Annotated in this window: 38 protein-coding genes and 1 pseudogene; 25 read left to right on the top strand and 14 right to left on the bottom strand. The window is 64.0% G+C overall.

Annotated features, from left to right (window positions below):
* The 4 genes from CWO89_RS08970 to CWO89_RS08960 form a co-directional block, all read left to right on the top strand.
* The coding region (locus CWO89_RS08970) for a hypothetical protein (protein ID WP_245475846.1) at positions 1 to 394 on the top strand (394 nt) is incomplete at its 5' end.
* A gap of 202 nt (positions 395 to 596) precedes the next feature.
* On the top strand, positions 597 to 1,289 hold the full coding sequence (locus tag CWO89_RS08965) for a response regulator transcription factor (RefSeq protein WP_130578264.1): 693 nt from the start codon (positions 597 to 599) through the stop codon (positions 1,287 to 1,289).
* Positions 1,276 to 1,764 carry a hypothetical protein gene (locus CWO89_RS47710; RefSeq protein WP_245475844.1) on the top strand — a complete coding sequence of 163 codons (489 nt, stop codon included), beginning with the start codon at positions 1,276 to 1,278 and terminating at the stop codon, positions 1,762 to 1,764. The genes CWO89_RS08965 and CWO89_RS47710 overlap by 14 nt, the downstream gene beginning before the upstream one ends.
* On the top strand, positions 1,707 to 2,651 hold the full coding sequence (locus CWO89_RS08960; protein ID WP_245475840.1) for a sensor histidine kinase: 945 nt from the start codon (positions 1,707 to 1,709) through the stop codon (positions 2,649 to 2,651). The genes CWO89_RS47710 and CWO89_RS08960 overlap by 58 nt, the downstream gene beginning before the upstream one ends.
* 424 nt (positions 2,652 to 3,075) lie before the next feature.
* Here the strand turns inward: CWO89_RS08960 and CWO89_RS49440 are convergent.
* From CWO89_RS49440 to CWO89_RS08895, 13 genes and pseudogenes are all read right to left on the bottom strand, one after another.
* Positions 3,076 to 3,906, bottom strand: a pseudogene (locus tag CWO89_RS49440) (TetR/AcrR family transcriptional regulator); the annotation flags it as partial.
* A complete protein-coding gene (locus CWO89_RS08950; RefSeq protein WP_130578261.1) occupies positions 3,906 to 4,904 on the bottom strand; it encodes an ABC transporter ATP-binding protein in 999 nt (332 codons plus the stop codon). The pseudogene CWO89_RS49440 and the gene CWO89_RS08950, both read right to left, overlap by 1 nt.
* The gene (locus CWO89_RS08945; RefSeq protein ID WP_130578260.1) at positions 4,897 to 5,889 is read right to left on the bottom strand and encodes an ABC transporter ATP-binding protein; all 993 of its coding nucleotides are present in this window, start codon (positions 5,887 to 5,889) and stop codon (positions 4,897 to 4,899) included. Before CWO89_RS08945 ends, CWO89_RS08950 begins: the two co-directional genes overlap by 8 nt.
* A gap of 158 nt (positions 5,890 to 6,047) precedes the next feature.
* Entirely contained in the window at positions 6,048 to 7,754 is a 1,707-nt protein-coding gene (locus tag CWO89_RS08940) for an ABC transporter substrate-binding protein (protein WP_130578259.1), read from the bottom strand.
* 41 nt (positions 7,755 to 7,795) lie between these two features.
* On the bottom strand, positions 7,796 to 8,695 hold the full coding sequence (locus CWO89_RS08935) for an ABC transporter permease (RefSeq protein WP_130578258.1): 900 nt from the start codon (positions 8,693 to 8,695) through the stop codon (positions 7,796 to 7,798).
* Positions 8,692 to 9,645, bottom strand: a complete 954-nt coding sequence (locus CWO89_RS08930) for an ABC transporter permease (protein WP_130578257.1) — start codon at positions 9,643 to 9,645, stop codon at positions 8,692 to 8,694. The genes CWO89_RS08935 and CWO89_RS08930 overlap by 4 nt, the downstream gene beginning before the upstream one ends.
* A gap of 570 nt (positions 9,646 to 10,215) precedes the next feature.
* A complete protein-coding gene (locus tag CWO89_RS08925; protein WP_245475837.1) occupies positions 10,216 to 12,465 on the bottom strand; it encodes a mechanosensitive ion channel domain-containing protein in 2,250 nt (749 codons plus the stop codon).
* Between the two features lie 311 nt (positions 12,466 to 12,776).
* Entirely contained in the window at positions 12,777 to 13,646 is an 870-nt protein-coding gene (locus CWO89_RS08920) for an aromatic ring-hydroxylating oxygenase subunit alpha (RefSeq protein ID WP_130578255.1), read from the bottom strand.
* Positions 13,647 to 13,675: 29 nt separating this feature from the next.
* Complete coding sequence (locus tag CWO89_RS08915; RefSeq protein ID WP_130578254.1) at positions 13,676 to 15,076, bottom strand: 8-oxoguanine deaminase; 1,401 nt, start codon at positions 15,074 to 15,076, stop codon at positions 13,676 to 13,678.
* A gap of 4 nt (positions 15,077 to 15,080) precedes the next feature.
* On the bottom strand, positions 15,081 to 16,016 hold the full coding sequence (locus tag CWO89_RS08910) for an ABC transporter permease (protein WP_130578253.1): 936 nt from the start codon (positions 16,014 to 16,016) through the stop codon (positions 15,081 to 15,083).
* A 2-nt stretch (positions 16,017 to 16,018) separates the two neighbouring features.
* Positions 16,019 to 17,071: an ABC transporter permease gene (locus CWO89_RS08905; protein WP_130578252.1), complete on the bottom strand. Its 1,053-nt coding sequence runs from the start codon at positions 17,069 to 17,071 to the stop codon at positions 16,019 to 16,021.
* Positions 17,072 to 17,073: 2 nt separating this feature from the next.
* Complete coding sequence (locus CWO89_RS08900; protein WP_207234435.1) at positions 17,074 to 18,663, bottom strand: ABC transporter ATP-binding protein; 1,590 nt, start codon at positions 18,661 to 18,663, stop codon at positions 17,074 to 17,076.
* A 12-nt stretch (positions 18,664 to 18,675) separates the two neighbouring features.
* Positions 18,676 to 19,788: a BMP family ABC transporter substrate-binding protein gene (locus CWO89_RS08895; RefSeq protein WP_130578251.1), complete on the bottom strand. Its 1,113-nt coding sequence runs from the start codon at positions 19,786 to 19,788 to the stop codon at positions 18,676 to 18,678.
* A gap of 402 nt (positions 19,789 to 20,190) precedes the next feature.
* Here CWO89_RS08895 and CWO89_RS08890 point away from each other — a divergent pair, with 402 nt between their 5' ends.
* The 17 genes from CWO89_RS08890 (at position 20,191) to CWO89_RS08815 (ending at position 35,154) form a co-directional block, all read left to right on the top strand.
* Positions 20,191 to 20,433, top strand: coding sequence for a hypothetical protein (locus CWO89_RS08890; protein WP_130578250.1), 243 nt, complete (start codon positions 20,191 to 20,193; stop codon positions 20,431 to 20,433).
* A 34-nt stretch (positions 20,434 to 20,467) separates the two neighbouring features.
* On the top strand, positions 20,468 to 21,193 hold the full coding sequence (locus CWO89_RS08885; RefSeq protein WP_130578249.1) for a Rieske 2Fe-2S domain-containing protein: 726 nt from the start codon (positions 20,468 to 20,470) through the stop codon (positions 21,191 to 21,193).
* Positions 21,190 to 21,822 (top strand): glutathione S-transferase family protein, encoded by a 633-nt coding sequence (locus CWO89_RS08880; RefSeq protein ID WP_130578248.1) that lies wholly within the window; start codon positions 21,190 to 21,192, stop codon positions 21,820 to 21,822. Before CWO89_RS08885 ends, CWO89_RS08880 begins: the two co-directional genes overlap by 4 nt.
* Positions 21,823 to 21,856: 34 nt before the next feature.
* Positions 21,857 to 23,659 carry an adenine deaminase gene (locus tag CWO89_RS08875; RefSeq protein ID WP_130578247.1) on the top strand — a complete coding sequence of 601 codons (1,803 nt, stop codon included), beginning with the start codon at positions 21,857 to 21,859 and terminating at the stop codon, positions 23,657 to 23,659.
* Between the two features lie 4 nt (positions 23,660 to 23,663).
* On the top strand, positions 23,664 to 24,587 hold the full coding sequence (locus CWO89_RS08870) for a LysR family transcriptional regulator (protein ID WP_130578246.1): 924 nt from the start codon (positions 23,664 to 23,666) through the stop codon (positions 24,585 to 24,587).
* Between the two features lie 91 nt (positions 24,588 to 24,678).
* Positions 24,679 to 25,179, top strand: coding sequence for a thiamine pyrophosphate-binding protein (locus CWO89_RS08865; RefSeq protein ID WP_028162666.1), 501 nt, complete (start codon positions 24,679 to 24,681; stop codon positions 25,177 to 25,179).
* Entirely contained in the window at positions 25,176 to 25,784 is a 609-nt protein-coding gene (locus CWO89_RS08860) for a thiamine pyrophosphate-dependent enzyme (protein ID WP_130578245.1), read from the top strand. Before CWO89_RS08865 ends, CWO89_RS08860 begins: the two co-directional genes overlap by 4 nt.
* 194 nt (positions 25,785 to 25,978) lie before the next feature.
* Entirely contained in the window at positions 25,979 to 27,538 is a 1,560-nt protein-coding gene (locus CWO89_RS08855; RefSeq protein ID WP_130578244.1) for a GMC family oxidoreductase, read from the top strand.
* On the top strand, positions 27,535 to 28,920 hold the full coding sequence (locus CWO89_RS08850; RefSeq protein ID WP_130578243.1) for an amidohydrolase family protein: 1,386 nt from the start codon (positions 27,535 to 27,537) through the stop codon (positions 28,918 to 28,920). Before CWO89_RS08855 ends, CWO89_RS08850 begins: the two co-directional genes overlap by 4 nt.
* 138 nt (positions 28,921 to 29,058) lie before the next feature.
* On the top strand, positions 29,059 to 29,799 hold the full coding sequence (locus tag CWO89_RS08845) for an aromatic ring-hydroxylating dioxygenase subunit alpha (RefSeq protein WP_463698710.1): 741 nt from the start codon (positions 29,059 to 29,061) through the stop codon (positions 29,797 to 29,799).
* Between the two features lie 265 nt (positions 29,800 to 30,064).
* Positions 30,065 to 30,766, top strand: coding sequence for a septum site-determining protein MinC (gene minC / locus CWO89_RS08840; RefSeq protein WP_130578242.1), 702 nt, complete (start codon positions 30,065 to 30,067; stop codon positions 30,764 to 30,766).
* 21 nt (positions 30,767 to 30,787) lie between these two features.
* Positions 30,788 to 31,603, top strand: coding sequence for a septum site-determining protein MinD (gene minD, locus CWO89_RS08835; protein ID WP_130578241.1), 816 nt, complete (start codon positions 30,788 to 30,790; stop codon positions 31,601 to 31,603).
* Complete coding sequence (gene minE / locus CWO89_RS08830; RefSeq protein WP_130578266.1) at positions 31,603 to 31,887, top strand: cell division topological specificity factor MinE; 285 nt, start codon at positions 31,603 to 31,605, stop codon at positions 31,885 to 31,887. The genes minD and minE overlap by 1 nt, the downstream gene beginning before the upstream one ends.
* Complete coding sequence (locus CWO89_RS08825; protein ID WP_130578240.1) at positions 31,884 to 32,186, top strand: hypothetical protein; 303 nt, start codon at positions 31,884 to 31,886, stop codon at positions 32,184 to 32,186. The genes minE and CWO89_RS08825 overlap by 4 nt, the downstream gene beginning before the upstream one ends.
* Before the next feature lie 267 nt (positions 32,187 to 32,453).
* The gene (locus CWO89_RS08820; RefSeq protein WP_130578239.1) at positions 32,454 to 32,918 is read left to right on the top strand and encodes a (2Fe-2S)-binding protein; all 465 of its coding nucleotides are present in this window, start codon (positions 32,454 to 32,456) and stop codon (positions 32,916 to 32,918) included.
* The gene (locus tag CWO89_RS47705; protein WP_245475836.1) at positions 32,915 to 33,505 is read left to right on the top strand and encodes a hypothetical protein; all 591 of its coding nucleotides are present in this window, start codon (positions 32,915 to 32,917) and stop codon (positions 33,503 to 33,505) included. The genes CWO89_RS08820 and CWO89_RS47705 overlap by 4 nt, the downstream gene beginning before the upstream one ends.
* Positions 33,499 to 35,154: a xanthine dehydrogenase family protein molybdopterin-binding subunit gene (locus CWO89_RS08815; RefSeq protein WP_245475835.1), complete on the top strand. Its 1,656-nt coding sequence runs from the start codon at positions 33,499 to 33,501 to the stop codon at positions 35,152 to 35,154. The genes CWO89_RS47705 and CWO89_RS08815 overlap by 7 nt, the downstream gene beginning before the upstream one ends.
* 254 nt (positions 35,155 to 35,408) lie before the next feature.
* Here CWO89_RS08815 and CWO89_RS08810 read toward each other — a convergent pair whose 3' ends face one another.
* The gene (locus CWO89_RS08810; RefSeq protein WP_463698752.1) at positions 35,409 to 37,913 is read right to left on the bottom strand and encodes an arylsulfatase; all 2,505 of its coding nucleotides are present in this window, start codon (positions 37,911 to 37,913) and stop codon (positions 35,409 to 35,411) included.
* 353 nt (positions 37,914 to 38,266) lie between these two features.
* Between CWO89_RS08810 and CWO89_RS08805 the strand changes: the two genes are divergently transcribed.
* Genes CWO89_RS08805 through CWO89_RS08790 form a run of 4 tightly spaced genes read left to right on the top strand, consistent with a single transcriptional unit; the run spans position 38,267 to position 41,547 of the window.
* Positions 38,267 to 38,749: a DUF305 domain-containing protein gene (locus CWO89_RS08805; protein ID WP_130578265.1), complete on the top strand. Its 483-nt coding sequence runs from the start codon at positions 38,267 to 38,269 to the stop codon at positions 38,747 to 38,749.
* A 9-nt stretch (positions 38,750 to 38,758) separates the two neighbouring features.
* Positions 38,759 to 40,213 carry a YncE family protein gene (locus CWO89_RS08800; protein WP_130578237.1) on the top strand — a complete coding sequence of 485 codons (1,455 nt, stop codon included), beginning with the start codon at positions 38,759 to 38,761 and terminating at the stop codon, positions 40,211 to 40,213.
* A 34-nt stretch (positions 40,214 to 40,247) separates the two neighbouring features.
* Entirely contained in the window at positions 40,248 to 40,802 is a 555-nt protein-coding gene (locus tag CWO89_RS08795) for an RNA polymerase sigma factor (RefSeq protein ID WP_130578236.1), read from the top strand.
* Positions 40,774 to 41,547, top strand: a complete 774-nt coding sequence (locus CWO89_RS08790; protein WP_130578235.1) for an anti-sigma factor family protein — start codon at positions 40,774 to 40,776, stop codon at positions 41,545 to 41,547. The genes CWO89_RS08795 and CWO89_RS08790 overlap by 29 nt, the downstream gene beginning before the upstream one ends.
* Positions 41,548 to 41,681 lie beyond the last annotated feature (134 nt).

The raw sequence follows: 41,681 nt of genomic DNA, 5'->3' as shown, positions 1-41,681 counted from the left end.
CGGAGGCTTCCGCGGCGGTGGCTTCGGAGGCGGGATGCATGCCATAGGCGGAGGTCCGCGTTTCGGCGGCATGGGCGGAGGACCGCGTTTTGCCGCCATAGGCGGAGGACCGCGTTTTGTGGGTGGGCGGTTTGCCAGTGCGCGGTTCGCGAATGCTGCATTCGCGCCTCGCTTCGCGAGCCCTGCCTTTCGAGGCGCAGCCTTTCGAAGCGCAGCCTTCCGGCATGGCTTCCATAACCGCTTCTTCCGCAACCGCTTCAATCGCTTTGCGTTCATCGGCGTGCCCTTCGGCTACGCCGCCTACGCCGGCTACTACGACGACTGCTGGACCAGAGTGTGGACGGGATATGGACTGCAGTGGGTCAACGTCTGCGGGTACGACGGTTACTACTGACTGCCGAACGACGGTGTGATGATCGTGCCAGGGTACCTTCCGGCGAAGCCTCGCCGGGTGGGCCTTGGGTAATCGTCACATTCATGTGAGCCGTCCCGCGCAACCATCGGAGTACGATGAGCGTCTCCGACAAAGCCAGTTGCGCGACGTCCTGGTCTGCAGGAACGCCGCGCCTTCGTGGCCAGTCATTCGGAAGAAGACCATGACGGCAGGTCATCGCCGCATTCTGGTCGTCGAGGACGACCCGGAAACCGCCGGCCAACTCGCCGAGCAACTCACGAGCAGCGGCTACGAGGTGGATCTGGCCGCGAGTGGCAACGAAGCCCTGCGCCGCGGCACGTCTCGCGACCATGCCCTGATCACGATCGACCGCATGCTTCCCGACATCGATGGCCTCGCGGTCATGCGTCAATTGCGCGACGGTGGCGTCGCCGCTCCCTTCCTGATCATCAGCGCGCTCGGCGAGGTCGATGATCGGGTCCGTGGCCTGCGCGCCGGCGGCGATGATTATCTGGTCAAACCTTTCTCCTTTGTCGAATTGCTGGCGCGGCTGGAAGCGCTTGGCCGGCGCAGCGAAACCATCGCCAAGGACACCATCCTGCGGGTCGGCGATCTCGCCATCGACCTGATCTCGCGCACCGCCAACCGCCGCGGCAAGGACATTCCGCTGCTCCCGCGGGAATTTCAGCTTCTGGAGTATCTGGTCCGCAACGAAGGCCGCGTCGTCTCCCGCGCGATGCTGCTGCAGCACGTGTGGGATCTCCACTTCGATCCCTCGACCAATATCATCGACGTCTATGTCGGACGCGTGCGTCGCAAGGTCGACGACCAGCAGGCCTATCCGTTGATCCATACCGTCCGCGGCATGGGGTACTGTCTCCGTGCTCCTGGCTGATACACTGAGGTCAACGACCTTCAAGCTGGCGCTGGCCGCGATCGTGACCTTTGGCGTAATCGCCTCCGCCATCTTCATCTGTGTCTATCTGTCCACTGCCTCTTTCGTGCGCAGCCGATCAGATCAGGCCATCATGGCCGAATATTCCAGTTTGCTCGGCGCCTACGAGCGATCAGGACGCAGGGAACTGATCGAGCTGATCCGAAATCGGATAGCTGGCAGCAGTCCTGCAGAACACGTGTATCTCCTGGTCGATCATGCATCGGCTGTTCTCGCCGGCAATCTCGACAAATGGCCTTCGGCGGCCACGGCAGCGCAGGGATGGACGGAGTTTCATGCCCCTCGTGCGTCGGATGCGGCAAGTCAATCGCGGTTTCGCGCCATGTCTGCAACGCTGCCGGGCGCGATCGCCTACTGGTGGGAACTGATATCAGCGACCTCGACAGCTTTGCCGCCAAGATCTGGGCGGCGGTAATTGCGATCATTTTCTTGATGTTTGTGATTGCGGTGGTGGCGAGCATCCTGGTCACGCAGCGAACGGTGGGACGAATAGAAGAGATCAACGCGACCAGCCGGGCCATCATGCAAAGCGGCCTCGACAAGCGAATTCCGCTGCGCGGCAGTCATGACGAATGGGATCGCGTGGCGGAGAACCTGAACCTGATGCTCGATCGCATCGAGGCCTTGATGGGCGACGTCAAGCAGGTGAGCGACAATGTCGCGCATGATCTGCGGACGCCGCTCACCCGGATGCGCGGACGGCTGGAGAAGGCCTTTCACGGCGGGCGTATCGGCGAGAACGATCAAGCGCTGATCGGCGACACGATCGCGGACCTCGATGCCGTCTTGGGGATGTTTTCGTCGATCACGCGGATCGCGCATATCGAGACCCAGGTGCGCAAGGGCGCGTTTCGCAACGTGAACCTGGTCGAGATCGCAAGCGAGGTCGTCGAGCTCTATGATGCCGCGGCGGAGCGCGATGGCACCGATCTTTCCATAACTGGCGACCGCGAGGTGCGGGTCACCGGCGACCGCGATCTCCTGTTCGATGCCATCGCCAACCTCGTGGACAATGCCATCAAGCACGGCCGCGCCGGTGGCAAGATCGTGGTTGCCTGCGAAAATGTCGATGACGGGGCCGTCATTGCGATCACAGATGACGGGCCCGGAATTCCCCAGTGCGAACGCGACCATGTCTTCAAGCGATTTTACCGGCTCGAGCAGAGCCGCTACACGCCTGGAAACGGCCTTGGACTGAGCCTAGTCGCCGCGGTGGCCAACCTTCATGGCGCCCGGATCGAGATGCTCGATCATTCACCGGGTCTTCAGTTCAAGCTCTGGTTCTCGGCGCCGGCGAGTTAGCGGAATTATCTGTCGACAACAGGCCAGTGAAGAGCGGACGGGCGTAGAGCCGAACCGCGGTCTCCGGGGTGATACCAGGCGCCCATCGCTGCAACTCGGACGCTGCATTGACCATCGTCGACACGAGCTGCGCGGCAATGGAGGCGTCGAGCGTGCGCACCTGGCCCTGTTCCATTCCTTCCACGATAAACCTGCCGAAACGCTCGGTGAGGCGGTTGAGCCCGGCCTGGGCATCCTTTCGCCGGCCGAGCGGGAGCGCACCCCAGGCAGTGATCCGCAGCAGGGGTCCCTGATCGGACAGTTGAAAGCGGACAAGCTCCCGCGCGCTCGTGCAGAGGCGAGCCCAACCGGATGGGCTGCGCTCGATGGCGAGCGACTGCATTCTCCGGACCACGTCAAAGGTTCGTTCGAAGCAGGCGAGGATCAATTCGTCCTTGCTCGTGTAGTGATGATAGAACGATCCCTTGGTCAGGTTGAGGCTGCTCGCGATCCTTTCCAGCGATGCGCCGCGATAGCCCTGTTCATTCACCATCATGGTGGCCGCGCGCAGAAAGGCCTCTGGAACGACGTCCCGTGCGGTCGCAGCTCGCGGCCAACCGAGCTCGGGCGCTCCGCCTTCCCGCCAGGATTTGGGGGACCGGGCAAGGCCATCGATCAGGATCGCAGACATCCTTTCAGCCGCCGGCCGATAGTCGGACGGCTCATAGCGTGATATCCACGCCCGCATCATGTTGACGAGCGACAGCAGGAGGTGGGCTCTCGCATTTCGCGACAGGCGATCTTCCGCCGACTCGCTGCGGGGAAGCAGCGAGCGCACGCTGCGGAACAGATCGTTGTAGGCGTCGAACACGCGACGTGCATGGGATCCGGTCAGTGCGCGGATATCGTTGAAGAACACCAGCTCGTCTCGCGTGCCGGTGGCGATCTCCGCCAAGAGATTGGCGTAGCCGCATACGTAGCTGCGGATTCTGTCTTCCGGCCGGCTCTCCCGTGCCGCGTCGAGGACCACGGTTTTGGTTGTCTCTATCGCCGCGAGCAGACATGCCGCCGCGAGGTCTTCCTTGCGGCGATAGTAGTAGGTGATGCTGTGGGTCAGGAGGCCGACATCCGCTGCGATCTCGGCAAGGGTCGCGCCCTTCAGGCCATCGCGGTTGAACAGGCGCGCCGATGTTCCGATGATCGCCTCGCGCCGCTTCAGGTATTTTTGCGTGTACCGAGCCGGATCACTGCGCCGCGTCGACCTCTCGGACGGCATTATTGTGCGGCCATGTCGTGGAGGTGGCAGGCGACGGCCCGACCGGCACCGAGGTCGCGCAGCGCAGGATCCTCGTGTCGACAGCGATCCATCGCAAGCGGACAGCGCGTGTGAAAGCGACAGCCGGACGGCGGATTCATGGCGCTCGGCACCTCGCCCGAGACCGGAACGCGTTTGCGGGTGGCCTCGACGACGGGATCTGCGACCGGCACGGCCGCCAGCAGTGCCTGGGTATAAGGATGGAGCGGCTTACGATAAATCTCGTCCCGCGCCGCGATTTCGACGATCCGCCCAAGGTACATCACGGCGATGCGGTCGCTGACGTGGCGGACCACGGCAAGGTCATGGGCGATGAAGAGATAGGCCATGCCGAGCCGTTGCTGCAGCTCGACGAAGACGTTCACGACCTGCGCCTGGATCGACACGTCAAGCGCAGAGACCGGCTCATCGCAGATGATGAGTGCGGGCTCGAGCGCCAGCGCGCGCGCAATGCCGATCCGCTGTCGTTGGCCGCCGGAGAATTCGTGCGGGAAGCGGTCGGCCATGTCGGGCAACAGCCCGACAGTCCGCATCAACTGGGCGATCCGTTGATCAAAGGCCTTCCTGTCGTTCGCGAGGCCATGAACCTCGAGCGGTTCGCCGATGATATCGCGGACCTTCATGCGCGGATTGAGCGATCCGAACGGATCCTGATAGACCATCTGCATGCGCCGGCGCAGCGGACGCAGGCTGGACTTGTCGAAATGGGTAATGTCCTGGCCTTCGAACTCGATACGCCCGCCGGACGGCTCCAACATCCGCAGGATTGCAAGGCCCGTCGTCGATTTTCCGCAACCGCTCTCGCCGACAAGGCCAAGCGTCTCGCCGCGTTTCAACTGGAAGGAGACGCCGTCGACGGCCTTTACCGTCGCCACCTGCTTGCGGAACACCGCGCCCTTGTGCACGGGGAAGTGCACCTGCAGATCGTCGACGCGGAGGAGGACATCGGCCTCAGACATGTGCAGGTGTCTCCAGCCAGCAGGCGGTTTGGTGTTGCGGGCCTATCTCGGCCAGCGCCGGCCGCTCGCGCTGGCAAAGCTCGGTGGCCTGCCTGCAGCGCGGCGCAAACGCGCATCCCGTCGGTAGCCTGGCGAGGTTGGGCGGCTGTCCCTCGATCGGCACCAGCCGCTTGCTGGTGTCGCCGTCGAGCCGCGGCACCGATGCCATCAAGCCGCGTGTGTAGGGGTGGCGGGGATTGGCGTAAAGCTCACGCGCAGGCGCCTGTTCCACCACGCGCCCCGCATACATCACGACAACCCTGTCGGCATAGCGCGCAACGACTCCGAGGTCGTGCGTGATCAGGATCAGCGAGCAGCGAGAACCTTGCGCGAGGTCCTTCAGCAGATCGAGGATCTGCGCCTGAACGGTCACGTCCAGCGCCGTGGTCGGCTCGTCCGCGATGATCAGCCGTGGCTCGCAGGCCAGCGCCATCGCGATCATGGCACGCTGGCGCATGCCGCCCGAGAACTGATGCGGATAGGCGCGGAGCCGCGATTCCGCATCCGACATCCGCACCCGTCCGAGCAGTTGCTTGGCCGTGCCGAGCGCCGCATCCCAGGGCTTGCGCCGATGGACATTGATCGGTTCGGCAACCTGCAATCCCACCGTGAGCACCGGATTGAGCGAGCTCATCGGCTCCTGGAAGATCATGGCGATGCGGTTGCCGCGTATCTCCATGATCTCGCGCTCGGAGAGCTTGGTGAGGTCAGTGCCTTCGAACAGGATCTCGCCGCTTTCGATCCGGCCGGGCGGCGAGGGGATCAGGCGCAGGATCGACAGCGCGGTCACGCTCTTGCCTGAGCCCGACTCGCCAACGATCGCCACCGTCTCGCCCACGCCGACATCGAAGGAGACATCATCGACGGCAGTCACCGCCCCCCGCCCGCGACCGAACCGGGTCACGAGGTTGCGTACGCTGAGGAGAGGTTTGGCTGCCGCCGTCATTGCGAGGCTCATTTCCCTAGAGCATATTCGGTTCTGATTGCATCAGAACCGAAGCTCTAGATTCTTTGTTTTGACGCGTTTTCTGCGCAGATAAGTCTACGCAATCTGCGTAAACTTGATTGCTATGCGAACCGGTGTCCACTTCGCTCGAAAACGCTCTAATAGCCAAGCTTCTTCTTCAAATCTTGATCGATCCAGAGTCGAGCATGGATAGGACCGGGTCGCTCGGAGCCGACACGCAGTTCGCCGCCATAGTTCTTCACCCACGGCCACCATGCCGTATAGAAGTAGTCGACGGGCAGCCAGATATAGGGGACCTTGTCCACGATCTCGCGCGTCAACGCCTTGATCATTTCCTGGCGCTTTGACTCGTCCCGCTCCAGGTAGACGTCGTTCATCTTTTTATCGAACTCTGGATCGGAGTATTGCGACGGATTCCAGGTCTGCTTGGTGACGAAGCTCTTGCGGATCGACGTCGTGGGATTGGTGTGGCCGTTGCGCATGAAATAGCCCGCGGCGTTGGTCTTCGTCGTCATGGCGGAGAGGAAGGCGCCATATTCCATCGGCTGGATCTCCAGCTTGACGCCCACTTTCTCTAGATAAGCCGCAACCAGCGGCAGCAGATCCATGTGATCCGGCGAGCAGGAGCAGACCTGGACCTTGAAGGAGAAGCCGTTTGGGTATCCGGCCTCCTTCAGCAAGGCCTTCGCCTTGTCAGGATTGTAGGTGAAGAGCTCCTTCACGCTGTCGGGCATGCTCTCCAGCGGCTCGTAATAGCCGATGTAGTCCGGATGCATGGGATAGGCGAACAGTTCGGCATTGCCATTATAGTAGGAGGCCACGATCTCCTTCTTGTTGACCGCCATGTTCAGGGCGCGTCGCACACGAATGTCGTCGAACGGCTTGGTGTCGACGCGCATGGCGAGGAAGGTGCCGCCGGTCCCGAGCGAACGCGACCACTGCAATTGGGGCGCACTCTTCTTCAATTCGTCCACGGCGGTCCATCTGATCGATTCGAGAAGGTCGAGCTTGGCAGTGCGGAGCGCGGTGAGGTATGTGGCCTCGTCCTTTATGGTGCGATAGACGATCTTGTCGACGAACGGCAGCTTGTACTCCTGGCCGCCGATCTTTTCCTTGTCCCAGTAGACCGGGTTCTTCGAGAATGTGACCGCGTTGCCCTGGACATAGTCGGTCAGCATGAATGGGCCGGTGCCGTTGGCGTTCTTCCAGTTGCCGGCGCCGGCGTCGACCACTTCCTGCGGCACGATGCCGGAATAGTAGCCCCAGCCGAAACGGTAATCCCACTCGGCGTGATAGTTGTTGAAGGTAAAGACGACCGTATGCGGGTCGGTCGCCTCGACTTTCTGCACATGATCGAAATAGGTCGGGACCTTCTTCGGGCTCTTGTCGAGGCGGTAGTAGCTTTGCACGACGTCGTCGGCGACGAGTTCGCGTGAGGCCATAACGCCCGGCTTTTCGGGAAACATGACGCCCTTGCGGAGCTTGACCTCGACTCGGAGTGGATTTTCCTTCCATTCCCAGCTTTCCGCGAGTTCACCCTTGATGGCGTCGCTCGGCAGCCAGGCGTCGGGCACGAAGCTGTATTTGCCGCCGTTGCGCTTGGCCTTGGAAAGATCGCCGACAAAGAGCTGTTCGTACATCAGCCCGGTGTCCTGCTGGAATTTCCAGGTCCAGTCGGCGGGATCCCACGACAGGGGCGACAGGGTCACATAGACCATGCCGATGTTGAGCGTGCCGCCCGCTTGCGGCTTTTCGTCCGCCAGGGCTGGCGACTGCGCCAGGCCAAGCATGGCCGCGATGGCCAAACCTCGCGCGAAACCGCCGAACGTCGTCTTCCGATCCATGTTCCTCTCCCTCCTCTTTGTTTGTTTTGTATGGCCGCCGGCTATCGCGATCCGCGCATGCGCGGGTCGAGCAGGTCGCGCAGGGCATCGCCAAAGACGTTGGTGGCATAGACGACGATGGTCAGGCAGAGCCCCGGCGCCAGCGCCAGCCATGGACCCTGGAACATGTAGGTTCGCCCGCTGCCCGACAGCAGTCCGCCCCAGGTCGGCGCCGGCGGGGGAACGCCAAGACCGAGAAACGACAGTCCGGATTCGACGAGGATCACGGCGCCGACGCGGGTCGTGAACAGCACGATGATCGGCGGCATGATGTTGGGCAGGATATGCCGCCAAAGGATGCGGCTGGTGGAGGCACCGATCGACTGGCTGGCGTGCACATACATGTGCTCGCGCACGGAGACGACGGCGCCGCGTATGATGCGGGAGCCGGCGATGCCGAAGGCAAGGCTCAACACGCCGATGATCTGCGGCATGCCCGGACCGACGACGGAGACGACGGCGATCAGGATCACGAGTTCGGGAAAGGACATGTAGGCATCGACGAACCGCTGCGTGATCATATCGAAGCGGCCGCCGAGATAGCCTGTCAGCGCGCCGATCAGCACCGAGATCACGGTTGCGAGAAACGCGGCCGAGAAACCGATGATCACCGAAAGGCGGGCGCCATACAGGCAGCGCGAGAACAGGTCCCGGCCGAGATTGTCGGTGCCGAAGAGATGCGCCCACGACGGCGGCTTCAGCCGCTGTATGGGATTGATCTCGTTGAAGCCATAGGGCGCCAGCACATCCGCGAACAGGCCGGCAAAGACGAACAGCAGAAAGATGATCCCGGCCGCGGCACCAAACGGCTTCTCGCGGAACAGGCGGCCCAGAAACTGCAGTGCCGGGTTGCGTCTCGTCTCCTGGCCGACGGAGGGATTGGCCTGTTCGATCGCCGTCATCTGGTCCTCACCCGGGGATCGAGCAGCCCGTAGCTGAGATCGACCATGAGGTTGATGAGCATCACTGCGAGTCCCACCGTCAGGAACACGCCGGTGATGATCGGGTAGTCTCGCTGATTCACCGCCTCGAGCAGGAGAAGCCCCATGCCGGGGATGACGAAGATCTGCTCGATGATGATGGCGCCGCCGATCAGCAAGGGGGCCTGGAGGCCCACGAGCGTAATCACCGGGATGAGCGCGTTGCGCAAGGCGTGGCGCATGATGACGAGGCGTTGATTGAGACCCTTGGCACGGGCGGTACGGATATAGTCCTGGCGCAGCACCTCGAGCATCATGGTGCGCGTCATGCGCATCGTGACAGCCGATAGGCTCGCGCCGAGAACCATGGCCGGCACGATGATCTGCTTGAGGTTCTGGATCGGGTCGTCGGCGAACTTCACGTAGTTCACTTCGGGCGACCAGCCCCACCAGATCGATGGGAACACCATCACCATGGTGCCCATCCAGAAGCTCGGCACGGCCAGCAGGAGGATCGAAAACGAGCGCGCGACGAAATCTCCCACCGTGTCCTGCCGAACGGCGGAGTAGACGCCAATCGGGAGCGCGATCACGAGACCCACCGCGAGCGCGATGACGCCGAGCTCAAAGGTGACAGGCAGGCGCTGCAGGACGAGCTCGAGGACGGGAGTCGACTGCCAGAGCGACCGGCCGAAATCGCCTTTCAAGATGCCGGCGATCCAGATCAGGTATTGTTCGGCCATAGGCTTGTCGAGGCCGAGCGCATGAACGAGCTGTTCGCGGCTCAGCTTGTCAGCCGCCAGATCGTTCTGGCTCAGCATCATGTCGATCACGTCGCCCGGAATCATCCGTACCGTGGCGAACACGATCAGACTGGCAAACAGCAGCGTGGGGATCAGCGCCAGCAGCCGGCGCACAATGTATCCGTACAAGGGCCTACCCGCTGATGGTAGCAGCCATCGAGCATTCCGGAAGTTCGAAAAAAGCGTTCGCTGGCTTCACCTTGCAGTCCTCCCTCTTGCAATCGGTCTGTTGCCGATTTTTCGTGAGGAGAAATTCGCCGCTCAACTTGCGTTGCAACGCTGCAATTTCTGGCGTTTCCTCACTGTTGTTAGGATCGTATCACCGCTTAGCGCGCTTGCAACAGCTTCGTGGATGAGACGACTGCCTCCGAGCGCGCTGGCAGCTACCATACTCGGTTTTTGAAAATGCAGGTGCGGCTCGTGGCCGCAGTGGGGTCACGATCAGGGCGCCGGAAGAAAGTTCCTGGAGCATGATGAGATGAGATCGAATCGTATCCGCGATGAACGCTGCGCTCCCTCTCCCGCAAGCGGGAGAGGGCTGGGGTGAGGGTTTCTCCGCATTGGGATTCCCCGAATGGAGAGAGCCCTCACCCGGCGCTACGCGCCGACCTCTCCCGCAAGCGGGAGAGGTGGGAGGCTTGCGATGTCCAACCGATCCGATCAGTTCGGATCATGCTGCTGCGCGGAATATCGCCGCGGTTATTCCGCGGCTTCCGCGCCGCGTGGCTCGTCTTTCCGCTCGAGCGGCGACTGCAGCACGAGCATCGTCTGCGGTGGCCGGGCGATCTGGATGTTGAGTTCGTGGAAGCGCTTCTTCATCCGCCGGTAGAACTCGCGCTGCACCGGCCAGCGTCCGGAGTCGGTGCATTGGATCTGCCCGACGACGGTCGTCATGGTGGCATCGACCTTGTCGACGCCCCAGAGATCGAGATCACCGCGGATCATGTGCTGGAATGCGGGATCCTTGCGCAGCTCGGCGCCGATCTCCTTCAGCACGGCGCCGACGCGATCGGGATCTTCGTTGTAGTCCACGTTGACGCTGACCGCGGCATTGCCGATGCCGCGGTTGGTATTGGTGACTGATGTCACCGAGCTGAACGGGATGATGTGCACGGAACCATCGCCGGCGCGCAGCCGGATGGTGCGGATCGAGAGGTTCTCGACGACACCAGACAGGCCCGACACGGTAACGAAGTCGCCGACCTGCATCGCGTTCTCGAGCAGGAGGAACAGCCCGGTGATGACGTCCTGCACCAGTTTCTGCGAGCCGAAGCCGATGGCGATGCCGACGATGCCGGCGCCGGCCAGCAGTGGCGCGATGTTGACGCCGAGCTGGCTCAGCGCCGTCAGCGCGACGACGGTGAGAATGACCGACAGCAGGGTCGTGCGCAGCATCGGCAGGAAGGTGCGCATCCGCGCGGCGCGGGCGTAGCGTCCTTCGCGCGCGAGCTGCAGCAGATGCTGCTCGACGGCGGCATTGACCGCTTCCCAGATCGCAAGCGCGACCACGCCGGCGATGGCGACCGTGATCAGTGCCGACAGCAGGCGTCCGCCGATATGATCGCTGGTGAACCATGCCGCCGCATCCAGGCCCCAGACCTCGAGCAGCGCGATCACGGTGATGACAGCGATCACGCCCGAGACGATGCTCCGCAACGCAGGGAAATACCGGTTGGCGCGTGCTTCGAGGCCCGGAAACTGGCGCGTGAATTCCGGGCTGATGCGGAACACGCGGTCCAGCGCCGCCATCATCGCGATCTGCGCCAGCCGCGCGATCAGGAGCACGGCGACGCTGGCGACGAAATAGCGGAACAGCAGCGCATAGCCGTTCTGCACCCGCAGCGCCCAGACGGTCCATAGCGCGAGGTCAAGGACGATCGCGAGAATGTGCCAGACGTCGGCGAATCGGTTGCGCATCACCACGAGCGGGCCGCGCGCGCCCTCCGGCGCCCGGATCCAGTCGGCGACGCCGCGGCGGCATTGCAGGATGATGATGACCACGAACAGGTGCACCACCAGCATCAACAGCCGGATCAGGGCGTGATAGGCCGGCCGATACAGGCCGAGCAGCAGCGCGATGTTGGCGAGGGCGACTCCGAACACGGTGACGGCCACGATGCGCCGCCACCAGATGTCGAGATAGGCGGCGGCCTCGTCGCGGATGATGAACAGGCTGGGCTGGCTGGAAGCCGGGGAGATCACCGACGCGGTGACAGCGAGGATGCTGCCGTAGATCACGTAAGCATTGACCATTGCCAAGATGACGACGCGGGGCGTCGGTGCGCGGCCGATGTCGGTCGCGAGCAGGAGATTGCCGATCGCCGCGAAGCAGATCACAGGCAGCAGGTCCAGGAACAGCCGTGCCAATGCAAAGGGAAGCCGGATGGCGAGCTGCCAGGCATAGGTGAGCGTTGCATGCCAGCGCCGGACCGGCTGCGTTTCGGTGGCCGCACCCGCATCCCGCACGGTATCCGCATGCCGCGCGCGCAATGGAATATAGCGGTCGATGGCGGCGAGCGGACGCCGGATCGCGCGGCGGATGATCCATTCCGCCATGAAAGCGCAGGCGATGACGAGCACGAGCCGCCACGCCGTGTCGAGCAGCATCTGCTGCATGTACGGATTGGTGGTGAGATTGACCAGCCAGCCCCAGATCATCGGAAAGTCGGACACGGTGCGGGCCGCGGTGGCGAGCTGGTCCGAGACGTCACCGAACCAGTCCGAGACTTCGGCAAGAAGCTGGACGCCAAGATTATCGGTGAAGGCCGGCGGCGACGCCGAACCTTGCGGCTGCGCGGGCGCGCCGGAGGAGGACGCTTTCGCGATGGTCTGCAGCGTCTGGATGAGCTGCGCCCGCTTGTGGTCGTCCTGCAGGATATCCAGGGTCGCTTGCGCCTGCGCCGCTGCTGTCGGTGGCGGAGGAGGCGGCGACGTGTTCGGAAGAAGCATTTGCGATCGCGCCGGCGCAATCAGCAGCAGCAGACAGGTGAGCGCAATCGTGATGAGTCGGAGACTGTTGCTCGGCATAAAAATGCAGCGATCATGAGGGGTGACGGGAATCGCGTGTATTTAACGCCGGTACGGCCATAGTTTGGCATGCCTGTGACAGGCATCACCCTGCCTGCCAACGCATTAGAGCGTTTTCGAGCGAAGTGGACACCGGTTCGCGTGAAGAAAACGCGTCAAAACAAGAATCTAGAGCTTCGGTTCTGATTCAATCAGAACCGAAAATGCTCTAGTCACAAGATGTTCCAATACCCCTACGAAAATGCCGCCGTTGCGCCGAGCGTGGTTCCGTAAACCACCCCTTTTTCCTTCAGCCAGCGCCGGTATACCACGGAGGAGGCGTCCGCCCGGGTCGGGATTTCCGCCCGCGGTTCCAGCGGCAGCAGCCGCGGGCGCTGGTTTTCCAGGATGATGCGGTCCTGCAGGAAGATCATTTGCTGGAACTGGACGAGATCGGCGAGTTCGGAGGTGTCGTCGATCAGGAAACTCACCGGATGGGCGCGGCAATGGTCGGGGTCGAGCGGCTGCACGAACAGGCAGATCACATCCCAGCGATCGGCGACATTCAGGCAGGTCTTGTAGAGCAGCGTCGCGAAGGGGGCGGCGACCCGGTAGATATATTGTGTGACGCTGCCGTCCTGGGCCGACAGCGCCGCCTGCGGCTGGAAGAATTCGCAGTCGGTGGCCCAGACTTCGTCGACGTCGCGGCGGATCTCCGTCGTGTAGTGGCGCACCTCCGTATGCGGCTCGGCGCCGAGGATATCGGTGTGGACGAACGGGAAATGCGCCATATCCAAAAAATTCTCGACGATGCGCAAGCCCGACGAGCGCACCGAGACCGCGCCGCAGATCACATGCCGCCGGTCCTTCTCCTCGGCTTCGGGAAGCGGCAACACGTCGCGATCAGGTTTTCCCAGCGTGGTCCAGAGGTAGCCGTAACGCTCCCGCACCGGCAGCGGATCGTCGCGGTCTTCCGCCGAGACGATGATCGCGCCATCCGCGTCGCGGAACGTGGTCAGCTCAACGCCGAGCAGGCGATTGCGCCGGGGCGATGCCGGGATGTCGGTGAGCGCATCCAGCACATACCACTGGTTCAGCGTGCCGGGGTCGATGTAGCCATTCATGGTGCAAGCTCCGCTTCGTTGCGGTCGGCCTATTGCCGGTAGATTCGTTGCATGATCTTCGCGTGGTCCGCAAGCGACGCCTCGACGTCGTGATGCACAAATTCTCCGCGGCGGATGATGTTGCGCCCGTTGATGAAGGAATAGTCCACCTTGAACGGACCGCACATGATCATCGCCGCCAGCGGATCGCGCTGGGTGCCGGAGAGTCCGAGCTGGTTCAATTTGATCGCGATGAAATCGGCGCTCATGCCGGGCGCGAGATAGCCGATATCGTCGCGGCCGAGCAGCTTGGCGCCCCCGCGCGTCGCCATGTCCAGCGCCTCGCGCGCCGACAGCGCCTTCGGGCTGCCGCCGAATCCGCCGCGGCCGCCGGGCGCCTCCGAGAGATAGCGGTGCGGCGCGACCCGCTGCAGCATCTGCGCCAGCCGCGCCTCGAGGAACAGGTTGGAAGTGTCGTTGGAAGCGGAGCCGTCGACACCGAGCCCGCAGGTGACGCCGGCGTCACGCATCTCGCGGATTTTTGCAATGCCCTGACCGCACCGCATGTTGGCGGAGGGGCAGTGCACCATGCCGGTGCCGGTCTCGGCGAAGGTCTTGATCTCGCCGCTGTCGAGGAAGATGGCATGGGCGAACCACACGTCGGGCCCGAGCCAGTCGACCGAGCCGGCGAATTCCACCGGCCGCATGCCGTAGATATCGCGGCAATAGACCTCTTCGTCGAGATCTTCCGCGAGATGCGCATGCAGGTGTACAGCCTTGTGGCTGCGCGCAAGCTGGGCGGCTTCCTTCATCAGGCCTAGTGTTACCGAGAAGGGCGAGCAGGGCGCGAGCACGATCCGGCTCATCGCGTGCCGGCTCGGGTCATGATAGGTCTGGATCAGCCGTTCGGCATCTTTCAGGATGTCCGCTTCCTTCTCGACGCAATTGTCCGGCGGCAGTCCGCCCTGGCTCTTGCCGCGGGACATCGCGCCGCGCGCGGCGTGGAAGCGCAGGCCCAGCTCCTGTGCCGCCTGGATCGTGCTGTCGAGCCGGACATTATTGGGCTGGATATAGAGATGATCGGAGCTCGTGGTGCAGCCCGAGGCGATCAATTCCGCCATCGCGACGCGGGCCGAGACATAGATCGCCTCGTCATCGAGCTCCGCCCAGATCGGATAGAGCGTGGTCAGCCAGACGAACAATTCATCGTCCTGCACCATCACCCGTGTCAGGTTCTGGTACATGTGATGATGGGTGTTGACCATGCCCGGCATCACCAGGTGGCCGGAAAGATCGACCACCTCGTCGGCGGCGAGGTGCGCAAGCTCCGCATTGCTGCCGACCGCCTCAATGACATTGTCGCGGACGAACAGCGCGCCGCCTTTGATCTCGCGATTGGCATCGTCGAAGGTCGCGAGATGATCGATGTTCTTCACAAGCAGCGTGGACATAAGGTCACCGCAGGTCACGATAATAGGGAACGCCGAGCGCGGCAGGCGCGGCCATCACCTGGCGCATGCGGTGCCATGCGACGACGGGAACGACGATGAAGGCGATGGTGCCGAGATAGGGCAGCATCGAGAGCACCGGCGCGGCGATCGGCCAGTTGCGCGCCTGCCCGACGAAGCCGAGCGACGTGATGACGCCGAATAGCAGTGCCGCCAGCACCGCATTCAGCGGGCGGTAGCCGGCGAAGATCACCAGCGCCACCGCGATCCAGCCGCGGCCGGCGACGACGCCTTCCGACCAGGAGGGAACGAAAGCGAGCGTGAGATAGGCACCGGCGCCGGCGGCGAGCGCGGCGCCCGCGGTCACATACCAGAAGCGGATCCGCTGCACGGCGATCCCTGCGGCATCGGCCGCTGCCGGGTTCTCGCCGACCGCGCGCAGGTTGAGGCCATGCCGGGTGCGGAACATCAGGACATGCAGCATCACCGGCAGGATGATGTAGATCAGGTAGACCAGCACATTCTGCGTGAACAGCACCTGGCCGATCAGCGGGATCGAGCTGAGATAGGGGATCTCGACGCCGGTAAACGTCGCCGGTGCCGGGATTCCGGAATAGGCCTTGCCGACGGTCGCGGCAAAGCCGGTGCCCATCAAGGTCAATGCGAGGCCGCACAGCACCTGGTTGGCGCGCAGATAGACCGTGATCGCGGCAAACACCATGCCGACCAGCAAACCTACAGCGAGCGCCAGTGCGAAACCGGCGGTCGGGCTCTTGGTCGTCACGACCGCGGCAATGCCGGTGATCGCGCCGAGCGCCATCAATCCTTCGACGCCGAGATTGACCACGCCGACGCGCTCGGCCAGCACCTCGCCAAGCGCGGCCAGCGCCAGCACGCCGCCGGCAAGCAGCGAAGTGTGCAGGATGCCTACGATCAGGTCCATCTTCAGGCCTCGGCCGGTTTGCTGCTGACGATGCGGAAATGCGCGAGCTCGTCGCCGACGGCGGTGAAGAACAGGATCAGCCCGGTGATGGCGAGCACGGTGGACGTATTGACGCCCTGCGTCTGCAGGATGATGCCGGAGTTGAGGATCACGGCCATCAGCGCCGCACCGGCAATCACGCCGATGCAGGAGCCGCGCGCCAGCACCGCGACCATGATGCCGAGATAGCCGAAATTGTTGGAGATGCCGCCCTGCAGCCGATGCACTGTGCCGGCCACCTCGGGCATGCCGGCGATGCCAGCGATCGCGCCCGACAGCAGCATCACCACGATCAAATGGCGGCGGAACGGCATGCCGGCATATTTGGCGGCCTGCGGGTTGGAGCCCGCGATCCGCACCTCATAGCCCCAGCGCGTGAAGCTGAAGGCGGCGGCCGTGATCACGGCCACCAGGATCGCGATCGGAAAGCCCCAATGCACCATGCCGATGAATTCGGGCACGTCGTGCTTCAGCCGCGCGGTGGTCCCCAGCGCATGCCCGCCGGGATCGAGCCAAGGGCCGGTCGCGACATAGTAGACCAGCAGCGTGGCGACGAAGTTGAGCAGCAGCGTCGTGATGAGCTCGCTGACATCGGCATAGGCCCGCGCCAGCGTCGGCACCAGGATCCAGATCAGACCGCCAATTGCGCCGGCGAGGAACATCAGCGGCAGCATCACAATGGTCGGGCCGGGGACGAACAGCGCTACGCCGGTCGCGGCAAAGGCGCCGGCATAGAATTGTCCTTCCGCGCCGATATTCCAGGCGCCGATCCTGAGCGCGACGGCGACCGAAAGCCCGGTGAGGATCAGCGGTGTGACCAGCAGGCCGACGTCCTCGAGCCCGAAACCGGAGCCGAACGTCGACCTCAGAACCTGCAGCGCCAGCTTGAGCGGCTGCGCGCCGCTGGCCGCGAGCAGGAGACCGGCGGTGATGAGCGCGAACAGGATCGCGATCGCGCGCGCCGCAAGCGCGATGCCAGGCGAGGCCGATGGCAGGCGTTGCAGGCGGATCGCCATCGTCAATGCACCATCGCGGCCGCGCGCACTGGTGTGGCCGCGCGCTGACCGCCCATCATCAGGCCGATCTGTTCGATATCGGCGCCCGCGCTGTCGACGATGCCCATGATCTCGCCGTGGAACATCACCGCGATGCGGTCGGAGAGGTTGAGCAGTTCCTCGAGCTCTTCCGAGATCACGACGATGCCGACGCCGGCGTCGCGCAGCTCGACGAAATAGCGCATCATGGTGTTGATGGCGCCGACGTCGAGGCCGCGGCTCGGATAGGCGGCGACGAGCAGTTTCGTGGCGATCCGCATCTCGCGCCGCGCCACGAAGCGCTGCTGGTTGCCGCCGGAGAGGTTGCGGATCGGCATCGAATAGTTCGGCACCATCACGGCGGCAGCTTCCGCGATTTTGCGCGCCAGCGCCGCTGCCGCGCGCGGCCGGTACCACGGTCCGAGCGAGACCGGCGCGCGGTCATATTCGCGGATCACCGCGTTGTCGGTGACGCTGAGCGCGGGCGCAAGTCCACTGCGCAGCCGGTCCTCAGGGATATGGCCGACGCCGAAATCCGCGAAATCACCGGCGCCTGCGGTCGAGACATCGCGCCCGCCGAGCATGATCTGTCCGGAGCTGGCCGCGCGCATTCCGGTCAGAAGTTCGCTCAGCTCTTTCTGCCCATTGCCGGCCACCCCTGCGATGCCGAGAATCTCTCCGCCTGCGATATCGAGCGAAACCTTGTTCAGGACGATATGGCCGGTGCTGTCCCGCGCCGTCACCTCGCGCAGGCGGACGACGGGCTCGTTGGATTTGGCGACCGCGTTCGGTCCGCGTGCGCGCAAATCGTCGAGCACGATCTCGTGGCCGACCATCAGTTTCGCCAGCATCGTCTCGCTGCAGGCGCTGGTCGGCTCGGTCGCCACCTTGCGGCCGCCGCGCAGCACGGTGATGCGGTCGGAAATCTCAAGCACCTCGTCGAGCTTGTGGCTGATGAAGATCACGGCGTTGCCGCGCGCGACGAACTCCTTCAGCGCCTTGAACAATTCGCGCGCTTCCGAGGGCGTCAGCACCGCGGTCGGCTCGTCCAGGATCAATACGCGCGCTTTTCGCGCGAGCACGCGCAAGATCTCGACCCGCTGCTGCTCGCCGGTCGAGAGTTCGTCGATCCGCACGTCTGGACGGACTGCGAGATTGAGCGAGGCCGAAAGCTGCGCGGTGCGCGCTTCCAGTTCCTGCGCGCTGATCGCGCGCGGCGTTTCCGACCAGCCGAGATGGATGTTCTCGGCGACGGTGAACGCGCGCACCAATTTGAAATGCTGGTGCACCATGCCGATGCCGGCCGCGATCGCCTCCACCGGCGAGGCGAAGCTTTTCAGGTAGCCGTCGATGATGATCTCCCCGGCATCCGGCTGATAGATGCCGGTGAGGATGTTCATCAACGTGGATTTCCCGGCGCCGTTCTCGCCCAGGAGTGCGTGGATCTCGCCGGGCCATACTTCGAGGTCCACGTCCTGATTGGCAACGACGCCGGGAAAATACTTGGCGATGCCCCGGAGCTGCACGAGTGGCGGCGTGCCGGGAGGACGCTCGGTGACATCGGGCATCGCCATCACGATTGCGCGTCAGAGCCCGGAGATGCCGGCGATCGGCCAATCCCAGTTGTAGAGTTCGCTCTCGCTCATGCGTTTACCACTGGCGACCTTCACATTGCCCTTGGCGTCCTTGATCTCGCCGACGAAAGGCGACCATCCGCCGAGGATCTTTTCGCGCACCGCGTCGGCCTGCTTGCGGACATCCTCCGGCACGCTCTCGCCCCAGGCGTCGCGGTCGACGCCGGTGCCCATCGGCAGGATGGTGCTGGAGGGCGTCCAGGTGCCTTCGAGCCGCTTCTTCACCTCACCGACATAGTATTGCTTGAAGTCGATGACGATCGAGCTGATGTAGGCCTTCGGCCCATAGCGGCGGATATCGGTGTTCCACATCACCGCCTTGGCGCCGCGCTTCTCGGCGACCTGCAGATATCCCGCCTCGTCCATGATGCCGAACAGGAGGTCGCAGCCATTGTCGAGCAGCGCGGTGCCGGCTTGGGTGGCTGCCTGCGGATCGAACCAGGAATTGATGGTGATGACCTGCATGGTTGCGTTCGGATTGACCGAGCGTGCGCCCATCAGGAACGCGTTGGTGCCGGAGAAAACTGACGGGACCGGGAAGGATGCGACATAGCCGAGCTTGCCGCTCTTGCTCATCAGGCCGGCGGCGACGCCCGTGACATAGGTCGGGTACCAGTGCGCGACATAATAGGTGCTGAGATTGTCGAGCGGGTTGCGGCCGTCGCATTCGTAGAACGCGACCTTCGGCGAGCGCTTCGCCACGTCGTAGAGAAAGTCGCCGAAGTTCGAGGTCGCGAACACCATGCAGGCATTCTCGGAAACGAACTGGCGGTAAGTGCGCGTCGCATCGGCGGAGTAGGGGATGCTCTCCACGAACACGGTCTTCACCTGCGGGAACGCCGCTTTCACCGCCTTCATCCCCTGGTCGTGACTCCACGTCCAGCCTTCGTCGGTGACGGGACCGGTGTGGCCGAAGGCGATCACGGCATCTTTCTCGGCGACCGCCGGCAGCGGCGCCGCGGCGCGCGCGGAGCGGATCAGGCCTGGCGGCAGCAGGAGCGAGGAACCGGCGGCGGCACCGAGGTTCAGGAAGCGCCGGCGGGACAGATGGCGGAGGTCTGACATGATTGAGCTAAGCCTCGTGTTGGAGCCTGTGTTCTCTTGCGGATGGTTGCCGTGACCAAGACCTGCCGGAAACTCCGGGCAAAGCCGATCGCCGACACAACGTGTCGGCGCTCGGTTACCGAAGGATTTCAGTAGCAAGGTCCATGCCGCAGCCCGCGCATCGGCGGCATCACCGGCCCATCCCGCACGCTTGCGCACATTCAGCCTGTCTGTCGTTCCCTGTTTCGCATAGGCGCTTTTTTTCGATTGCGGTGATCGATCCAGCGCAACATCGTTCGGCAACGATGCCTTAAAAAACAAGCAGATCGCTGCTTCTCTGCTCAAAGGATATGCATGGGCAATCTTTCCGCTTGCCCTGATCGCGGCACGCTCGAATAAATCGAACCACAGGGATGTGAGCGCATGCAGGGAGCAACCGTCATCGTCTTCAGCGGACAGTTTCGCGTCGAGAGTTTTGTCGAGTTCGTCAACCACCGCGCGCGGCGTTTGCAGCTCGATGCAGTGGTGGAGACGGCGACGCCTGATTGCATCGAGGTAGCAGTTTCAGGACAGCCGGCGCTGGTCGACGCGTTCGAGATGGCGTGCAGCCTCGGGCCGATCGACTGCCTGGTGCGGGATGTCTGGCGGAAAAATGCCTCGGTGTAAGTCGTGCTTTGGGCTTGGTGATGGAGATGGGCTGATGGAAACAGGTTGGTATCCGGTCGCGCTGGCGGAGGGGCTGGAGCGCGGCATGTCCACTGGCACGCGGTTGTTCGGCCGCGAGCTTGTGGTCTGGCGCGACAGCGCTGATACCTCGCATGTCTGGGAAGACCGCTGCCCGCATCGCGGCATGCGCTTGAGTTTCGGCTTCGTGCGCGACAATCATATCGCCTGCCTCTATCACGGCTGGCAGTACGATACGTCGGCGCAATGCCGCTATATTCCGGCGCATCCCGAACTTGCCGTGCCCGCCACGATCCGGGTTGCGACCTATCCTTCGATCGAGCGGCTCGGCATCGTCTGGGGCTATAACGAGCTCGACGGCGACGCGCCGCCGGACATCGGGTTTGCCGAGCGCGCGCCGATGACACCGGTGCGCAGCCTCTATGTCGATGCTTCGGCAGCCAAGGTGTTCGACGCGCTCGTCCTCGCCGAATGCCCGCCGCTCAAGAATGTCGGCGGCGCGACGCAGCGGTCGCGAACCGATGCGCTGGTCTCGCTCAAGAGCGGTGGCGACGAAATTCTGGTCGCGGTGCAGCCGCTATCCGACGTGGAATCCGCGCTGCATATCGTCATCGCGGGACCGCCGGACGTCTATTCCGGCGATAGCCAGAAACGTGTCTCCGCCTGGGGTGAGGCTTTGCGGCGTGAGGTCGAAGGGGCGGCGAGGCACGTTGGCGAACTGCGCCACGAGGTGGCGCCGTGAGCGAGATTACTCTCTACGACTTCGAGCTCGACGAAAACTGTTACAAGGTGCGGCTGCTCCTGTCCGTGCTCGGATTGTCCTACCGCAAAGTCGCGGTCAACGTGGTGCCGGGCCGTGAACATCTCGCACCCGCGCTGATGGCGCTCAATCCGCGCGGCAGCCTGCCGATCCTCACGAACAGCGAATTCGTGCTGAGCGAAGCGGAAGCGATCATGATCTATCTCGCCCGCGCCTATGACAACGGTAACGCCTGGTTGCCCACTGACCCGAAAGCGCACGGCTTGGTCGCAATGTGGCTGCAATTTGCCGGCCGCGATCTCCATGCCGCCTTTCTCGCGCGGCGGCTGGCGATGTTCGACGCGTCAGGCGATGAAGTGGCCTTGGGGTTTGCTGCGCGAAGCGCCTTCCGTCTGATGGAGGATCACATGACGGCACGCGAATTTGATCGTGCCGCCTGGTTCGTTGGCGATAATCCGTCGCTCGCCGATCTCGCGCTGTTCCCGGCAATCGCGCTGAGCCGCGATTTCGGCATCGAACATGAGGCCTATCCGGCACTGCGGCGCTGGATGCGCCGCGTGCGGGCGATCCCAGGTTTCGTGACCATGCCGGGCATTCCCGACTATTATTGAGGCCGATCACGCACGCGCAACGTAAGAGGCCGCCATGACCAAGCTCACCCGCTTTTCCATCCAGCCGCTCCACACCATGACCCGCCGTCTCGCCGACGTCGCATCGGGGCGGGCGGCGCCTGATCTGGTCATTACGGGCGCGCGCGTGCTCTCGACCTATTCGGAGCGGATCATCGACAACAGGGAGATCTGGATCGCGGGCGGGCGGATCGCCGCGGTGAAGCCGGCCGGCACGCACAAGGCTGCCGGCGGCGACGCTGCGATCAAGGACGTCGCCGGCGGCATCATCGCGCCGGGGCTGGTCGATCCGCACATCCATATCGAATCCTCGATGGTGACGGCCTGCGCCTACGCGGAAGCGGCCCTGCTTAACGGCACCACGACGATCTTCTGCGACAGCCACGAGATCGGCAATGTGATGGATGTCGCCGGCGTCGAGGCGATGCTGGAGGACGCGCGCGAGGCGCCGCTCTCGATCTTCCTGACCGTGCCGAGCACGGTGCCCGCCACCTCGCCGGAACTCGAGACCGCCGGCGGCGATCTCACGGCGGAGAAGATCGCGAGCCTGTTCGACCGCTGGCCGGAGGCGGTGGCGCTCGGCGAGAAGATGGATTTCGTTCCCGTGACGCTCGGCGACGAGCGCAGCCACGCGATCCTTGCCGCGGCGCTGAAGCGCGGCCGGCCGGTGTCGGGCCATGTCTATGGCCGCGAATTCGTTGCGGCCTACGCGGCAAGCGGTGTCACCGATACCCATGAGGCGATCGACCGCGATATCGCCGACGATCTGCTGGAGGCAGGCGTGTGGATCTTCCTGCGTGGCGGTCCGCCGACCACGTCGTGGCATTCGCTGCCGCAGGCGATCCGCACCATCACCGAGCTCGGCGCGTCGCATAAGCGCGTCGCCGTCTGCACCGACGATCGCGACGCCGATGATCTCCTGCAATTCGGTCTCGACTGGGTCGTGCGCGAGGCAGTGAAGGCCGGCATGTCGCCGGAACAGGCATGGTCGATGGGTTCGCTGCACGGCGCCACGCGCTTCGGCACCGAGGGCGAGATCGGCGGCCTCGGCGGCGGCCGCCGCGCCGATCTGGTGCTGCTCGACGACTCGCTGAAGCCGCACGCCACCTGGTATGGCGGCGAATGCGTGGTCGAGAACGGCAAGATCACCGCGTCGCTGGATGCCGCGCTGTCGAAGCGCTATCGCTATCCGCAAGCCGCATATTCGACCGTGAAACTGCCTGATAAGGTGAAGCTGACGCCGGCGCTGCCGACCGAGGCTTGCACCGTCAACGCCATCCGGACCGCGCTGCCCGGCATTACCCTGATCCACGACCGCGTCGCGATCGAGCCGGCCAACGACTGGCAGCCGCTGTTCGAGCGCTATGGCCTCTGCTTCGTCACTGTGGTGGAGCGCCACGGCAAGTCGGCCGGCAATGTCGCCCATGGTCTGCTCAAGGATTTCGGCCTCAAACGTGGAGCGGTGGCATCGAGCGTGGGGCATGATAGCCACAACATCATCATTGCCGGCACCAACGAGGATGACATGCAGGTCGCGCTCGCCGCGATCAAGGACCATCAGGGCGGCGTCTGCGTCGTTGCCGACGGCAAGGTGAAGGCGATGGTGCCGCTGCCGATCGCGGGCCTGCTCTCCGACAAGCGGGTGACCGAGGTCGCCGAAGAGGTACAGAAACTCAAGGTGGCATGGCAGGAGGCCGGTTGCACCATTCCCTATATGGGCTTCAACCTGATCCCGCTGTCGGTGATCCCCGAAATCCGCCTCACCGACAAGGGATTGGTGCTGGTGCCGGAAATGCGGCTCGCGCCGCTGTTCGAATAGCACGATGGACCCACACCGGCTCGGCCTGATCTCGACGCGCCTGCATTATTTCCAGCTCGTCGCCCAGCTCGGCTCGATCCGGCAGGCCGCGCGCGTGCTCAACGTCGCGCCGTCCTCGATCAGCCGCGTGATCGGCCAGCTCGAGGACGAGCTGCAGACGCCGTTGTTCGAGCGCATCCGTCAGCGGCTGAAGCTCACCAGCGCCGGCGAAATTCTGCTGTATCGCACGCGAGCCAGCCAGGGCGAGATGACGCGCGCCTACACCGAGATCAACGATCTCCAGGGCCTTCGTCGCGGCACTGTCACGGTGGCGGTGGTGGAGAGCATCGCGCGCGGGCTTCTGCTCGACGTGATGTCGACGTTCTGGGAGAGCTATCCGGCGATCACAGTCGATATCAAGGTGATGGGATCGGAACACGCGTTCGATGCGGTGGCCGATGGCGAATGCGATATCGGCATCGCCTTCGACATCAAGACGCCGCGCAACGCGCAGCGGCTCGCCGGCACCGTGCTCAATCTTGGCGCGCTGATGCATCCCGGGCATCGGCTCGCCGGCCGCAGTGAACTCAAGCTGTTCGATCTCGCCGGCGAGCGCGTGGTGCTGTCGGATGCCAGCCTCTCGCTCGGCGCCTCGATCGAGGAGGCGCTGAACGGTTCATCGATCGATTTCGGGCGGCGCGCGCTGACCAACTCGATCACTGTCATGGCCGATCTTGCGATGCGCGGTAACAGCGTCGCGCTGCAGACCCGGATCGGCGTCCAGCGCGAGATCAGGAGCGGAGCCTTGGTGTTCGTGCCGCTGCGCGATCCCAAATTGCGGCCGCGCAAGCTGGTGCTGCTGTCGCGCGCCAAGTCCGGCATGTCGGAAGCGGCTTCGAGCCTCGCCACCATGCTGACGCGGGCGATCGAGGGCCTGTCCGGCGGCTGAGAGATGTTGCGCAGGGCGCATCAGGCTGGTGAGAAATCAGGGCCTATTCAGAACATCTCGCACCTGAGAATTTGCCCGAAAAGGAATCTGCATGAAGCCATCCGCCGTCGACGCCGTGATCCGCGGCCTGAAGAAAGCAGGTGTCAGCATCGTCTGCTATCTGCCGGACTCTTTGTTCAAGGAGCTCTATCCGGCGCTCGATGCCGACCCTGACATCCGCACCATTCGCGTCACCAATGAAGGCGAGGGGGCGGCGATCTGCGGTGGCGTGTTCCTGTCCGGCAAGCGCGCGGCGCTGGTGATGGAGAATTCCGGCTTGCGCGCCTCGGTCGAGCCGTTGGCGCGGATGGGGCTCGGCGCCGGCATCCCCGTGGTGATGCTGATGAGCTATCGCGGCGAGCTCGGCGAGAACAATTGGTGGGCGATCCCGCACGGCATCACCATGGAGCCGGTGCTGAATGCGCTGCGGATTCCCTATCGCATCGTGACGGAAGAGGAGCGGATCGAGCGCGCCATCACCGATGCGTTCAGTTGGTCCTACTCAGCCTATTATCACTCGGCGGTCGCGCTGGGCGGGAGTGTGGTGCGATGAAGCGGTTCGACTGCATGAAGGCGCTGGCGCGCAGGCTCTCCGATGAGCTCGTGATCCTCTCGCTCGGCGCCAGCGTCGACGAATGGTACAACGCCGCCCCGCATATGCGCGAGGCCAGCCTGTTCCAGCAGCAGCTCGGCTGCGTCAGCGCACAGGCCCTTGGGCTCGCCGCCGGCCTGCCGCACCGGCGCATCGTCTCGCTCGATACCGACGGCGGCATGATGTTCAACCTCGGCATCCTCGCCACCATCGCCAACGAGCAGCCGAACAACCTCTTCATCGTGGTCTGGGACAATGAATGCTACCAGTCGATCGGCGGCCCGCCGACGCACACCGCGAGCGGCCGCGTCGACATCGCCGCGATCGCGCGTGGCGCAGGCGTGACGCGCGCCCACACCGCGCACACGGTGGAGGAATTCGATAAGCATTGCGCGGAAGGACTGGCGGCGCGGGAGCCGTATCTGGTCGTGGCAAAAGTATCCGGCACCGTGCAGCCCGACATCAAGCGCAAGCACAGCGACGGGCGCGAGGACAAATACATCTTCGTCCGCCACGTCGAGCGCACCGAGAACATCGTCATCATGGGCCCGAGCGAGCACAATTAGCGCATGGTGAGATTGGATCGAATGGTGCCAACACGAAGCTGCGCCCCCTCTCCCGCTTGCGGGGGAGGGCCGGGGTGGGGGTCTCTCCACGATTCGCGCTGTCGCGAGCGGAGAGAGCCCTCACCCGCTGCGCTTCGCGCAGCGACCTCTCCCGCAAGCGGGAGAGGTGAAACAACGCGCGTCGCTCCGTCGCCATGACCGCGCTCCTCCCCGCCTATGATTACATCGTGGTCGGCGGCGGATCCGGCGGCGCGGTGGTGGCGCGGCGGCTGGCCGAGCGCAGCAATGCCAGCGTGCTGCTGCTCGAAGCCGGGCCGTCGGATGCCGGCATTGCCGCGATCGAGGATGCGGCGCACTGGACCGCGCTGCTCGGTGGCCGCTACGATTGGGGCTACCGCTATGCGCCACAGCGCGAGCTGAACGGACGCAGCATCGCGATTCCGCGCGGCCGCGTGCTCGGGGGATCGTCGAGCCTCAACGCGATGCTGTGGTACCGTGGCCATCCGTCCGACTACGACGCCTGGGAGGCGGCGGGCGCGACGGGATGGAATTTCCGTTCCGTGTTGCCGTACTTCAAGCGCAGCGAGGACTGGGAGGGCGGCGCCTCCGACTATCGCGGCGCCGGCGGTCCCTTGCGTATCGAGCGCCCGCGCGATCCTCACCCGATTGCGCGCGCGATGATCGCGGGCGCCGCCGAGCTCGGCATCCCCGTGATCGACGATCCGAACGGCGCGACCAATGAGGGCGCCGGCCTCGCCAATCTCAACGTCAGCGAAGGCAAGCGCTGGAGCGCGGCGCGCGGTTATCTGCGGCCGGTGATGGACCGGAATAATCTCACCATCCACACCAATGCGCTCGCTATCGGCCTTTCCTTCGAGGGCCGCCGCGCCCGCGCGGCACGCTCGATCATCGACGGCGCCGTTGTTGAGACGCGCGCGGACTCCGAGATCATCCTGGCGCTCGGCGCGATCGACACGCCGCGGCTGCTCTTGATGAGCGGCATCGGGCCGGCGGAAGAATTGGCGCGGCTCGGCATATCAGTCACGGCCGATCTCGAAGGCGTCGGTGAGAATCTGCAGGACCATCCGCTGCTGATGGGCATGAACTTTCGCGCCAAGACTCCGCTCGGGCCGGTGCGCGACAATGGCGGCGGCAGCATGATGAACTGGAAGAGCGCTGCCGCGCTCGCCGCGCCCGATCTCCACGCTTTTGTCGTGCAGGGCCGCAACGCCAACGATGAGGTCGCCTCGGCTTACGATCTCTCCGGCGACATCTTCGCGATGTCGCCGGGATTGATGCGCTCGACCAGCGTCGGCCGCATGCGGCTTGAGAGTGCCGAGCCGGGCGCGGCGATCGATCTGCAGCCGAACTTCCTCGCCGAGGCCGCCGACCTCGAAGCGCTGATCGCCGGGATCGATACCATCATGGAACTGTCCGCCACCAGGGCCTTCGCCGACCTCATCGCTGCGCCGGCCGCGCCGGACCGTCTGCTATCCCGTAGCGAGAAGATCGAGTTCATCCGCATGAGCTGCTCGACCTTCTTCCACACCTGCGGCACCTGCGCGATGGGCACAGGCGAGCGCGCCGTGGTCGATCCACAGTTGCGCGTGCGCGGCGTCGAGGGCCTGCGAATCGCGGATGCCTCGGTGATCCCGATCATCCCGTCCTGCAATACCCATGCGCCCGTGGTGATGATCGGCGAGCGCGCCGCCGATTTCATCACCGGCATGAAACCTGCAGAGCGGCTGCCATGAACGCACAGAAGGACCAGATCATCGCCGCTGATTTCGTCCTGACCATGGACGAAGCCAACCGCGTCATCCCTGACGGCGCGGTGCTGGTGCGCGGCGGCCGCATTGCCTCGGTCGGCAAGAGCGCCGCGCTCTGCGCCGCCGAGCCTGCGGCCGAGGTCACCTACCTCAGGAATTGCCTGGTCATGCCGGGGCTGGTGAACTGCCACATGCATTCCGGTTTCCTGCGCGGAACGGCAGAGCACCTGCCGGTGTGGGACTGGCTGCGGCTGCACATCAACCCGATGCACCGCGTGCTGCGGCCGCACGAAGCGGAGGCCGCATCCTATCTCTGCTATGCAGAAAGCGTGCTCTCCGGCACCACGACGACTGTCGACATGTGGCGCTTCATGGACGGCAGCGCGCGGGCGGCTCGTGCCATCGGCAATCGTCTCGTTGCCGTTCCCTATGTCGGCGAGCATCCCGACTACAATTATTTCGATACGCTCGACGACAACGAACTGTTAATCGAGGCCTGGAACGGCAAGGAGGACGGCCGCATCTCCGTCTGGGTCGGGCTCGAACATCTCTTCTATTCCGACGAAGCCGCGCAACGCCGCGCCGTCGAGATGGCCAAACGCCACCGCACCGGTTTCCACACCCATTGCAGTGAGGCCTCGATCGAGGTCGCCGAGTTCGAGAAGCGTTACGGCAAGCGGCCCATGTTCGTGCTCGACGATCTCGGCTTGTTCGAGACGCCGCGGGCGATGATCGCGCATGCGGTCTGGCTCGACGATGCCGAGATCGCGCTGCTGGCCCGCCGCGGCGTCTCGGTGGCGCACAACCCCGTCAGCAACATGAAGCTCGCCAGCGGCATCGCCCCCGTGGAGGCCATGCTGCGGGCCGGGCTTGCGGTCGGCCTCGGCACCGACGGCGAGAAGGAGAACAACAATCTCGACATGTTCGAGGAGATGAAGGCGGCCTCGCTGCTCGGCAAGCTGAAATCGCTCAATGCGGCTGCACTGGATTCCTGGACCGCGCTGCGGATGGGTACGATCATGGGCGCGCGTGCCATCGGTCTCGACCATGAGATCGGCTCGCTCGAAATCGGCAAGAAGGCCGACCTGATCGCGGTGCGCACCGACACGCCGCGGATGACGCCGCTGTTCGGCGAAGGACCCTATTTCAACCTGCAGCACAATCTGGTGCATGCGGTGCGCGGCGGCGACGTCGCGCTGACCATGGTCGATGGCCGGATCGTCGTCGAGGACGGCCAGTTGACGACGGCCGATCTGCGCGCGTTGATCGATCATGTTCACGAAGTGGCGCCGGGATTGTTCGCGCGCCGCGCCGCCTGGCTCGCCGAGCACGTCCACGGCTCGGTGCAGTGGACCGGCGCGGTTTGACGGGGCAGGCAATGGCGAAAACCAGTGATCCCGTCGCGCTGAACGAATGGTACGCGATCGAGACGCTGTCCGAGGTGGCGTCAACGCCGCGCCTCACGCGCCTGCTCGGCCAGGATCTGATCGTCGACCGCGCCGCCGATGGCGCGCCGCGCGTACGGGAGCTCGTCGCGAGGCACACCGACCGCGCCGCTCCCGACCCGCGAGCGCTACGGCTGCCTCTGGACCACGCTCGGCGAGCCGCGGCGCGAGATCTTCGACATCGCTGAGGCCGCGGAGGAGGACCGCCGCTTCGTGATTTGCGGCTGGGTCAAGCTGCGCACCTCCGCGCCGCGCGTGATCGAGAATTTCCTCGACATGGCGCATTTCCCTTTCGTCCATCACGACATTCTCGGCGCCGAGCCGCACACGGAGGTGCCGACTTATGAGAGCGAGATCCGCCGCGACGTTGACGAGGTCTGGGCGACCAATTGCCGGTTCTTCCAGCCGCGCATCGCCGTGACGGAATCTGCCGGCGATTTCGTGCAGCTCACCTACCGCGTGCCGTCGCCGTTTACGGTGATGCTCTACCGCGTATGCCCTTCCGCTCCCTCGCGGCTTGATGCGATCGCGCTGTTCATCCAGCCGATCGAGGAGGAACTGTGCCGCGCCCAGCCGGTGATGTTCCTGGTCGACGCGCAGTCGGCCTACAACGACATGCTGAAGTTCGAGCAGGTGATCTTTTCCCAGGACCGCATCATCGTCGAGAACCAGCGTCCCTTGCGGCTGCCGCTCGAACCACGCGCGGAGATCCCGACCCGCGCCGACAGCTCCTCCGTCGCCTATCGCCGCTGGCTCAAGGAAAAGGGCCTCCGCTACGGCACCATCGCCGGCTCGCGATGACCTCTGCCCCGTAGCCCGGGTGAAGCGGAAGCGCAACCCGGGACGGCGGCATCAGCGTTGGCCAGTGGTCCCCGGGTTACGCTGACGCTCCACCCGGGCTACGGCGCTGCGCCACTGATTCGGCGTGCCCCCGTCATGCTGTTGCCCTCCGGCGCCGCATGATGGGCCTTTTTTACCTTTTTCCGTGGAATTTCAGTCTCGTTAACGGATGATTAACCATGGCTACCGATCATTAACCATTCGAAAAGGAGCTGAGTCGGCCGCGATGGACGCACCTGTGCAGTCAAACCGTCAACTGGTCCGCATGCGGGGCCGATCCTACGTTGCGTTCGTGTTTACCCCCGTTGTCCCGATCGTGGGCTGGCTCGGGGAAATCGACGCGACACTCGCCCGCTCGCCCGGATTTTTCGTCGGCAAGCCCGTGGTGCTTGACCTCTCGGCGCTGGACCTCAGCCAGAGCGCCATCCAGCATCTCGTCGCCAACCTCGAGCAGCGCAATATCCGCGTGCTCGGCATCGAGGGCGTCAGCCCCGACCATCTCACCAACAGCCTGCCGCCGCTGCTCACGGGCGGCCGGCCCTGCGGGCTCCCGCAGTCTGAGCCGCCAAAGCCGCAAGCCAAGGCAGCGAAGCCGAAACAGACATCGCTGCTGCTCGACCAGCCGGTGCGTTCCGGCCAGTCGATCGTGTTCGCCGACGGCGATGTCACCGTGCTGGGCTCGGTCGGCTCGGGCGCCGAAATCGTCGCCGGCGGTTCCATCCACGTCTATGGAACGCTGCGCGGCCGCGCGATGGCCGGCATCAACGGCAATTCATCGGCACGGATCTTCTGCCAGAGGATCGAAGCCGAACTACTGGCCATCGATGGCTACTACCAGACCGCAGAGGACATCGGCGAAAGCCTGCGCAGCCGGCCGGCCCAGGCGTGGCTCGAAGACGATGCCCTCAAAATCACAGCGCTGAATTGATCGACCAAAGGAGGAGAGAAAATGGCCAAGGTTTTGGTCGTGACGTCTGGGAAGGGAGGCGTCGGCAAGACGACGTCCACGGCTGCGCTCGGTGCGGCTCTCGCGCAAGCCGGACAAAGCGTTGTCGTGATCGACTTCGATGTCGGCTTGCGCAACCTCGACCTCGTCATGGGCGCGGAACGGCGGGTCGTGTTCGACCTCATCAACGTGGTGCAGGGCGTCGCGAAACTCTCGCAGGCGCTGATCCGCGACAAGCGCCTGGAGAATCTGTGGCTGATTCCGGCATCGCAAACCCGCGACAAGGACGCGCTGACGGATGAGGGCGTGCGGCGGGTCATCAACGAGCTCAGGACCAAGTTCGACTGGATCCTCTGCGACAGCCCGGCGGGTATCGAACGCGGCGCGACGCTGGCGATGCGCTATGCGGACGAGGCGGTCATCGTCACCAATCCCGAAGTCTCCTCGGTGCGCGACTCCGATCGCATCATCGGCATGCTGGATTCGAAGACCGCGAAGGCGGAGCGGGGCGAGCGGGTCGAAAAGCACTTGCTCGTCACCCGGTACGACGCCTCGCGCGCCTCGCGCGGCGAGATGCTCTCGATCGACGACATCCTGGAAATCCTTGCGACGCCGCTGCTCGGCATCATCCCCGAGAGTCAGGACGTGCTCCGCGCATCCAATGTCGGTTGCCCGGTCACGCTGAACAGCACCACCAGCGCGCCGGCCCGCGCCTATATGGATGCGGTGCGCCGCCTGATGGGCGAGACGGTGCCGATGACGGTGCCGGTCGAACGCAAGGGACTGATGAACAGGCTATTACGACGGAGGGCGGCATGATGAATCTCCTGCGGCTTATCGGCGGCCGCTCTGGCTCCGCGCCTGTTGCGCGGGAACGGCTGCAGATCCTGCTCGCGCATGAACGCGGGGTTGGCGGCAGCGGCGCGCCCGAACTGTTGGAAATGCTGCGATCCGAAATCCTCGCCGTGGTTTCCAAGCATGTCGATCTCGATCCGGAGAAAGTCGTGGTCAAGATGGATCGGGGCAAGTTTGTCTCGATGCTCGAGGTCGATATCGAAGTGCCCAATGCTACGCAACGATCCAAGCTGGTGGCTGCGACATGACGGCGGACAGCGATAGCCATATTGCCTGGCAACGGGCGCAGGTCAGGAAGCAGCGCGCTGCGCTCAAGGAATTGGAGATCGCCCGGTTCGGGGGCGCCCCTATCCCGACCTTCAACCGGAAGACCGAGCAGGCGATCAGCGAGCTGAAGCGAAAGATCCTGGAAGCGGAGCGCTGCATCGCCGATTACGAGCGGCGAACCAAGCGGCCGCTGGCCACCGACGGGCGAAGCCTCGCCAGCGTAAGCTGGAGCAACTGGGACGCCAACGTCGGCGGTACCCCGCAGCGCCGCCGCGCCTGATACTTTCGTAGCCCGGGTGAAGCGCAACGCGCAACCCGGGACGTCTGTATCTACGTTTGCGAGCGGTCCCGGGTTACGCGTTCGCTTCACCCGGGCTACGATTGCGTGCGGCGTGATGCCGCGAAAGCGCACACGCGTGTGTGAACTGCCTCCGAACCGCTATGACAGAGCCAGCGCTTTGGCATAGGCTGCCTCCACTCTGACCTGAACGGCAGAGAAGATGCGCATGCGATCGAGGATCGTCATCGCATAGGCTCCGGAGGTCGCATGCGGCTCATCGTCGACGGCAGGACGCATGAGGTTGAGGTCGAAGACGAGATGCCCCTGCTGTGGGTCTTGCGCGACGTGCTCGGCATCACCGGTCCCAAATATGGCTGCGGAATTGCGATGTGCGGGGCCTGCACAGTGCATGTCGGCGGCGAGCCGGTGCGTTCCTGCTCACTGCCGGTCGGCGATGTCAAAGCCGACGTCATCACGATCGAAGGATTGGGCACACCGGCGGCGCTGCATGCGGTCCAAAAGGCGTGGGTCGAGCACCAGGTCGCGCAATGCGGCTACTGCCAGTCCGGCCAGATCATGTCGGCCGCCGCGCTGCTCCGCGCCAACGGCAATCCGAGCGACGACGACATTGATGAGGCGATGTCCGGCAATCTCTGCCGCTGCGGCACCTATCCGCGCATCCGCGCCGCGATCAAGACCGCGGCGCGTGAACTCAAGGGCCGCCCGACATGAGCAGGGCCGGCACCATCGCGCGGCGCACCTTCCTGATCGGCACTGCCGTGATCACGGGTGGCGTCGCGTTCGGCGTCTATGCCTATAAGCGCGAGCCGATCAATCCGCTGCTGAAGGAGCTTGGCGATGGGCAGGCGGCGCTGACGCCTTATGTGCGCATCGACCAGACCGGCGTCACCATCATCACGCCGCGCGCCGATCTCGGACAGGGTGTCGCGTCAGTGCTTGCGGCCTTGGTCGCCGAGGAGCTCGATATTGCCTGGAACGACATCAGGATCGATTTCGGGCCGCCGAGCAATGCTTATTATAATGGCATCGCCGCCGCCGAGGGCCTTCCCGTTCCGGCAACCGACACCAGCATCAAGGCGCGCTCTGCGCGCGTCGTGGGCGATGCGGTGAGCAAGTTCCTGGGACTGCAGATCACCGGCGGGTCGTCGTCGGTCGCCGATGCCTATGAGAAGATGCGCATTGCCGGGGCGGCCGCCCGCGAAGTCCTGTTGCATGCGGCGGCGATGCGGACCGGAATTCCAAAGCACCAGTTGAAGACCAGGGACGGCAGCGTGATCACGCGCGCGGCGAGATGCTGAGTTACGCGTCGCTGGCAGCGGAAGCCGCCAAGATCGAGCCGCCGCGCAAGGTCCGGCTCAAGCCGGAGTCGGAGTGGCGCTATCTCGGCAAGCCGATGCAGCGCATCGACATCGTCGCGAAGTCGACCGGCACTGCGACCTTCGGCATCGATATCAGGATGCCCGGCATGGTCTATGCGACGGTTCGCGCCAATCCCGGCATCGGCGGCGGCATCAAGGGATATGACGCGAGTGCGGCGGAGAAGGCGAGGGGAGTTATTGCGGTCGTGCCGATCACCGGCGGGGTCGGCGTGATCGCCGACAACACCTGGCGCGCCTTCAAGGCGGCGGAACTGATCAAATGCGATTGGGGACCGGCGCCCTATCCTCCATCCAGTGCGGCGATGTTCGAGACCGTCGCGGCCTCCTTCACCGGCGAGCGCCAGGACAGTCGGCTCAAAGATGAGGGCGATATCGAGGCCGCGCTGCAGGGCGATGGCGTGATCGAGGCCGAATACAAGGTGCCATATCTCGCGCATGCGCCGCTCGAGCCGATGAACGCCGTGGTCCAGCTCAAGGACGGACGGCTCGATATCTGGACGGCCACGCAGATGCCGCTGTTCTTGGTGGCGGCGGCGGCCGAAGTCAGCGGGCTTGCGCCTGACAAGATCCACCTTCATTCATTGATGTCAGGCGGCAGCTTTGGCCGGCGCCTCGAGGATGACTATGTCCGCCAGGCGGTCGAGCTCGCAAAGGCGTATCCCGGGTCTGCGATCAAGATGACCTGGAGGCGCGAAGAGGACATGACCCACGACTTCCCGCGCCCGCTCGGCATGGCGCGCATGCGTGGCGCGGTCAGGGATGGCAAGGTCGAAGCCTACGACCTCAAGGTCGCCTGTCCGTCGGTGACAGCCTCTCAGATCGGCCGGCTGCACATGCCGACCTTCGGGCCGGATATCGCGATCGTGGCGGGCGCCTGGGACCAGCCGTTGCGGATTCCGCATTATCGCGTCACCGGCTATCGCGTGCCGGAGCTGGTGCCGGTGAGTTCCTGGCGCTCGGTTGGCGCGTCGGCAAACGGTTTCCTGCACAATGGCTTCCTCGATGAGTTGATCCACGCGGCGGGCGCCGATCCGCTGCAGGAACTGATCCGGCTGTGCTGGCACGAGCCGTCGCGCAGGGTGCTTGAAGCGGTGGGCGAGATGTCGAAATGGGGCAGCGATCTCGGCAAGAATCGCGGCCGCGGCATCGCGTTCACGCTGTCATTCGGCGTGCCGGTGGCCGAGGTCGTGGAAGTCTCGAACACGCCGCGCGGCATCCGGATCGACAATGTGTTCGTCGCCGCCGATGTCGGCAAGGTGCTCGATCCCCTGAACTTCGAGAACCAGGTTCAGGGCGCCGTGATCTGGGGATTGGGCCACGCCGTCAATTGCGAACTGACGTTCAACGACGGCGTCGCCGAGCAGACGAACTTCGACGCCTACCAAGGCTTGCGCCTCAATCAGGCGCCGGCGATCGAAGTACGCGCCATCGATAGCGGCAGCCCGATCCGCGGCATCGGCGAGCCCCCGGTTCCTCCCGCCGCTCCAGCACTCGCCAACGCCATCTTCGCCGCCACCGGCAAACGCGTCCGCGAGTTGCCGCTGAACAAGCACATCGATTTCGTGTAGATGCCGCTCTCGTCATTCCGGGGCGCGACGAAGTCGCGAACTATGATGTGCAATTGCACATCAGAGAATCCATCGGGCCGCAGGCGCAGGTGGAGCAATGGATTCCGGGCTCGATGCTGGCGCATCGCCCCGGAATGACGCGACCTCATCCCGAGTAGCCGCGCCAGCGGCGTCTCGAGGGATGGGCCACAGGCGAGATCGGGGCCTCGGCTGCGCCCTGAGAGAGCGCGGCCCGCATGTTTGGCGGCATGGAATTAATCGGCCTTGGCCTTCTCTCGCATCGCCGCCTGCAGGGTCTTGATGTCTGCGGGCGAAAGTTGCGGGCGATCGACCTTGATCGTCAGCTTGTTGAGCTTGGCCGTCAGCGGGAACGGCGGCTTGTAGTCGGCATCGTTCACGCCGGTGAGCGTGTCGGAGCCGATGTCAAAGCTCTCGTCCCACTGCAGAATCATCGGCAGCGTCTTCGCCATCCGTTTTGTGGCGACCTCCTTGCCGTCGACCTTCAGCGTGCCGGCGCCGGGCTGTCCGAGACCGCTGAAGCTGTTGTACTCGAGTGTGCTGACGCCAATGCCGTCATACTTGAAGTCGAACTCGACCGTATGCCGGCCCGCCGATAGCGCATCGGGGCCTTCCCACTTGATGCGTTCGAGGTCGACCAGGTTCCACAAAAACACCGGCTTGCCCCGCAGCAAGTAGAAGCCATAGCCGGCGAAGCGCCCTCCCGAGGTCAGGATCATGCCCTCCGCGCCGCCCTGCGGCACGTCGATGTCGGCGGCGATCGTGTAGGACGCATTGAGCAGCAGCGGCGAATCTCCCTGCGGCAATCCCGTCATTGGTCGCGTGTACACGAACTCCGTGCGTCCAGCGGTGATGTTTGGTCGCGGCGCGATGATGCGCGCCGCGACCGAGGCGTCGAGCGGGAAGACCTGGTGCTTCCTGGCCTCGGCGATGAACATCTCCTTCATCTCCTTGACCTTCTGCGGGTTCGTGGCCGCGATGTCGTCGGACTGGCTGAAGTCCTTGCTCAGGTCATAGAGCTGCAGCACCTGATTGTTCAGCGGATCGGGGTTGGCCGGGCCAAACGCCTGCCAGGGCGCGCGATTGACCTTGGTGCTCAGCATCCAGCCGTCGTGGTAGAGCGCCCACTGGCCCATCATCTCGAAGTACTGCGTCTGGTGCCGCGACGGCACCTTGGCGTTCGGTCCATCGAACGTGTAGGCAAAGCTCGTGCCCTCGATCGGCGCCTGCTTGATGCCGTCGACATAATCCGGGGCCTGAATGCCGGCGGCCTCGAGGATCGTCGGCACGACGTCGATGACGTGGACGAACTGCTCGCGCAAGGAACCCTTGTCCTTGATGCGCGCCGGCCACGACACGACCATATTCTGGTTGATGCCGCCGAGCCTGGATGCGTTCTGCTTGAACCAGTCGAACGGCGTGTCAAACGCCCACGACCAGCCAGCCGACATGTGGTTATACGTCTGCTCGGTGCCCCAGACGTCGTAGAACCTCATCTGCACATCGACGGGCAGTTCACTCAGACCATTGAAGAACGCGACCTCGTTAGGCGTGCCGAGCGGTCCGCCCTCAGCGCTGGTGCCGTTGTCGCCGTTGATGTAGATGATAAGCGTGTTATCAAGCTTTCCGAGGTCCTCGAAATGCTTGATCACGCGACCGATCTCGTAGTCGTTGTAGGCAGCGTAGGCCGCAAACACTTCGACCTGACGGATGAAGAGTTTCTTCTCCTCCGCCGTAAGCTGGTCCCACGGCTTTAGGATATCGCTGGGCCATGGCGTGAGCTTGGTGTCGCTCGGGATCGCGCCGAGCCGCTTCTGGTTCTCGAATATGCGCTCGCGAAGCTTTTCGTAGCCGTCGTCGAACAGGTGCATCGCGCCGATCTTGTCTACCCATTCCTTGGTCGGGTGGTGCGGCGCGTGCGTGGCGCCAGGCGCATACTTGATGAAGAGCGGTTTGGAAGGGTCGGTCTGGTGGACGCGCGTCACCCAGTCGATGGCATCGTCGGCCATCGCGGTGACGAGATTCCAGGTGCCCGGCGGCTTCCCTAGGAATGGGTAGATCTGCGTCGTATTGCGGAAGAGATTTGGCTGCCACTGGTTCGCATCGCCGCCGACGAAGCCATAGAAGTATTCGAAGCCCATGCCGGTCGGCCACTGGTCGAACGGACCGACCTGGCTGGCCGTGAAGGCTGGCGTGTTGTGATTCTTGCCGAACCATGACGTCGCGTAGCCGTTGCCGAGCAGGATCCGCCCGATCGTCGTCTTGTCCTTGCCGATGATGCTGTTATAGCCGGGGAAGCCGGTCGACTGTTCCGAGATCACGCCGAAGCCGGCCGAGTGGTGGTTGCGCCCGGTGATCAGCGCCGCGCGGGTCGGCGAACACAGTGCGGTGGAGAAGACGCGGTTGTAGCGCAGGCCCTCATTGGCGATGCGGTCCATCGTCGGGGTCGGGATGACACCCCCGAAGGTGCTAGGCACGCCGAAGCCGGCGTCGTCAGTGATGATCAGCAGCACGTTCGGCGCGCCCTGCGGCGGGACCACGCGCGGCGCCCACCATGGCTTGGATTGCAGGGCGTCGTCCTTGATCACGCCGCCAAACGTCGGATCGGGCGGCGGGAGTTGCCTGCCGTCGATCGTGGTCGTGGCGCTCGGCGAACCCGCAGCGCCAGTCGTCTGCTGTGCCATCGAGGGCACAATCGTGAGCACGGTCAACGTAACAGCGCAGGACAACAGTGCGGACATTTTCATGACCGATCCTCCCTACTGGGTCTCTGCCATGGGCCAAAAGTGCACACCAACCGCATGGAAGTAGGGGCCGGACACCTTGGTGTTGACGTAGATCAACGGATGGGTCGTGGAGGTTCGGGCAAGCCGCGCGGCATCAGGATCCTAACGTTTATGTGATCGGGCCGTTTGGCAGGCCCTTGCCTTTGCAATCACTGCGCTTTCCGAGATCTGCGCGTCGCCGCTCCAGAATCTCGAAGGCTCGATGGAATAAGACGCGCCCGCACGCGTCACACCCGCACAACGCATCAAATATGGAGGCCAGAATGCGTAGGCCATCGTTTCACGGCGCCGTGACGGCGCTGTCAGGCATGCTTCCGAGACCAGGTCTAGGCACTGCGATTCTTGGCGCACGCCTTCTCATCGCGTTTGCTCTTCCGTCGCATGTGCTTGCGCAGGAAGCCCACCCGCCTGTCCCACCGGCCGTTGCCGCCGACGAGGCTCCGTTCTGGAAAGAGAACGAGGCCGCAATGATCAAGATGATGAACGACATGGAGATCAAGCCGACCGGCGACGTCGACCGCGACTTTGTGGCGATGATGTCCCCTCATCATCAAGGCGCGATCGACATGGCGATCAGCGAACTGCGCTACGGCAAGAACGAACAGTTACGGCGCATCGCGCAGGAGATCATCGTCGATCAGATGCAGGAAATCGCAGCCATGAAGCTTGCGATCGGCCAGCCGGTGACGGATGCCGCGCCTGCCCCCACACAACAGCAACCAGCTTCGACTCCGGTCGAACATCACCACTCAGGCATGTCGATGGACATGTCATCGGGAATGAAGAAGTAGGAGCAAACCATGACGATCTGGAAGAGTCTTCTCCTTGCAGGCACGATGCTTGCAACCAGTTCCGGCGCCTGGGCAGGACAAGCGCCCGGCGCGCTGTCCGCGCCTGACGTGCCGATCAGCCATCACGACCGCGTTTACGCAGCGGAGCAATTCTCGAATACGGTCTCGGTGACGGACCCTGTCGATAACAAGCTCCTCGGCGTGATCAGGTTGGGCGATCCACAACCCGTTAACTTCAGCCCGCTCTACAAGGGGCAGGTTCTCGTCCACGGGATGGGCTATTCGCCCGATCATCGGACCCTGGCGGTGGTCTCGATCGGATCGAACTCGGTGACCTTCATCGACACCGCGACCAATGCCGTCAAGCATGTGACCTATGTCGGCCGATCGCCGCATGAAGCATTCTTCACGCCCGATGGCCGGGAGGTCTGGGTCACCGTGCGGGGCGAGAACTATATCTCTGTGATCGATAGCAAGACGTTCGCAGAGAAGACCCGTATCACCACACCCAGCGGTCCGGGCATGCAGATCTTCTCACCCGACGAAAAATATGGCTACATCTGCTCGTCCTTCAACCCGGAGACAGACGTCGTCTCCGTTGCCGATCACAAGATCATCGCGAAGGTCAAGCAGGAGAGTCCGTTCTGCCCGAACATCGCCGCGACGCCAGACGGAAACCAGGTGTGGTTCACGCTCAAGGACACCGGCACGACGCAGGTGTTCAATGCCAGGCCGCCGTTCAATCTGATCAAGACGATCGACAGCGGCCCGATCACCAACCACGTTAACTTCGCCCATACGGCGAAGGGGACTTTCGCCTACGTTACGATCGGCGGCTTGAACCAGGTCAAGGTGTTCCGCACGGATGATTTTTCGGAGGTCGCGACCATCCCTGTCGGGAATCTTCCGCACGGTGTGTGGCCGTCGGGCGATGGCAGCCGGATCTATGTCGGGCTTGAGAATGCCGACGCGCTCGCAGCGATCGACACGGCGACCAATACGGTGATCGCCAACATCCCGATCGGACAAGCGCCTCAGGCCATCGCCTATGTTCCGAACGCCGCCCCGGATCCGGACGACCGCCAGAACCTGCAGGCGCTCGGTGTCGCGGGCCAGGCCGCGCACCTCTCGCTCGGACCAAAGGATGGGTCAAAGGACGAGAAAGCTCCGACGAGCGTTTCACTGTTCGATCAGGGCCTGATCCAGGTGCTGCAGGCGTCGGTGACCGGTCTGACGCCGAAGCAGAAATACGTGCTTGCGCTGGCAGACCACGCTGACGGAAGCGGTCCTTTGCAACCGCTGGCGGCCTTCATGACCAATCCGGCCGGATCGGCCATCGTCAATGCCGTTGGGCCGATCCGGCAGATCGTCCAGGATCCGGCAAGTCCGGAACGGCGATATCTGGTCATTGCCCCCGGAGATGCGACGACGTCCGGAGAGGCGGTACAGGTGCAAACCCGCTGATGGTAGAGTGAGAATAAGCTGCAGGCGGAGCGCCATGGAAGACATGCTGAGGCAGGTCGAACCGTTGATACCCGCGCTCCGCCGCTATGCACGCGCGCTGGTTCGCAACCGCGCGAATGCCGACGACCTGGTGCAGGATTGCCTGGAGCGTGCGGTCAGCCGCTGGTACCAGCGGCGCGACGGCGATGTCCGCGCCTGGCTCTTCACGATCCTGCATAACCTGGCGATCAATCAGTTTCGCCAGTCAGCGACGCGCGGCAGGCATGTCCCGATCGACAACACCAATGAGAATGATTTGGGCGAGGCCGCAGCGCAGGAACAAAAATTGATGTATCAGGACGTTCTGAACAAGCTCGCGAAACTTCCCGAAGACCAGCGTGCCGTACTGCTGCTTGTTGGCGTCGAAGACCTTTCCTATGCGGATGCCGCGAAGGTGCTCGACATTCCCGCGGGCACGGTGATGTCGCGGCTCTCCCGGGCGCGCGAAAGGCTGCGGCAGGAAATCGAAGGCGCTGCGATCGATGCGCCAAACAACATTGTGTCAATACGGAGCGTGAAGAATGAGCCATCGACCGATCACGGAGGATGATCTCCACGCCTATGTGGACCGTGTCCTCGAACCGGAGCGGCAGGCAGAAGTCGCCGCTTATCTGGGTGATCATCCGGATGTCGCCAGACGCGTCGCCTCCTTCAGCGATCAGCGCGATCGGTTGCGCGCGGCGTTCGCGCCGATCGCCGAGGAACCCTTGCCGGCAGAGCTCAATCTGTCGCGCATCATCGAGCAGCGTTCGCGACGACCGTCGCCGGTTCGGTGGGCGATGGCGGCGATGCTGCTGTTGAGCATCGGTGGTCTCGGCGGCTGGTTCGTACGCGGCGCGCTGCAGACGTCGCCGAGCGGACTGGTTGCGCTCGCACAGGAGGCGGCCATCTCGTATAGTGTCTATGCACCGGATGGCGTCCGACCTGTCGAGGTTCGCGCGTCCGAGAGCGCTCAACTCGTGCAATGGCTCTCAGACCGGCTGCATCGGCCGGTGAAGGTGCCGGATCTGACTACGGCCGGCTACCGGCTGATGGGAGGGCGCCTTGTCGCCAGTTCGCACGGCCCCGCTGCAATGTTCATGTATGACGATGACCACGGCAGGCGAATTGTCGTGCTGACCCGACCGATGAGCCGTGCGGACCAGAACGCACCAATGACGCCCCAATCGCAGGGCGGTGTTGGAGGCTTCGCCTGGGCTGACGACGGCGTTGGCTACAGTCTGATCGGCCCCGCCGCTCCGGAGTCCTTGAGGCCGATTGCAAATGAGGTTCGGAGACAGGCTCGTTCGATCTGAACGCGACGGTTGTTCTGCGCCGCAATGACGATGTGGATGCAGAGGGTGCGACATAACAACCCGTCGGGCAAATCAGCAAAAGTCTGTCCAGCCCTCGCGTAAAAAACATTCTGCTTTCACCGTCGGGCAAATCA

Origin of the sequence: Bradyrhizobium sp. Leo170, from assembly GCF_004296405.1 — a bacterium.
Lineage (GTDB): Bacteria > Pseudomonadota > Alphaproteobacteria > Rhizobiales > Xanthobacteraceae > Bradyrhizobium.
This window is presented reverse-complemented; position numbering and strand designations above follow the sequence as displayed.

Excerpts from the sequence above, each read along its gene's own strand:
- CWO89_RS08965 (WP_130578264.1), top strand. The coding sequence starts at position 597 with ATGACGGCAGGTCATCGCCGCATTCTGGTCGTCGAGGACGACCCGGAA.
- CWO89_RS08950 (WP_130578261.1), bottom strand. The coding sequence starts at position 4,904 with ATGTCTGAGGCCGATGTCCTCCTCCGCGTCGACGATCTGCAGGTGCAC.
- CWO89_RS08945 (WP_130578260.1), bottom strand. The coding sequence starts at position 5,889 with ATGACGGCGGCAGCCAAACCTCTCCTCAGCGTACGCAACCTCGTGACC.
- CWO89_RS08940 (WP_130578259.1), bottom strand. The coding sequence starts at position 7,754 with ATGGATCGGAAGACGACGTTCGGCGGTTTCGCGCGAGGTTTGGCCATC.
- CWO89_RS08935 (WP_130578258.1), bottom strand. The coding sequence starts at position 8,695 with ATGACGGCGATCGAACAGGCCAATCCCTCCGTCGGCCAGGAGACGAGA.
- CWO89_RS08925 (WP_245475837.1), bottom strand. The coding sequence starts at position 12,465 with ATGCTTCTTCCGAACACGTCGCCGCCTCCTCCGCCACCGACAGCAGCG.
- CWO89_RS08920 (WP_130578255.1), bottom strand. The coding sequence starts at position 13,646 with ATGAATGGCTACATCGACCCCGGCACGCTGAACCAGTGGTATGTGCTG.
- CWO89_RS08915 (WP_130578254.1), bottom strand. The coding sequence starts at position 15,076 with ATGTCCACGCTGCTTGTGAAGAACATCGATCATCTCGCGACCTTCGAC.
- CWO89_RS08910 (WP_130578253.1), bottom strand. The coding sequence starts at position 16,016 with ATGGACCTGATCGTAGGCATCCTGCACACTTCGCTGCTTGCCGGCGGC.
- CWO89_RS08905 (WP_130578252.1), bottom strand. The coding sequence starts at position 17,071 with ATGGCGATCCGCCTGCAACGCCTGCCATCGGCCTCGCCTGGCATCGCG.
- CWO89_RS08900 (WP_207234435.1), bottom strand. The coding sequence starts at position 18,663 with ATGGCGATGCCCGATGTCACCGAGCGTCCTCCCGGCACGCCGCCACTC.
- CWO89_RS08895 (WP_130578251.1), bottom strand. The coding sequence starts at position 19,788 with ATGTCAGACCTCCGCCATCTGTCCCGCCGGCGCTTCCTGAACCTCGGT.
- CWO89_RS08890 (WP_130578250.1), top strand. The coding sequence starts at position 20,191 with ATGCAGGGAGCAACCGTCATCGTCTTCAGCGGACAGTTTCGCGTCGAG.
- CWO89_RS08885 (WP_130578249.1), top strand. The coding sequence starts at position 20,468 with ATGGAAACAGGTTGGTATCCGGTCGCGCTGGCGGAGGGGCTGGAGCGC.
- CWO89_RS08875 (WP_130578247.1), top strand. The coding sequence starts at position 21,857 with ATGACCAAGCTCACCCGCTTTTCCATCCAGCCGCTCCACACCATGACC.
- CWO89_RS08870 (WP_130578246.1), top strand. The coding sequence starts at position 23,664 with ATGGACCCACACCGGCTCGGCCTGATCTCGACGCGCCTGCATTATTTC.
- CWO89_RS08865 (WP_028162666.1), top strand. The coding sequence starts at position 24,679 with ATGAAGCCATCCGCCGTCGACGCCGTGATCCGCGGCCTGAAGAAAGCA.
- CWO89_RS08860 (WP_130578245.1), top strand. The coding sequence starts at position 25,176 with ATGAAGCGGTTCGACTGCATGAAGGCGCTGGCGCGCAGGCTCTCCGAT.
- CWO89_RS08855 (WP_130578244.1), top strand. The coding sequence starts at position 25,979 with ATGACCGCGCTCCTCCCCGCCTATGATTACATCGTGGTCGGCGGCGGA.
- CWO89_RS08850 (WP_130578243.1), top strand. The coding sequence starts at position 27,535 with ATGAACGCACAGAAGGACCAGATCATCGCCGCTGATTTCGTCCTGACC.
- CWO89_RS08845 (WP_463698710.1), top strand. The coding sequence starts at position 29,059 with ATGGCGCGCCGCGCGTACGGGAGCTCGTCGCGAGGCACACCGACCGCG.
- minC (WP_130578242.1), top strand. The coding sequence starts at position 30,065 with ATGGACGCACCTGTGCAGTCAAACCGTCAACTGGTCCGCATGCGGGGC.
- minD (WP_130578241.1), top strand. The coding sequence starts at position 30,788 with ATGGCCAAGGTTTTGGTCGTGACGTCTGGGAAGGGAGGCGTCGGCAAG.
- minE (WP_130578266.1), top strand. The coding sequence starts at position 31,603 with ATGAATCTCCTGCGGCTTATCGGCGGCCGCTCTGGCTCCGCGCCTGTT.
- CWO89_RS08825 (WP_130578240.1), top strand. The coding sequence starts at position 31,884 with ATGACGGCGGACAGCGATAGCCATATTGCCTGGCAACGGGCGCAGGTC.
- CWO89_RS08820 (WP_130578239.1), top strand. The coding sequence starts at position 32,454 with ATGCGGCTCATCGTCGACGGCAGGACGCATGAGGTTGAGGTCGAAGAC.
- CWO89_RS47705 (WP_245475836.1), top strand. The coding sequence starts at position 32,915 with ATGAGCAGGGCCGGCACCATCGCGCGGCGCACCTTCCTGATCGGCACT.
- CWO89_RS08815 (WP_245475835.1), top strand. The coding sequence starts at position 33,499 with ATGCTGAGTTACGCGTCGCTGGCAGCGGAAGCCGCCAAGATCGAGCCG.
- CWO89_RS08810 (WP_463698752.1), bottom strand. The coding sequence starts at position 37,913 with ATGTCCGCACTGTTGTCCTGCGCTGTTACGTTGACCGTGCTCACGATT.
- CWO89_RS08805 (WP_130578265.1), top strand. The coding sequence starts at position 38,267 with ATGCTTCCGAGACCAGGTCTAGGCACTGCGATTCTTGGCGCACGCCTT.
- CWO89_RS08800 (WP_130578237.1), top strand. The coding sequence starts at position 38,759 with ATGACGATCTGGAAGAGTCTTCTCCTTGCAGGCACGATGCTTGCAACC.
- CWO89_RS08795 (WP_130578236.1), top strand. The coding sequence starts at position 40,248 with ATGGAAGACATGCTGAGGCAGGTCGAACCGTTGATACCCGCGCTCCGC.
- CWO89_RS08790 (WP_130578235.1), top strand. The coding sequence starts at position 40,774 with ATGAGCCATCGACCGATCACGGAGGATGATCTCCACGCCTATGTGGAC.